General features: G+C 71.6%; 52 protein-coding genes (1 of these 52 only partly in view). 34 read left to right on the top strand and 18 right to left on the bottom strand.

The annotated features are described in order from the left end of the window. Nucleotides 1-111: 111 nt before the first annotated feature. From ADL34_RS00005 to ADL34_RS00040, 9 genes are all read left to right on the top strand, one after another. The gene (locus ADL34_RS00005) at nt 112-756 is read left to right on the top strand and encodes an HAD family hydrolase (RefSeq protein WP_062664375.1); all 645 of its coding nucleotides are present in this window, start codon (nt 112-114) and stop codon (nt 754-756) included. Nucleotides 757-826: 70 nt separating this feature from the next. Beyond that, a complete protein-coding gene (locus tag ADL34_RS00010; RefSeq protein WP_234374910.1) occupies nt 827-1,612 on the top strand; it encodes a VC0807 family protein in 786 nt (261 codons plus the stop codon). A 66-nt stretch (nt 1,613-1,678) separates the two neighbouring features. Further along, nucleotides 1,679-2,902 (top strand): MFS transporter, encoded by a 1,224-nt coding sequence (locus ADL34_RS00015; RefSeq protein WP_062664374.1) that lies wholly within the window; start codon nt 1,679-1,681, stop codon nt 2,900-2,902. After that, a complete protein-coding gene (locus tag ADL34_RS00020; RefSeq protein WP_062664451.1) occupies nt 2,853-4,019 on the top strand; it encodes an acetoin utilization protein AcuC in 1,167 nt (388 codons plus the stop codon). Before ADL34_RS00015 ends, ADL34_RS00020 begins: the two co-directional genes overlap by 50 nt. 197 nt (nt 4,020-4,216) lie before the next feature. Further along, a complete protein-coding gene (locus tag ADL34_RS00025) occupies nt 4,217-5,032 on the top strand; it encodes a phosphatase (protein ID WP_062664373.1) in 816 nt (271 codons plus the stop codon). Nucleotides 5,033-5,161: 129 nt separating this feature from the next. Next, complete coding sequence (locus ADL34_RS00030) at nt 5,162-5,374, top strand: helix-turn-helix domain-containing protein (RefSeq protein ID WP_004984898.1); 213 nt, start codon at nt 5,162-5,164, stop codon at nt 5,372-5,374. 154 nt (nt 5,375-5,528) lie between these two features. After that, a complete protein-coding gene (locus tag ADL34_RS34440) occupies nt 5,529-5,627 on the top strand; it encodes a 30S ribosomal protein bS22 (RefSeq protein WP_003948845.1) in 99 nt (32 codons plus the stop codon). 188 nt (nt 5,628-5,815) lie between these two features. Beyond that, nucleotides 5,816-6,877, top strand: coding sequence for an NAD-dependent epimerase/dehydratase family protein (locus ADL34_RS00035; protein ID WP_062664371.1), 1,062 nt, complete (start codon nt 5,816-5,818; stop codon nt 6,875-6,877). A gap of 14 nt (nt 6,878-6,891) precedes the next feature. Further along, entirely contained in the window at nt 6,892-7,944 is a 1,053-nt protein-coding gene (locus ADL34_RS00040) for a lysophospholipid acyltransferase family protein (protein ID WP_062664369.1), read from the top strand. 116 nt (nt 7,945-8,060) lie between these two features. On the opposite strand, the gene ADL34_RS00045 is transcribed toward ADL34_RS00040, so the two are convergent. The 3 genes from ADL34_RS00045 to ADL34_RS00055 form a co-directional block, all read right to left on the bottom strand. Further along, a complete protein-coding gene (locus tag ADL34_RS00045) occupies nt 8,061-9,305 on the bottom strand; it encodes a DUF5667 domain-containing protein (RefSeq protein ID WP_062664367.1) in 1,245 nt (414 codons plus the stop codon). A gap of 249 nt (nt 9,306-9,554) precedes the next feature. After that, nucleotides 9,555-10,328, bottom strand: a complete 774-nt coding sequence (locus ADL34_RS00050) for an ECF subfamily RNA polymerase sigma factor, BldN family (protein ID WP_062664365.1) — start codon at nt 10,326-10,328, stop codon at nt 9,555-9,557. Nucleotides 10,329-10,667: 339 nt separating this feature from the next. Then, nucleotides 10,668-11,588: an HAD family hydrolase gene (locus ADL34_RS00055; protein ID WP_062664449.1), complete on the bottom strand. Its 921-nt coding sequence runs from the start codon at nt 11,586-11,588 to the stop codon at nt 10,668-10,670. Nucleotides 11,589-11,708: 120 nt separating this feature from the next. Between ADL34_RS00055 and ADL34_RS00060 the strand changes: the two genes are divergently transcribed. The 5 genes from ADL34_RS00060 (at nt 11,709) to ADL34_RS00080 (ending at nt 17,455) form a co-directional block, all read left to right on the top strand. Further along, a complete protein-coding gene (locus tag ADL34_RS00060; RefSeq protein WP_062664362.1) occupies nt 11,709-11,996 on the top strand; it encodes a glutaredoxin family protein in 288 nt (95 codons plus the stop codon). 284 nt (nt 11,997-12,280) lie between these two features. After that, nucleotides 12,281-13,042, top strand: coding sequence for a redox-sensing transcriptional repressor Rex (locus ADL34_RS00065; protein WP_062664360.1), 762 nt, complete (start codon nt 12,281-12,283; stop codon nt 13,040-13,042). Beyond that, a complete protein-coding gene (locus ADL34_RS00070; RefSeq protein ID WP_062664359.1) occupies nt 13,039-14,760 on the top strand; it encodes a glutamyl-tRNA reductase in 1,722 nt (573 codons plus the stop codon). The genes ADL34_RS00065 and ADL34_RS00070 overlap by 4 nt, the downstream gene beginning before the upstream one ends. After that, nucleotides 14,757-15,752 carry a hydroxymethylbilane synthase gene (gene hemC / locus ADL34_RS00075; protein ID WP_062664357.1) on the top strand — a complete coding sequence of 332 codons (996 nt, stop codon included), beginning with the start codon at nt 14,757-14,759 and terminating at the stop codon, nt 15,750-15,752. Before ADL34_RS00070 ends, hemC begins: the two co-directional genes overlap by 4 nt. Beyond that, a complete protein-coding gene (locus ADL34_RS00080; RefSeq protein ID WP_062664355.1) occupies nt 15,749-17,455 on the top strand; it encodes a uroporphyrinogen-III synthase in 1,707 nt (568 codons plus the stop codon). The genes hemC and ADL34_RS00080 overlap by 4 nt, the downstream gene beginning before the upstream one ends. A gap of 58 nt (nt 17,456-17,513) precedes the next feature. Here ADL34_RS00080 and ADL34_RS00085 read toward each other — a convergent pair whose 3' ends face one another. After that, a complete protein-coding gene (locus tag ADL34_RS00085; protein ID WP_062664353.1) occupies nt 17,514-17,714 on the bottom strand; it encodes a DUF397 domain-containing protein in 201 nt (66 codons plus the stop codon). Further along, entirely contained in the window at nt 17,711-18,544 is an 834-nt protein-coding gene (locus tag ADL34_RS00090) for a helix-turn-helix domain-containing protein (protein WP_062664447.1), read from the bottom strand. Before ADL34_RS00090 ends, ADL34_RS00085 begins: the two co-directional genes overlap by 4 nt. A gap of 429 nt (nt 18,545-18,973) precedes the next feature. On the opposite strand from ADL34_RS00090, the gene ADL34_RS00095 reads away from it, so the two are divergent. After that, complete coding sequence (locus ADL34_RS00095) at nt 18,974-19,891, top strand: helix-turn-helix domain-containing protein (RefSeq protein ID WP_324610550.1); 918 nt, start codon at nt 18,974-18,976, stop codon at nt 19,889-19,891. A 29-nt stretch (nt 19,892-19,920) separates the two neighbouring features. Here ADL34_RS00095 and ADL34_RS00100 read toward each other — a convergent pair whose 3' ends face one another. After that, the gene (locus tag ADL34_RS00100) at nt 19,921-20,451 is read right to left on the bottom strand and encodes a hypothetical protein (protein WP_062664350.1); all 531 of its coding nucleotides are present in this window, start codon (nt 20,449-20,451) and stop codon (nt 19,921-19,923) included. Nucleotides 20,452-20,543: 92 nt separating this feature from the next. Between ADL34_RS00100 and hemB the strand changes: the two genes are divergently transcribed. Beyond that, nucleotides 20,544-21,542 (top strand): porphobilinogen synthase, encoded by a 999-nt coding sequence (hemB, locus tag ADL34_RS00105; protein ID WP_062664348.1) that lies wholly within the window; start codon nt 20,544-20,546, stop codon nt 21,540-21,542. Between the two features lie 467 nt (nt 21,543-22,009). Continuing rightward, complete coding sequence (locus ADL34_RS00110; RefSeq protein WP_062664346.1) at nt 22,010-23,233, top strand: PLP-dependent aminotransferase family protein; 1,224 nt, start codon at nt 22,010-22,012, stop codon at nt 23,231-23,233. A 16-nt stretch (nt 23,234-23,249) separates the two neighbouring features. On the opposite strand, the gene ADL34_RS00115 is transcribed toward ADL34_RS00110, so the two are convergent. Continuing rightward, nucleotides 23,250-24,062, bottom strand: coding sequence for a DUF4253 domain-containing protein (locus tag ADL34_RS00115; protein ID WP_062664344.1), 813 nt, complete (start codon nt 24,060-24,062; stop codon nt 23,250-23,252). A gap of 91 nt (nt 24,063-24,153) precedes the next feature. Continuing rightward, nucleotides 24,154-25,911: an arginine--tRNA ligase gene (gene argS, locus ADL34_RS00120; protein ID WP_062664342.1), complete on the bottom strand. Its 1,758-nt coding sequence runs from the start codon at nt 25,909-25,911 to the stop codon at nt 24,154-24,156. Between the two features lie 144 nt (nt 25,912-26,055). Between argS and lysS the strand changes: the two genes are divergently transcribed. After that, nucleotides 26,056-27,798, top strand: a complete 1,743-nt coding sequence (lysS, locus tag ADL34_RS00125; protein WP_062664445.1) for a lysine--tRNA ligase — start codon at nt 26,056-26,058, stop codon at nt 27,796-27,798. 69 nt (nt 27,799-27,867) lie between these two features. Here lysS and ADL34_RS00130 read toward each other — a convergent pair whose 3' ends face one another. The 3 genes from ADL34_RS00130 to ADL34_RS00140 form a co-directional block, all read right to left on the bottom strand. Further along, complete coding sequence (locus ADL34_RS00130; RefSeq protein WP_199835500.1) at nt 27,868-29,154, bottom strand: DUF2637 domain-containing protein; 1,287 nt, start codon at nt 29,152-29,154, stop codon at nt 27,868-27,870. A 194-nt stretch (nt 29,155-29,348) separates the two neighbouring features. After that, nucleotides 29,349-30,239, bottom strand: coding sequence for a DUF3558 family protein (locus ADL34_RS00135; RefSeq protein ID WP_062664332.1), 891 nt, complete (start codon nt 30,237-30,239; stop codon nt 29,349-29,351). Nucleotides 30,240-30,376: 137 nt separating this feature from the next. After that, nucleotides 30,377-31,207, bottom strand: a complete 831-nt coding sequence (locus tag ADL34_RS00140) for a hypothetical protein (RefSeq protein ID WP_062664330.1) — start codon at nt 31,205-31,207, stop codon at nt 30,377-30,379. A 216-nt stretch (nt 31,208-31,423) separates the two neighbouring features. On the opposite strand from ADL34_RS00140, the gene ADL34_RS00145 reads away from it, so the two are divergent. Further along, entirely contained in the window at nt 31,424-32,617 is a 1,194-nt protein-coding gene (locus tag ADL34_RS00145) for an RtcB family protein (RefSeq protein ID WP_062664328.1), read from the top strand. Between the two features lie 9 nt (nt 32,618-32,626). On the opposite strand, the gene ADL34_RS00150 is transcribed toward ADL34_RS00145, so the two are convergent. Next, a complete protein-coding gene (locus ADL34_RS00150) occupies nt 32,627-37,537 on the bottom strand; it encodes a CHAT domain-containing protein (protein ID WP_062664326.1) in 4,911 nt (1,636 codons plus the stop codon). A 93-nt stretch (nt 37,538-37,630) separates the two neighbouring features. On the opposite strand from ADL34_RS00150, the gene ADL34_RS00155 reads away from it, so the two are divergent. Next, a complete protein-coding gene (locus tag ADL34_RS00155; RefSeq protein WP_062664323.1) occupies nt 37,631-37,999 on the top strand; it encodes a hypothetical protein in 369 nt (122 codons plus the stop codon). Between the two features lie 10 nt (nt 38,000-38,009). Next, nucleotides 38,010-38,945 (top strand): hypothetical protein, encoded by a 936-nt coding sequence (locus tag ADL34_RS00160; protein WP_062664321.1) that lies wholly within the window; start codon nt 38,010-38,012, stop codon nt 38,943-38,945. A 129-nt stretch (nt 38,946-39,074) separates the two neighbouring features. Here the strand turns inward: ADL34_RS00160 and ADL34_RS00165 are convergent, their stop codons facing one another. Both ADL34_RS00165 and ADL34_RS00170 read right to left on the bottom strand, forming a co-directional pair. Further along, complete coding sequence (locus tag ADL34_RS00165) at nt 39,075-39,854, bottom strand: SDR family NAD(P)-dependent oxidoreductase (protein ID WP_062664319.1); 780 nt, start codon at nt 39,852-39,854, stop codon at nt 39,075-39,077. Between the two features lie 109 nt (nt 39,855-39,963). Further along, the gene (locus tag ADL34_RS00170) at nt 39,964-40,299 is read right to left on the bottom strand and encodes a YnfA family protein (protein ID WP_062664317.1); all 336 of its coding nucleotides are present in this window, start codon (nt 40,297-40,299) and stop codon (nt 39,964-39,966) included. A 111-nt stretch (nt 40,300-40,410) separates the two neighbouring features. Between ADL34_RS00170 and ADL34_RS00175 the strand changes: the two genes are divergently transcribed. Continuing rightward, complete coding sequence (locus tag ADL34_RS00175; RefSeq protein ID WP_062664315.1) at nt 40,411-40,872, top strand: hypothetical protein; 462 nt, start codon at nt 40,411-40,413, stop codon at nt 40,870-40,872. On the opposite strand, the gene ADL34_RS00180 is transcribed toward ADL34_RS00175, so the two are convergent. Then, the gene (locus tag ADL34_RS00180; protein ID WP_079033973.1) at nt 40,869-41,738 is read right to left on the bottom strand and encodes a helix-turn-helix domain-containing protein; all 870 of its coding nucleotides are present in this window, start codon (nt 41,736-41,738) and stop codon (nt 40,869-40,871) included. The genes ADL34_RS00175 and ADL34_RS00180 overlap by 4 nt on opposite strands. A 62-nt stretch (nt 41,739-41,800) precedes the next feature. On the opposite strand from ADL34_RS00180, the gene ADL34_RS00185 reads away from it, so the two are divergent. From ADL34_RS00185 to ADL34_RS00205, 5 genes are all read left to right on the top strand, one after another. Then, a complete protein-coding gene (locus tag ADL34_RS00185) occupies nt 41,801-42,391 on the top strand; it encodes a TIGR03086 family metal-binding protein (RefSeq protein WP_062664313.1) in 591 nt (196 codons plus the stop codon). Nucleotides 42,392-42,455: 64 nt separating this feature from the next. Next, complete coding sequence (locus tag ADL34_RS00190; RefSeq protein WP_062664311.1) at nt 42,456-43,550, top strand: LLM class flavin-dependent oxidoreductase; 1,095 nt, start codon at nt 42,456-42,458, stop codon at nt 43,548-43,550. Continuing rightward, the gene (locus ADL34_RS00195; protein WP_062664309.1) at nt 43,547-44,146 is read left to right on the top strand and encodes an FMN reductase; all 600 of its coding nucleotides are present in this window, start codon (nt 43,547-43,549) and stop codon (nt 44,144-44,146) included. Before ADL34_RS00190 ends, ADL34_RS00195 begins: the two co-directional genes overlap by 4 nt. 95 nt (nt 44,147-44,241) lie before the next feature. Further along, entirely contained in the window at nt 44,242-44,970 is a 729-nt protein-coding gene (locus ADL34_RS00200) for a response regulator transcription factor (RefSeq protein ID WP_062739756.1), read from the top strand. Continuing rightward, nucleotides 44,971-46,431: a HAMP domain-containing sensor histidine kinase gene (locus ADL34_RS00205; RefSeq protein ID WP_062664305.1), complete on the top strand. Its 1,461-nt coding sequence runs from the start codon at nt 44,971-44,973 to the stop codon at nt 46,429-46,431. Nucleotides 46,432-46,548: 117 nt separating this feature from the next. Here ADL34_RS00205 and ADL34_RS00210 read toward each other — a convergent pair whose 3' ends face one another. Further along, the gene (locus ADL34_RS00210; protein WP_062664303.1) at nt 46,549-46,989 is read right to left on the bottom strand and encodes an arsenate reductase ArsC; all 441 of its coding nucleotides are present in this window, start codon (nt 46,987-46,989) and stop codon (nt 46,549-46,551) included. 89 nt (nt 46,990-47,078) lie between these two features. Beyond that, a complete protein-coding gene (locus ADL34_RS00215) occupies nt 47,079-47,444 on the bottom strand; it encodes an ArsR/SmtB family transcription factor (protein ID WP_062664300.1) in 366 nt (121 codons plus the stop codon). A 207-nt stretch (nt 47,445-47,651) separates the two neighbouring features. Between ADL34_RS00215 and ADL34_RS00220 the strand changes: the two genes are divergently transcribed. Further along, a complete protein-coding gene (locus tag ADL34_RS00220; RefSeq protein ID WP_062664298.1) occupies nt 47,652-49,049 on the top strand; it encodes an NAD(P)-binding domain-containing protein in 1,398 nt (465 codons plus the stop codon). Between the two features lie 233 nt (nt 49,050-49,282). Here ADL34_RS00220 and ADL34_RS00225 read toward each other — a convergent pair whose 3' ends face one another. Beyond that, nucleotides 49,283-49,720 (bottom strand): hypothetical protein, encoded by a 438-nt coding sequence (locus tag ADL34_RS00225; RefSeq protein WP_003974483.1) that lies wholly within the window; start codon nt 49,718-49,720, stop codon nt 49,283-49,285. 605 nt (nt 49,721-50,325) lie between these two features. Here ADL34_RS00225 and hemL point away from each other — a divergent pair. From hemL to resB, 6 genes are all read left to right on the top strand, one after another. Further along, nucleotides 50,326-51,660 (top strand): glutamate-1-semialdehyde 2,1-aminomutase, encoded by a 1,335-nt coding sequence (hemL, locus tag ADL34_RS00235; protein ID WP_062664296.1) that lies wholly within the window; start codon nt 50,326-50,328, stop codon nt 51,658-51,660. A 50-nt stretch (nt 51,661-51,710) separates the two neighbouring features. After that, nucleotides 51,711-52,394 carry a histidine phosphatase family protein gene (locus tag ADL34_RS00240; protein WP_062664443.1) on the top strand — a complete coding sequence of 228 codons (684 nt, stop codon included), beginning with the start codon at nt 51,711-51,713 and terminating at the stop codon, nt 52,392-52,394. Between the two features lie 131 nt (nt 52,395-52,525). Further along, nucleotides 52,526-53,848: a hypothetical protein gene (locus ADL34_RS00245; RefSeq protein WP_062664294.1), complete on the top strand. Its 1,323-nt coding sequence runs from the start codon at nt 52,526-52,528 to the stop codon at nt 53,846-53,848. A gap of 66 nt (nt 53,849-53,914) precedes the next feature. Next, a complete protein-coding gene (locus ADL34_RS00250) occupies nt 53,915-54,520 on the top strand; it encodes a TlpA family protein disulfide reductase (protein WP_062664292.1) in 606 nt (201 codons plus the stop codon). Nucleotide 54,521: 1 nt separating this feature from the next. Then, the gene (locus tag ADL34_RS00255; RefSeq protein WP_062664290.1) at nt 54,522-55,295 is read left to right on the top strand and encodes a cytochrome c biogenesis CcdA family protein; all 774 of its coding nucleotides are present in this window, start codon (nt 54,522-54,524) and stop codon (nt 55,293-55,295) included. A 3-nt stretch (nt 55,296-55,298) separates the two neighbouring features. Beyond that, nucleotides 55,299-56,772: the 5' portion of a cytochrome c biogenesis protein ResB gene (gene resB / locus ADL34_RS00260; protein WP_062664288.1), read on the top strand. Its footprint extends 263 nt past the window's final position; only the first 1,474 of its 1,737 coding nucleotides appear in the window; it begins with the start codon at nt 55,299-55,301; its stop codon lies off the right edge, out of view.

The raw sequence follows: 56,772 nt of genomic DNA on the forward strand, positions 1-56,772 counted from the left end.
CGATGGTACTGCAGGGGGGACCCTGTGGGAGAGTAGGACACCGCCGAACAATTTTTGAGAAAGGGCTCACACCTTACGGTGTGGGCCCTTTCTGCATTTAAGCTCGGGTTTATGCGCTACGACCTCGTCATTTTCGACAACGACGGAGTACTCGTCGACAGTGAGCCCATTTCCAACCGGCTCCTCGCGGCCTACCTGACCGAGCTCGGGCACCCGACGTCGTACGAGGACTCCATCCGGGACTACATGGGGTCGGCGATGCACCGGGTGCACGACCTGGTGCTCGAGCGCACGGGGGAGCGGCTTCCGGCGGACTTCGACGATGTCTTCCACGCCCGGGTGTTCGCCGCCTTCGAGCGGGAGCTGAAGCCCGTGGCCGGCGCTGTGGAGGTCCTGGAGGCACTCTCGGCGCGCGGAGTGCCGTACTGCGTGGCGTCCTCGGGGAGCCATGAGCGGATCAGGGTGGGGCACCGGACGACGGGCCTGGACCGGTGGTTCGACGACGCCCGGATCTTCAGTTCGCAGGATGTGGGGCGGGGGAAACCCGCGCCGGACCTCTTCCTTCATGCCGCCCGGCGGATGGGGGTCGGGCCCGAGCGGTGTGTCGTCGTCGAGGACAGTCCGCTGGGAGTGCGGGCGGCCGTGGCAGCGGGGATGGACGTCCTCGGTTTCACCGCCATGACGCCGGCCGAGCGATTGTCCGGGGCGAACGAACTCTTCTCCGACATGGGCGAGTTGGTCGGCCTGCTGGGCTGACATTTGTCATGCCGAGGGCCGGACGATGGTTTCTACCGGCGACCCCCGCCCGGCCGCGAAGCTTATGGGCATGACGACGAACACGGGGACGGCCGAGGGAAGCACGACCGAGGTAAGCACGACCGAGAAGAGCGCGACCGGCGGGCGGAACAGGCGGCTGCGGAACTTCCTGCCGCTGATAGTCGACGTTGCGGTGCCGCTCGGGGCGTACTACCTGTTGAAGAACGGCTTCGGGATGAGCACTCTGATGGCGCTCGCGCTCAGCAGTGTCGTGCCGGCCGTCCGTACCGGGTGGAGCGTGTGGCGGGCGCGGGAGGTCAACGGGATGGCCGCGCTCATCCTGGTCGTGAACGTCGTCTCGCTGCTGCTGAGCTTCGTGGCGGGCGACCCGCGGCTGATGATGGCCAAGGACAGCGCCATCAGCAGCACGATCGGGATCGGCATCATCGTCTCGGTCGTCCTGGGCAGGCCGATGATGACGGCCGGGATGAAGCCCTGGGTGGTCAAGGGCGACGCGGGCCGGGAGGCCGCCTGGGCGCGGCTACAGGGGGGTTCGGCGCGGTTCCGGCGGGCCGAGCGGATGTTCTCGCTGGTGTGGGGTGTGGTCCTGCTCGCCGAGTGTGTCGTACGGGTCGTGGGGGCGTACAGCTTGCCGGTGGACACCATGGTGTGGCTCGGCAACGTGATCATGATCGTCGCGATGGTGCTCGGCTTCCTCGTCGGTGGGGCGCTGGGCGCGGGTCCGATGGCCGCGATGGTCGTCGCCGAGACGAAGGCGTGGGCCGAGCGGGAGGCACGCCAGGGCGAGCCCGTGGTGAGCGGTCCGGCCACCGCGCCTCTGATCGCCGCCGCTTGAAGCTGAGGGAAATTCAGCTTTGGCTGGATCTACCCACGGGTACCCCGGGGCCCTACGCTCGCCGCCATGACTGATGTGCTGCGGCGCGGCAGGGCCTCGCTGGCGTTCGGTTTCCTCGCGCAGGGCGTCGCCTTCGCTCTGCTCGTGACGCGGATCCCGGCCATCCAGGACCGGTACGGGGTGTCCGACGCGCTGCTGCCGGCGTTCCTGGCGGCCGTGCCGATCCTCGCCGGTGTCGGCAGCGTCACGACCGAGCGGCTGGTGCGGCGTATCCGTCCCAGTCGGCTGCTGCGCTGGTCGCAGCCCGTGGTGCTGCTGGCGCTGCTCGGTGTGGGGGCCGGGGACACGATGGTCGAACTGGCCGTCTCGCTGGCGGCGTTCGGGCTGGCCGTGGGGGCGCTGGACGCGACGATGAACATGCTCGGGGTGAGTCTGCAGCGGGCGTACGGGCGGAGCATCATGCTCAGCTTCCACGCGGCGTACAGCCTGGGCGGGATCGTGGGGGCCTCGCTGGCGTGGGCGGGGGCGCACTGGGATCTGCCGTTGGCGGTGTCGTATCTGCCGGTCGTCGTGGTGCTGTTGCCGGCCGCGCTGGTGGGGAGCCGGTGGTACGTCGACGCCGCGAAGACGGAGGCGCCCGCGGCGCGGGACGCGGGGGAGGGCGGGCAGCAGGCCGTCGCGTTCAAGCTGCTGCTGCCGCTGTGTCTGGTGATGACCTTCGCGTACATCGGTGACTCGACGGTCTCCAACTGGAGTGCGAAGTACCTCCAGGACGTGCTGGGCAGCTCCGAGCAGCTGGCGACCGTGCCGTACAACGTGTACATGGTGACCACGCTGCTGGGGCGGGCCATCGGGGACTTCGGGGTGCGGCGGCTCGGGGCGGTGACCGTGGTGCGGCTGGGGGCGCTGGTGGCGGCCGCCGGGTTCGCGGTGGTGGCGTCGGCGCCGGGCGCGTGGGTCGGGATGCTGGGGTTCACCCTGCTCGGGCTGGGGCTGTGCGTGCTGGTGCCGCAGACGTTCGCGGCGGCCGGGAGGCTGTTCCCGGGGGCGTCGGACGCGGCCGTCGCACGGCTGAACGTCTTCAACTACGTCGGCTTCCTGATCGGTTCGCCTCTGGTGGGGGCGCTGGGCGACGCGTGGAGCTATCGCGGGGCGATGCTGGTGCCGATGGTGTTGGTGCTGGTGACGCTCGTGTACGCCCCTTCGTTCGCCGCGCGGCCGGACCGATACGGTGGCGGGCATGAGCGGCCGCGCACAGCTGATGTGGGACCAGGCAGTAACGGGCTATGACTTCGGCCGGGACCATCCCATGGACCCGGTGCGCCTCGGTCTGACCAGGAAACTCGTCGAAGCCTTCGAGCTGGACCGGCACGTGGACGTCGTCGCGGCCCAGCCGGCCGGTGAGTCGACCCTGCGGCTGGTGCACCGGGAGGACTACATCGCGGCCGTGAAGGCGGCGTCGGCCGACCCGCGGTCCGCCGACCAGTCGTACGGGCTCGGCACGCTGGACGATCCGGCGTTCGCCGGGATGCACGACGTGTCGGCGCTGATCGCCGGGCAGTCGGTGGGGGCGGCGGAGGCGGTGTGGCGGGGGAGCGCGCTGCACGCGGTGAACTTCGCGGGCGGGCTGCACCACGCGATGCCGGCCGCCGCGTCCGGGTTCTGCATCTACAACGACGCGGCGCTGGCGATCGCCCGGCTGCTGGAGCTGGGTGCGGAGCGGGTGGCTTACGTGGACGTCGACGTGCACCACGGGGACGGGGTGCAGGCGGCGTTCTGGGAGGACCCGCGGGTGCTGACGATCTCGCTGCACGAGCACCCCGCGACGCTGTTCCCGCAGACCGGGTGGCCGCAGGAGACCGGGGCCGCCGAGGGGTCGGCGGTGAACGTGGCGCTGCCGGCGGGCACCGGGGACGAGGGCTGGCTGCGGGCGTTCCACGCCGTGGTGCCGGAGCTGCTCGCGGACTTCCGCCCGCAGGTGCTGGTGACACAGCACGGGGCCGACACGCACTTCGAGGACCCGCTGGCGCATCTGGCGGTGTCGCTGGACGCGCAGCGGGCCGTGCAGGTGGCGTGCCACGACCTGGCGCACGAGTACGCCGACGGGAAGTGGCTCGCGCTGGGCGGGGGCGGGTACGCCGTGGTCGAGGTGGTGCCTCGGTCGTGGACGCATCTGGTGGCGATCGCGGCGGGGCGGCCGATCGAGCCGACGGCGCTGATCCCGGAGAGCTGGCGGCGGGAAGTGTACGCACGGACGCGGCAGTTGGGGCCGGCCCGGATGACCGACGGGCGGTGGCCGGTGGCCTGGGCGGACTGGGATGCGGGGTACGACCCCGCGGACCGGCTGGACCAGGCGGTGCTGGCGACGCGCAAGGCGGTGTTTCCGCTGCGGGGGCTGCTCGCCTGAGCCGTGGTCTCGTGGCGGGCTGTTCGCACAGTGATGTGGGGGCTGCTCGCCCAGGAGGTGGTCCGATGGTGGGCCGCTCACCCGGGAGGTGGTCCGGTGGCAGGCCGCTCACCCGGGAGGTGTTCCATTAGCCCGACCGTGGGGTCTTTGCCCGGTTCGGGCTTTCGTGGGGTGTCCGGTCCGCCAGCATCGCTGGGGTGCTGAGTACCGCGGCGCTTCGCGCTCATCTCGTGGCCGTGGGGCTGGCCGGGACCGTGGCGACCTCGCGTGAGGCGAGTCTGAGGAGCTACCGGCTGTTCGCCGCCCGGGACCCCCGGGTGCTCATCGGGCTGGATCCCGAGGGGGTCTGGGGGCAGCGCGAGCTGCTGGCCCTGATGGCGGAGAAGTGTGGGGTTTCGGCCGATCCTGGCTGTGTCTCGGGGCCCGATGCGATCGATCCGGAACGGACTCTGACCGCTCTGGACGCCTTTTCCGACCGGATCGCGAGGGTCGCCCAGCATGGCGGGCCGGTGCTCCTGGGCACCGGCCACCCTCACCGGCTGCTCGGGTTCTACGGTGCCCTGGCAGACGCGCTCTCGGCGGCGGGGTGTGCCGTCCTCACCCCCGCGCATGGTCGCCGTGTCGACATAACGACCCGGTTCGGTCTACGTACGTACAACCTCGCTTACGTACGGGGAGTCGCGCTGGTGCGGGCGCCCGACGCGTCCCGCTCCGGTTGTGAGCCCGGCGCACACTCGCACTCCCCCCTCCCGGTTCGCCTCGCGCTGGCCGCCGCCGCCGAGGCCGGCGGGCCGCTGCCGCACCTCGTGATCGGTGACCACGGCTGGGTCTGCGGGGCAGGTCAGCTGGGGTTCGAGGCCATTGGGCTCGCCGATACCAATGACCCCGCGCTCTTCGTGGGGGAGGCCGAGGGGTCCGTGTCCGTCGCCGTTCCACTTGATGACGCCGTGCGGTCCGATTACTACCGGCCGCTTACCCGCTACGTACTCAATCGAGCGTGTCTGTCACAGTAGGTCGCCGATGGCTGCACCTCTTCCCCACTCGCATCATGCGCACCTACATTGGGGAGTGAGCACGCAACGACGAAGAGTCACCGGAAGGGGAAGCCGGTGCCCGTCGAGTGCGGAAGGTTCAGGTGTGTCATGGCTGCAGCTGGCGAGAGGCCTCTGAACGAGGTTCAGTTCCTTACCGTGGCGGAGGTCGCCTCGGTGATGCGAGTGTCGAAGATGACCGTGTACCGGCTGGTGCACAGCGGTCATCTGCCCGCGATCCGGGTGGGACGGTCGTTCCGTGTCCCGGAGCAAGCGGTTCACGAGTACCTCCGCGAGAGTTACGTGGGGGTGGAAACCGCCTGACGGCAGTGGGCCGGGGGGTGCCCGGGACCGCCGGTGACCCCCCTCGCCCCCTCGATTACGACCTCAGCGCTCGGGCGGGTAGGCTAGCCCCTCGTAGGTCGTGTGGGCCCATGGCGCCCAAACACCGAGTGATGAGAAGTGAGCGAGGGTAGTCGTGGGCTCTGTTATCAAGAAGCGGCGCAAGCGGATGGCCAAGAAGAAGCACCGCAAGCTGCTCAAGCGCACGCGCGTTCAGCGTCGCAACAAGAAGTAGGCGGCGCCGCGCCAAGCGGCGTGTCTGTGGCCCCCCACCGCATCCGGTGGGGGGCCACAGGTGTATGACGGGGGAATTCCCGTCACGTCACGCATCGGGTGGTCATCACAGCGCAACATCCACCCGCTAAGTTGGCGGCACACGGGGAACTCGGCTGGGGTACGAGGGCTGGAAGGAAGGCGCTGATCTTGGGCAAGGTCGTGCTCGTCACCGGGGTGGCCCGTCAACTCGGAGGCCGCTTCGTACGCCGCATCCAGCGGGACCCCCAGGTGGACCGGGTGATCGCCGTGGACGCTGTCCCGCCGGAGCACCACCTGGGCGGCGCGGACTTCATCCAGGCCGACATCCGGCAGCCCACCATCGCGCGGGTGCTCGCGGAGAGCGGCGCCGACACCGTCGTGCACATGGACGTGACGGGGACCGCCCTGGCCAGCGGGAGCCGGACCACGGTCAAGGAGACCAACGTCATCGGGACGATGCAGCTCCTCGGCGCCTGCCAGAAGTCCCCCCTGGTCAAACGGCTGGTGGTGAAGTCCAGTACGAACGTCTACGGGTCGGCGCCCCGCGACCCGGCCGTCTTCACCGAGACCACCCCGCCCAAGTCGCTGCCCAGCGGCGGCTTCGCCAAGGACACCGTCGAGGTCGAGGGCTATGTGCGCGGGTTCGCCCGGCGCCGGCCCGACGTCGCCGTGTGCGTGCTGCGGTTCGCCAACATCCTCGGCCCCACCGCGGACACCCCGCTCGCCTCGTACTTCTCGCTGCCTGTCCTGCCGACCGTCCTCGGGTACGACCCGCGGCTGCAGTTCGTGCACGAGGACGACGTCATCGAGGTGCTGCGCATCGCCTCGCACGAGCCGCGCCGGGGCACGCTCAACAGCGGCACCTTCAACATCGCCGGGGACGGCGTCCTGCTGCTCTCCCAGTGCGCGCGGCGGCTGGGCCGGCCCACGGTCCCCCTGCTGCTGCCCGCCGTGACGTGGGCGGGCAGCCTGGTGCGTACGCTGGGCATGTCGGACTTCTCGCCGGAGCAGATCCGGTTGCTCACCCACGGCCGGGTGGTGTCCACGGACCAGATGCGCGAGACCCTCGGTTTCCAGCCGAAGTACACGACGGTCCAGACGTTCGCGGACTTCGCGGGCAGCCGCGGCCCGGGACTGCTGCCGCCCGAGGCCCTCGCGGGGGCCGTCGACCGGATCGCCGCGCTGCCCGTCCTGGACGGCGGTCAGCCCCCGACGCAGAGCGCCAACTGAGGAGCGCATCAACGATGGCGGACGCCAAGGTCATTCCGTTCGACGACGACCGGTCCCGCGGAGGCGCCGTACAGCGGCCGCCGCGGCGCCGGAGCGCGGCGAGCCGGCGCACGAACGGTGGAGGCGGGCCGGTGGGTGAGGTCCAGCCCCTGCCGGGACGGTCCCTCGCGCAGGATGATGTTCCTGTGACCCCTGAGGAAGAGCCGGCCCCGCAGTCCCCGCACGACGGCGGTCTGGAGCGGCGCATCGCGAGCGGCCTGGCCTTCCTGCGCCGGCGCCTCACCGGGGACTACGACGTCGACGACTTCGGCTACGACGAGGAGCTCACCGACCAGGTCCTGATGTCCCTGCTGCGGCCGGTGTACGAGAAGTACTTCCGGGTCGACGTGAAGGGCGTGGAGAACATCCCGGCCGAGGGCGGCGCGCTGATCGTCGCCAACCACTCCGGGACGCTGCCGCTGGACGGCCTGATGATGCAGGTCGCCGTGCACGACCACCATCCCGCGGGACGCCATCTGCGGCTGCTCGCCGCCGATCTGGTCTTCATGCTGCCGGTCGTCAACGAACTCGCCCGCAAGCTGGGGCACACGCTGGCCTGCGCGGAGGACGCCGACCGGCTGCTCGGGCAGGGCGAGTTGGTCGGTGTGATGCCGGAGGGCTTCAAGGGCATCGGCAAGCCCTTCGGGGAGCGGTACAAGCTGCAGCGCTTCGGACGGGGCGGGTTCGTGTCCACGGCACTGCGCCGGCGCACCCCGATCATCCCGTGCTCGATCGTCGGGGCGGAGGAGATCTACCCGATGATCGGCAACGCGAAGACGCTGGCCCGGGTGCTGGGCATCCCGTACTTCCCGCTGACGCCGACCTTCCCGTGGCTGGGTCCGCTGGGCGCGATCCCCCTGCCGACGAAGTGGACGATCCAGTTCGGTGAGCCGATCCACACCGACGGCTATCCGCCGGAGGCGGCCGAGGACCCGATGCTGATGTTCAACCTCACCGACCAGGTGAGGGAGCAGATCCAGCACACGCTCTACAAGCTGCTGGTGCAGCGCCGGTCGGTCTTCTTCTGACGCTCTGACGCCCTGACGTTCTGACTGGCGCGCACGCGTGACGGCCGTGTGCACGACGATGGGGCACCCCTGGTGGAAGGGGTGCCCCATCGTCGTAGAGGCGGCTTGTGGGGCCGCTAGTCGGCGTCCTCGCCCTCGATGCCCAGGCCGGGCAGGAGGCCTGGGAGCAGCGGAGGAAGCGTGACCGCCGGGCCGCCCGCCGGGGCGGACGCGGACGGGGAGGCGCCGGAGCCGCCGGTGGCCTTGGGCGGGTCGAGCAGGCCGCCCGTGTTCCCGCCGAGCAGGCCCTCGTCCTCGTGGGCCGAGCCCTCGGCCGACTTGCTGGGGCTGCTGGTGCGGTGCCCGTCCTCGGTGGAGCCGCTGCCGCCGGCGCTGGGGCGGGCCGACTTGTCGGCGCCGGACGTGCCGCTGGAGGACGAGCCGGAGCCGCCACGGCCCTTGCCGTCGCCGGCGTCCTGGGTGGGCGGCGGGAGCAGGGACTGGAGCGGGGCGACCTCTTCGTCTATGGCGTCGAAGACCGACGAGACCCGGTCGCTGACGTCGCCGAGCTGGAGGGGGAGCCGCTCGCGCATGCTGCCCCAGGTGGCGCGGTGGGAGCGGGAGAACGCGGAGAGGGCCTGGATGGGGCCCAGGGAGTCCGGGTCGCGCTCGTACGCCTCGCGCAGCAGCCGGTGGCCCTCGGAGGCGTCGTGCTGCATGCCGGACAGGGCGCGGCGGATCTCGGCGAGCGACTCGTGGTCGTAATGGCCGCCGCGGCCCCGCTCCATCAGGCGGCGGGCCTCGCTCAGCCGGGTGGAGGCCTGGTCGAGGTAGACGCGCCCGCGTTCGTCCTCGCCGTCGGCCAGGACGTTGAGCTTGAAGTCCTCGATGCCGCGCTTGAGGCCGTAGAGGGAGTCGCCGGGCAGGGCGTCGCCGCTGGCGGCGGCCACCCCACCGAAGGCTCCGGCGGCCACGCCGACGCTGAGGCCGCCCGCGGTGAGTCCCTTGGCGAGGCGTGAGCGCGGGCGGAGCCTGCTCATCGGGGTCGCCCGGTGGGCCCCGCGCGCCCGCTCGGACCGCTGTCCGGGCAGGGTGGGGCCGGCCTCGCCCGCCGCGGTGCCCTCTTGCAGCATGGCCTCCATCGCGGCCACGAGCTGGGCTCGCTGCACGACCTTGACCTCGGGGTCGAGCACGGGCTTGGGCAGCTCGCCGAGACCCGTGGCCAGGGCCAACAGGCGCCCGTGCTCGGTCTGTTCCGCAGCAGCCGGTGCCGGTCCCCCGGGCTGCTCGGCCTGCTCGGCCGCCGTGCCCCGGTCGGTCGACTCCTCCAGGGCCTGGGCGAAGGCGCTCGCCCGCCGGTGCGCCGATACGTTCGCGATCACTGGCGGCACCTCCTCTCGTCATGACGGTCGACTCCCCAGGGGGTCCTGAGGGTTGCACCCCCTGATCGATTCCACACGATCGGGTGATCGAAGTGGATCAGGGAGTGACCACAGGGAGCCTGCATCCCGCACAACGAGTGGCGCGGCACTTGGGTTACGGACGGAGAATGAACGGGCCGCGAAGTCAACGGACTTTCACCGTGGGTGAGTTGGGGATTGCGGAGAGTGTCGGTGCGGTAGGGGGTGTGGTCAGCGCGCGTCGTCCGGGAGGAGCCGGGCGAGGGTGCGGACGGCCCGGTACTGGAGGGTCTTGATGGCACCCTCGTTCTTGCCCATGACACGGGCGGTCTCCGCGACGGAGAGGCCCTGGAGGAAGCGGAGGGTGACGCACTCCTGCTGCTGCGGGTTGAGCCGGCGGACGGCCTCCAGCAGTGCGGCGTTGGAGAGCGATTCGAGGACGGAGTCCTCGGGGGAGCGCTCGACCTCGTTGGCGTCGAGCATCTCGCCGGTGGTCACCTCCAGCCGGAAGCGGCTGGACTTGAAGTGGTCGGCGACCAGGTTGCGGGCGATGGTGACGAGCCAGGCGCCGAAGTCCCGGCCCTGCCAGGTGAAGGTGCCGATGCGGCGCAGGGCCCGCAGAAAGGTCTCGCTGGTGAGGTCCTCGGCGGTGGCCTTCCCTCCGACGCGGTAGTAGATGTAGCGGTACACGGTGTCGCTGTACTGGTCGTAGAGCCGGCCGAACGCGTCGGCCTCGCCGGCCTGTGCGCGTTCGACCAGGTCCATCATGCGCGCGCTGTCGCTGTCGGCGGCGGGCCGGCGGGCGGTCGTCGCGCCGGTCGCGCGCCCCCGTCTGCCGACTGCGGCGCTCCCCTCGGCGAGCGCGTAGCACGGGCCTACGGGTGCGGCGGTTACGGCGAGGGCGGGGACGGCGTACGCGGTGGGGACGAAACCGCGCAACAGGTCGAGGACCGTCGCGCGGAGCGTAGCCAGGCCCGAGGCGTCAACCCCGACGTGTGGGTACACGGGACTCCCAGAGGCAGAGCTTCCATCACGTGCAGTACGGAACCTTTCACCCGTCGTAGCGACGGAGGGGTACCGGAATGCGTCTGAGGAGAATAACGCTTCGTGCAGGCACTGCTACGCCCAGTTGCTCAAATCACCGATTGCGTCTCTTCTGTAACCGATTGACGCCCGATCAAGTGCCACAGAGTGACCGTTTGTTGATCGAGTCCGTCCGTGTTCCGGCTGACAACGGGGCGTGTTGTGGCCGTGTGCAGCCAACGCGACTGGACAGACGGGTGCCTGGGTAGAGAGACGGATCGGCTCGCGGGCCGGGCGTGCCCGGCGGGTGCGCGGCAACCGCTACCGGCGGCGCCGGTGCAGGGCGATCGCGGCCGCCGTGCCGCCGGCCACCGCGCCGACGCCCGCCGCCGCCGGGATGCCGACCTTGGCCGCCTTGCGGCCCGTGCGGTAGTCGCGCAGCCGCCAGTCGAGCTTGCGGGCGTGCTTGCGCAGCTTGGCGTCCGGGTTGATCGCGTAGGGGTGCCCGACCAGGGAGAGCATCGGGATGTCGTTGTGCGAGTCGCTGTACGCGGCGCAGCGCGACAGGTCCAGGCCCTCCGCCAGGGCGAGGGCGCGGACGGCCTCCGCCTTCGCCGGGCCGTGCAGCGGCTCGCCGACGAGCTTGCCGGTGTAGACGCCGTCCACCGACTCCGCGACCGTGCCGAGGGCGCCGGTCAGGCCGAGGCGGCGGGCGATCACCGTGGCGATCTCCACCGGTGCCGCCGTGACGAGCCACACCTTCTGGCCCGCGTCGAGGTGGGCCTGGGCGAGGGCGCGGGTGCCGGGCCAGATGCGCTCGGCCATGTACTCGTCGTAGATCTCCTCGCCGATCGACTGGAGTTCGGCGACGCGGTGGCCCTTGACGATCGACAGCGCCGAGTCGCGGGCCTCCTGCATGTGCTCGGGGTCCTCGACGCCGGCCAGCCGGAACCACGCCTGCTGCCAGGCGAACCGGGCGAGCTCGCGCGTCTCGAAGAACTTGCGCTTGTACAGGCCCCGACCGAAGTGGAAGAGGGCGGCGCCCTGCATCACCGTGTTGTCCAGGTCGAAGAACGCGGCGGCCCGGTCGTCGCCGAGCACCGGGAACTCCGGTTCGGCGGCGGAGACCTCCGTGACCTCCTGCGAGGACTTGCGCGCTGCCTCCGCCGAGGCCTCGCCAGCCAACACGCTCCGCGCCGTGGCGGGGCGCCTACGGGGAGTGAGCCATCCAAGAGCGGCCATGTCCGTGAGCATAGCCATTCTGTTCGGAGCCTCTGGAGTGGCGACGTTCAAAAGCTGTGAACTCTCCGCGACCGCGCAGTTAAAGGGCGTGGTCGGGCATCCGCGCCGGGGCGCGGGACAATGGCCGGCATGAGCCCGCTCTTCCGCCGCACTCCGGCCAAGCCTCCGCAGGACCGGCTCGTCACCCTCGTCGGCAAACCCGACTGCCATCTGTGTGATGACGCACAGATCGTGGTGGAGCGGGTGTGCGCCGAGGCGGGCGTGCCGTGGGAGTGGAAGGACATCACCCAGGACCCGCGGCTGCACGACCAGTACTGGGAGCAGATCCCCGTCGTCCTCGTCGACGGGGAGCAGCACACGTTCTGGCGTGTGGACGAGGGTCGCCTCCGCAAAGCACTGACCGAGTAGTCCAAAGTTCTCCGGAAACGGCTTAGGATCGACGGCGAAGTGGTCTCGGGGGCGGGGATCGTCGAGGAGAGTGTGCGGTTTTGCCCCCAAGAGCAGAGGAACGGTGGTGCGTATGCGCCGGTTCCACAGCAGTGCGCCGGGCGTGCGTGAGCCCGGTCACGTTGGGCGGGCAAATCGGACACCATCTTTGTGCACGCGTTCACAAAGACATAGCCTTCATTCGACGGGGCGGTCATGTAGGGACGTGTGACCGCCTACAGCCCCGCTCTACCCGCAGGAGCACCGTGGCAACTGGCCGAACTCACCGACCGGCGACCCGCAGCCGAGGGATTCCCGAGGCCACCGTCGCCCGGCTTCCGCTGTACCTCCGAGCCCTGACCGCACTGTCGGAGCGCTCGGTCCCCACGGTCTCCTCCGAGGAGCTCGCGGCCGCGGCGGGAGTCAACTCCGCGAAGCTGCGCAAGGACTTCTCCTACCTCGGCTCATACGGGACCCGTGGCGTGGGGTACGACGTCGAGTATCTCGTGTACCAGATCTCCCGTGAGCTCGGGCTCACCCAGGACTGGCCGGTAGTGATCGTCGGCATCGGAAACCTGGGTGCCGCGCTCGCCAACTACGGCGGGTTCGCCTCCCGGGGTTTCCGGGTCGCCGCACTCATCGACGCCGACCCGGCCATGGCGGGCAAGCCCGTCGCCGGCATCCCCGTGCAGCACGCCGACGACCTGGAGCGGATCATCCAGGACAACGGCGTGTCCATCGGCGTCATCGCCACCCCGGCCGGTGCCGCCCAGGCCGTCTGCGACCGCCTCGTGGCCGCCGGCGTCACCTCCATCCTGAACTTCGCGCCGACCGTGCTGTCCGTGCCGGACGGCGTCGACGTGCGCAAGGTCGACCTCTCCATCGAGCTGCAGATCCTCGCCTTCCACGAGCAGCGCAAGGCCGGCGAGGAGGCCGCATCCGACGGCGGTGTCCAGGCCTCCGCCGCCCGCGGTACCTCCGCCGACCAGGGACCCGACGGGGACGTACCCGCCGTGATGCCGGCATGAGTCTGCTTGTCGTCGGGCTGAGCCACCGCAGCGCCCCCGTCAGCGTCCTGGAGCGCGCCGCGCTGAGCGCGGACGCCCAGGTCAAGCTGGTCCAGGACACGGTCGCCGCCGAGCCGGCCACCGAGGCCGCCGTGCTCGCCACCTGCAACCGCATCGAGCTGTACGCCGACGTGGACAAGTTCCACGCCGGTGTCGCCGAGCTGTCCACGCTGCTCGCCCAGCACAGCGGGGTCGGCCTCGAGGAACTCACGCCGTACCTGTACGTCCACTACGAGGACCGGGCCGTCCACCACCTGTTCTCGGTGGCCTGCGGGCTGGACTCCATGGTGGTCGGCGAGGGCCAGATCCTCGGCCAGATCAAGGACTCCCTGGCCAAGGCGCAGGACCTGCACAGCGCCGGACGGCTGCTGAACGACCTGTTCCAGCAGGCCCTGCGGGTCGGCAAGCGCGCCCACTCCGAGACCGGCATCGACCGCGCCGGGCAGTCCCTGGTCACCTTCGGCCTGGAGCAGCTCGCCGAGGGCGCGGACGTCGCCGCCTGGGCGCACGGCAAGAAGGCCCTGGTCATCGGGGCCGGCTCGATGTCCTCCCTGGCCGCAGCCACCCTCGCGCGGGCCGGCGTCGGCGAGATCGTCGTCGCCAACCGCACCCGGGAGCGCGCCGAGCGCCTCGCCGAGATCCTCACCGACGGCACCCACGTGCCGGCCCGCGCGGTACCGATGGACGCGGTGCCGGTCGAGCTGACACGTGCCGACGTCGTCGTGTCCTGCACCGGCGCCACCGGCCTCGTCCTCACCGCCGAGGACGTCGTCGGCGCGGTCGAGGGCCGGACCGGTCGCCCGGCCGCCTTCGACGAAACCGGGCGTACGGCGCCCGCGCCCCGGTCGGAGGCCGACGGCACCGACGTGCCGCGCACCCCGCTGCCGCCCTCCGGAGTCGGCACCGACGAGGAGTGCCCGCTCGACCTCGCCGCGGTGCAGGGAGGTTTCTCCGTGCACGGCGAGGCCGCCGTCGCCGGCATGGACGCGGCCACCCTGGAGCAGCACGCGGCCTGGGCGGCCGGCGGTGCCGTGGACCGCCGCGAGGCGTCCCGCCGCAGCCCCGAGTCCGACGCCGAGCTGATCACCGCGCTCGCCGCGACCGCGGCCACCGTCGGCCGCATCCCCGAGCGCCGCCGGCCCGAACCGGTCGCCGAGACGCCCCGCCGGGCCCCCGTCCTCGCGCTCCTCGACCTCGCCATGCCGCGGGACATCGACGCCGCCGTGCACCGGCTCACCGGCGTGCGGCTGGTGGACATCGAGTCGCTGGCGGAGGCCTCGGCCGACGCGCCCATGGCGGCCGACGTCGACCAGGTCCGCCGTATCGTCGCCGACGAGGTCGCCGCCTTCGGGGCGGCGCAGCGGGCCGCGCACATCACGCCGACCGTCGTCGCCCTGCGCACGATGGCCGCCGACGTCGTGGCCGGCGAGATCGCCCGCCTGGAGGGCCGGCTGCCCGGTCTGGACGAGAAGCACCGCAGCGAGATCACGCAGACCGTTCGTCGCGTGGTGGACAAGCTGCTGCACGCCCCGACCGTACGGGTCAAGCAGCTCGCCGCGGAGCCCGGTGGCGCCGGCTACGCCGACGCCCTGCGGACCCTGTTCGACCTCGACCAGGAGACGGTGGCCTCCGTCTCCCGGGCCGAGGACAGCACCGAGAAGAACCGAGGCCCACGATGACTCAGCAGCCACTACGGCTCGGCACCCGGCGAAGCAGGCTCGCCATGGCCCAGTCCGGGCAGGTCGCGGACACCGTGAGCCAGGTGACCGGACGCCCCGTCGAACTCGTCGAGATCACCACGTACGGTGACGTCTCGCGCGAGGCCCTGTCGCAGATCGGCGGCACGGGAGTGTTCGTCACCGCGCTGCGCGACGCCCTGCTGCGCGGGGAGGTGGACTTCGCGGTGCACTCCCTGAAGGACCTGCCGACCGCCCAGCCCGAGGAGCTCGCCCTGGCGGCGGTCCCCGTGCGCGAGGACCCGCGGGACGTGCTCGTCGCGCGGCACGACCTCAAGCTCACCGACCTGCCGCGCGGCGCCCGCATCGGCACGGGCTCGGCCCGCCGGGCCGCCCAGCTGAACGCGTACGCCCGCGCCCACGGCCTGGACATCGAGACGGTCCCGATCCGCGGCAACGTCGACACCCGCATCCGGTACGTGCACGACGGCGAGCTGGACGCGGTCGTCCTGGCCGCGGCCGGCATGAGCCGCATCGGCCGCCTCGACGAGGTCACCGACTTCCTGTCGGTCGACACGGTTTTGCCCGCCCCCGGCCAGGGGGCCCTGGCGATCGAGTGCACCGCGGACAACGCGGACCTCATCGCCGCGCTCGGCGAGCTCGACGACCCCTTCACCCGGGTCGCCGTCACCGCCGAGCGGTCCCTGCTCGCCGCCCTGGAGGCCGGCTGCTCCGCCCCTGTGGGCGCGCTGGCCGACCTTCCCCCGCTCACGGCTCCGCTGGAGCGCGGGGACCGCCAGGCCGAACGGCAGATTGTCAAGGAAATGCGCCTGCGCGGCGTCGTCGGTACTACCGACGGCACGCGGACGGTGCAGCTGTCCACCACCGGTCCCGTGCCCGAGACGCACGACCAAGCGCTGGCGCTCGGTCGCGAACTCGCCACCGAGATGCTTGCCCAGGGCGCGGCCGGTCTGATGGGGGAGCGAGCACAGTGAGCCCCACCACCCTTCCCGCCGGCCTCGATCACGGGCACGTCACCTTCCTGGGTGCCGGACCCGGGGATCCGGGGCTGCTGACTCTGCGCGCCGTCGAGGCGCTGGCACACGCGGACGTCCTCGTCGCCGAGCACGAGGTGCTCGACGTCGTACGTCAGCACGCCAGGCAGGGCGTCGCCGAAGTGCACACGGACACGGGCCCCGGCGGGGACACCGTCCCGGGCACAGGCACGCCCCAGCTGGCGGTTGTTGACGGCGCGTCAACGACCGCTGCGCTACCCGCGGTGCGGGATGCCGCACATCTTGTCATGGAGGCCGCGCGGGGCGGCAGGCGGGTCGTGCGTGCGGTGTCCGGGGACCCCGGGCTCGACACGTACGCCGCCGACGAGATGCTGGCCTGCGCCGCGGCCGGTGTGCCGTTCGAGGTCGTGCCCGGCGTCGCCACGGCCGTCGGCGTGCCCGCGTACGCCGGTGTGCCGTTGCGGGACGCGCAGGGCACGGACGTGCGGTTCGTCGACGCGCGCACCGCGACCGACCGGTGCTGGACCGAGGTGGGCGCGTCGGACGGGACCGTCGTCGTCTCGACGACCCTCGACAGCGTGGCCGCCGCGGCCGGTGAGCTGGTGGCGGCCGGGCGCAAGCCCGACACACCGCTCACCGTGACCGTCGCCGGCACCACCACCCGGCAGCGGACGTGGACCGCGACGCTCGGGACGATCGCCCAGACGCTGAAGCAGGCCAAGGTGCTGCCCTCGCCCGAGGGCGGCCGCCCGGTGATAGCCGTGGTCGGCGAGCGTTCCGCGGCCGCCCAGCGCGACCAGTTGTCCTGGTTCGAGTCCAAGCCGCTGTTCGGATGGCGGGTGCTCGTGCCGCGGACGAAGGAGCAGGCGGCCTCGCTCTCCGACCAACTGCGCTCCTACGGGGCCGTGCCGCACGAGGTGCCGACGATCGCCGTCGAACCGCCGCGCACGCCCCAGCAGATGGAACGGGCCGTCAAGGGCCTGGTCACCGGCCGCTACGAATGGATCGCGTTCACCTCGGTCAACGCGGTCAAGGCGGTCCGCGAGAAGTTCGAGGAGTACGGGCTCGACGCCCGCGCCTTCGCCGGGATCAAGGTCGCGGCGGTGGGCGAGCAGACCGCGAATGCGCTGATCGCCTTCGGCGTGAAGCCGGACCTCGTGCCGAGCGGCGAGCAGTCGGCCGCGGGCCTGCTGGAGGACTGGCCGCCCTACGACCCGGTCTTCGACCCGATCGACCGCGTCTTCCTGCCCCGCGCCGACATCGCCACGGAGACCCTGGTCGCCGGGCTGATCGAGCTGGGCTGGGAGGTCGACGACGTCACGGCCTACCGGACCGTACGGGCCTCGCCGCCGCCGGCGGAGACCCGCGAGGCGATCAAGGGCGGCGGCTTCGACGCCGTGCTCTTCACGTCGTCGTCCACGGTCCGCAACCTGGTCGGCATCGCGGGCAAGCCGCACAACGTGACGGTGATCGCGTGTATCGGCCCGGCCACGGCCAAGACCGCCGAGGAGCACGGCCTGCGGGTGGACGTGATGGCTCCCGAGCCGTCCGTGCACAAGCTGGCGGAGGCCCTGGCGGACTTCGGCGCCCGCCGCCGCGCGGCCGCGCTCGACGCGGGCGACCCGGTGACCCGGCCGAGCGAGCGGCGCCCCGGGGCGCGCAGACGCCGGTCGACGACCTGAGCGTGAGAGACGGCCCGCACCCGGGTTTCCCGGGTGCGGGCCGTTCGCGTTCCCTCCGTCAGCGCCGGGAGGCGGTGGCGTACGGCAGGAAGGCCGTCCAGGTGGTGGGGGCGAGGGCGAGGCGGGGGCCGTGAGGGTTCTTGGAGTCGCGGACGAGTATGTGGTCGGGGGTGGGGGCGACTTCGACGCAGTCGGGGCCCTCGTCCGTGCTGTAGCTGCTCTTCGTCCATGTGACGTCGGTGTAGGGCTTGAGGGTCATGTCTCTCCAAGCACGGTCTCGATGAGGGCCATCGACTCTCGTGGGCTGAGAGCCTGCGCCCGGATGGTCCCATAACGGATGTCGAGGAGCTGCACTTCCTTCGGCTCGGTGATCAGGCGGCTGATGTGCTGCACCTCCACGTGCCCGACGGTGGTGCCGTCCTTGAGTCTGAGAAGCCTGAACGAACCGGCGAGACCTGAGTTCTCCTCAAGGCTCAGCGGTAGTACCTGGAGGTCGACGTTGGGCAACTGGGCCACCTCCAGCAGCCGTTCAAGCTGTTCACGCATGACCATCCTGCCCCCGAGGGGCCTGCGGAGCGTCGCCTCGCACTGGACGAAGCTGAAGAGGGACCGAGCCGCCGTGTCACCGAGGATCTCCTGACGCGCCACACGGGCCGACAGCCGTTGGTCGAGTTCGTCGGCGGTGAAGGGCGGTCGGCGCGCGCCGAACACGGCTCGGGCGTACGCCGTGGTCTGCAACAGCCCGTGCACGACGGAGTTGTTGTAGGCGCCCAGCTCCACCGCCTCCCCCTCCAGCCGCTTCAGGTCCCGTACCTTCTTCGGGTACCGGACCTCCACCACGTCCTTCTTCATGGCGGCGATCCTCCCGCCCGCGCCCAGGGCCCGGTCCGCCGCATCCAGGTACTCCGGCCGGGGAATGCGCCGGGCCCGCTCCACCGCGCCGACCAGGTCCTCGCCGTACCCGATGGCCGTCGCGAACTCCGCCTGGGTGAGCCCGGCCGCCTCCCGCCACAGCTTCAACTGCCGGGCGACCGTGCGCATCACGGCCCCGGCCTCCTCGTCGTCCAGCCCCGTCTCCCAGCCGCTCATGCCGTCGTCCCTCCCGCCGCACACCCCTTCCCCGGACCAACTCGGGGCGGGTACGCGGGGTCACCCAGGACGGCCCGTACAGAAGCCGGACAGATTCCTCGGACCGGAGCCTGGAAACACGTCGTGCGGCGATGCGCGGAACGGGGCCGCGGGCGGTAAAAGACCAAAGAACCCAGGGAAAAAACCAACCAACCAAACCAAACCCGGCATCCGTCACTCGGGCGGGTGAATGTGGTCGGTCCGGCTGGTGCAGCGGCCCTTGGAGCGTGCAGGCTCAGCCCGAGGCGGTCGCGGCATATGCGCCGGACGAACGCCCTCATGACTCCCCATATGCATCGGCCCCCGCCGGGACGGCAATCCCAGTGCGAGGGCCTGACCAACGAGGAAGAAGTGAGCTTCCCCATGGCTGAGATGAAGCCTAACGCTGCCGTGCGTCCGAATCAGGAGCTTCGGCGGAGCACCACCCACTCCGGTGTCACCCACGTACGTGCGTACCAGTCCGGGCAGTACGTCGTCGTCGGCAATCACCTCGCCCAGCACCGTCAGCTCTCGCTGACCGCCATCGGACTCGCGACCCACATCTTCTCGGTGCCCGAGGGCACGCCGGTCGACATCCGCAGTCTCACCGACCGCTTCCCCGAGGGGCGGGACCGCATCGCCTCCGCCCTGCGCGAGTTGGAGGAGCACGGCTATCTGCGCAGGCTCCGCGAGCACACCGAGTCCGGTCGCCTGGTCACCCGCACGTACGCGCACCACGCCCCGGCGACGGCTGCGGCCGTCACGCCGCTGCGCCTGGCGGATCGCCCGCAGGTCCGTCGCCGTGCCGTCGACCGTCAGCCGGTGGCACGAGGTGACGTACAGGCCGCTCCCGAGGAGGGCGACCAAGCCCCTCTCCGGCAGACGCCCCCGGCTGAAGCGCCACCCCTGGAGCCGAAGGCGCCCCGTGACCCCCGGCACGACAGGGCCGCCGCCCTTCTCGCCGGTCTGCGCCGCGCGGACGACCGCCTGATCCTCTCCCGCCGGGATGTCGACCGGCTGACACCGGCCGTCACCGCGTGGCTTGACAACGGGGTCTCCGCCGTCATGATCCAGCACGCCCTGACCGACAACCTCCCGATCGACCTCAGGAATCCGGCGAGGCTGATCGGCTACCGGCTCGACGCCCTGCTGCCGGTGGCGCTGCCGCCCCGTCCCGCGTCCCCGCCGGTGCCCGCGGACGGAAGAAGGGACCGTCCCCTGCCCTTGCAGAACTGCGACGGCTGCGAACGGGCCTTCCGCGCCCCCCATCCCGGGCGCTGCCGGGACTGCCGGTCCGTCGCCCTGTCCGCACCACCGCAGGTGGCGTGAGCGGGGTCAGCGGCGTGGCGTGAGCAGGGTCAGCGGCAGAGTGCCTCGATGTCCTCGGCGAAGGTCGGGAACTCGGCGCGGGCCTCGTCCACGACGACCTGGGCCGGGCGGCGGGGCGTGGTGGCGTGGCGTTCGGCGAGGGCGGTGAGGGCCGCGTCGGGGCGGGGCTCCCCGACCCCGAACTGCACGGCCTCCATGGGGCCGCAGCCGTCGGCCAGCATCCACAGGAAGTCCGAGAGGTTCCCGGCGACCACGCCGACCTCGCCCTCCGAGCCCATGAACACCACGGGCTGCTCGGCGAGGGGGCGGCCCGGGCGCACGAGCCACAGGGCCGCGAGACCGCCCGTCCCGTCCTGCCCGAACACGCGGTAGGCGGCGCCGTCGAGTTCGCCGTTCCCCGTCCACTGGCGCAGCCAGCCGGTGGTCTCCTCGGCCGGTTCGAAGGCGTCGTAGGGCTCGAAGTCGATGCCCTCGCCGTCGGCGTAGTCGATCTCCGTGCGCGCCAGTTCCGCGAGGGGCGCGGGGAGCGTGCGGTCGTCTTCTGTCGTCGTCTGGTCCACGCGTGCACGGTATGGGGCGGGACTGACAACGGGCCCGCCGGGCCGACTGTGCGTCGGCAAAGGCACGTGTGGGGCGGGCGTAGCGTAGAGGTATGACGACGTACGGATCCTTCCCCGGTACTCGGCCGCGGCGTCTGCGGACCACCCCCGCCATGCGGCGCATGGTCGCCGAGACCAGGCTGCACCCCGCCGACCTCATCCTCCCGGCCTTCGTGCGGGAGGGCGTCAGCGAGCCGGTGCCGATCGAAGCCATGCCGGGGGTCGTCCAGCACACGCGGGACAGCCTGAAGAAGGCCGCCGCCGAGGCCGTGGCGGCCGGTGTCTCCGGGATCATGCTGTTCGGTGTGCCGGAGGAGTCCAAGAAGGACGCCGTCGGCACCGCGGGCACCGACCCGGACGGCATCCTCCAGGTCGCCCTGCGGGACGTGCGGGCCGAGGTGGGCGACGACCTGCTCGTCATGTCCGACCTGTGCCTGGACGAGACCACCGACCACGGGCACTGCGGTGTGCTGGACTCCGAGGGCCGCGTCGACAACGACGCGACGCTGGAGCGGTACGCCGAGATGGCGCAGGTCCAGGCCGACGCCGGCGCCCATGTCGTGGGCCCCAGCGGGATGATGGACGGGCAGATCGGCGTCATCCGCGACGCGCTCGACCAGATCGGCCGCGAGGACGTCGCGATCCTCGCCTACACCGTCAAGTACGCCTCCGCGTTCTACGGTCCGTTCCGGGAGGCCGTCGGCTCGTCCCTCAAGGGCGACCGCAAGACCTACCAGCAGGACCCGGCGAACCTCCGGGAGTCCCTGCGCGAGTTGGCGCTCGACCTGGAGGAGGGCGCCGACATGGTGATGGTCAAGCCGGCCGGGCCCTACCTCGACATCCTGGCGCGGGTCTCCGACGCGGTGGACGTGCCGGTGGCCGCCTACCAGATCTCCGGCGAGTACTCGATGATCGAGGCCGCCGCCGAGAAGGGCTGGATCGACCGCGACCGGGCGATCATGGAGTCGCTGACCGGCATCCGCCGCGCGGGCGCGCGGAACATCCTCACCTACTGGGCGACGGAGGTCGCGCAGAAGCTCGGCCGTCAGTAGCGGCGCCGCGCGGCGGACCGCTGTCGGCCGCCGCCTTCGACGGACCCTCGTCCCGCAGGCCCTTGCCGTCCTCGCACGCGGTGAGCGTGAGGGCGGCGACCGCCATCAGCGTGGCGGCGGTCAGCCGGGCGCGGAAACGTGGGGGGTGTGCGGACATGAGCGGCCCTCTCCGTGAGTACGAACCGAGTACGGGCTGAGTTCGGGCTGAGTTCGAGCTGAGTACGGCGTTGGGATCGTGCCCAGCCTGCTCGATCGCCGGGGCCCGTCGCCACCCTCTGTGGGAAACCTGGGACGCCTGAGGTGACCGCACGCCTCTGACCTGCGGGGATGTGGTGGCCCGGGGGACGAGTGTGGGACGCCCGGGCGGCACCGTCCGTATCGCGGAAAGGTCGTTGTACACGGCATACGGATCTCTAGGCTGCCGGGGAGGGAAGCGCACACGCCGCCGCAGCCGAAGGAGCCGTCCGATGACCGTCGCCGAGCCCGCGCCCGCAGCCCCCCGCACTCCCGCGGCTCCGGCGGCCGTACCGCCCCTCGCGGCGCGGACCACCGCCGTCGGCGGATCGCCCGTCCGGGACATCCTCGCCGTCACCGCCAGGCCCGAGGTCATCAACTTCGCGGGCGGGCTGCCCGCGCCCGAGCTGTTCGACCGTCAGGCCGTCGCCGCCGCCTTCCAGGCCGTGCTGACCGAGACGCCCGAGCGGGCGCTCCAGTACTCCACGACCGAGGGCGAGCCCGCTCTGCGCGCCGGGCTCGCCGCCCGCACGACCGGCCATGGCCTGGCGACGGACGCCGACGACGTCCTCGTGACGACCGGTTCCCAGCAGGGCCTGTCCCTCCTCGCGACCGCTCTGCTGGAACCCGGCGACACCGTGCTCGTCGAAGAGCCCTGCTATCTCGCGGCACTTCAGGCGTTCGGGCTCGCCGGGGCGCGGATCGTGGCCGTGCCCGGCGACGCGGACGGCGTGGACCCCGACGCGCTGGACGAGCTCGTCGCCCGGGAGCGGCCCAAGCTCTTCTACACCGTGCCCACCTTCCAGAACCCGACCGGCCGGACCCTGCCCGCCGACCGCCGGGCCGCCGTCGCCCACGTCGCCGCCCGGCGCGGACTGTGGATCGTCGAGGACGACCCGTACGGCGAACTGCGTTACGAGGGCGAGCGTGTGCCCTGGATCGCCTCCCATCCGGGCGCGGAGGACCGCACCGCCCTGCTCGGCTCCTTCTCCAAGGTGATGGCGCCGGGCCTGCGGCTGGGCTGGCTGCGTGCCCCGGCCGCGCTGCGCAGGGCGTGCGCGGTCGCCAAGCAGGCCGCCGACCTGCACACCCCGACCGTCAACCAGCTTGTCGCCGCCCGCTGCCTGCCCGGCCTCGACGCCCATGTGGCCGGGATCCGCGAGGTGTACCGCGTCCGCCGCGACGCCCTGCTGGCCGGGTTGCCGGACGCTCTCCCGGAAGGCGCGGTCTGGCAGCGGCCCGAGGGCGGCATGTTCGTCTGGGTCAGGCTGCCCGCGTCGTACGACACCACCGCGCTGCTGCCCCGAGTGGTCCGGCACGACGTCGCCTACGTCCCGGGGGCGCCCTTCTACGCCGGTGAGCCGGACCGGTCCACGCTGCGGCTGTGCTTCGTGACGCAGACGCCCGAGGAGATCGCTGAGGGGCTGCGGCGGCTGGGGGAGGGGCTGCACTCCTGAGCCCGGGGGGCGGGGCTCAGTCCCACCAGAAGTGCCAGGCGGGCTGACCGAGCACGCGGGTCTCCGCGTAGGCGCGCACGCTCGGGTCCCCGCTCTGCAGGATGTTGTCCGGGCAGAAGGCGAAGTGCTCGGCGGCGACGGCCTCCGCCTCGGCCGGGGTGACCGGCGGCGCCGCGACGGAGACCAGCAGGTGGTCGAAGCCCAGCGCCACCACCCGTATCCCGAAGCGGTCCTCCCAGGAGCGGAGCACCGCGCACAGACGGGCGGTGTCTCCCTCGTGGTTCACCGGGCCCGACCAGCCGATCGCCGCCGGGATGTCCGCGCTGCGGCGGGCCGGGACGAGGGCCAGCCGGGGCTCCTCCAGCAGGCCGCCGCTCTCCACCAGTTCGTCCACGAGGGTCATCGCCACCGCGTCCGGATCCTGCGGCGAGTCCGGATCGGAGTCGGCGGCGGTGGCCTCGGTCAGGCCGGGCCAGTCCTGGCCGGTCTCCCCGGCGGCGTACTCCTCCCACAGGTCGGCCAGCACCTCGTCGGCGTCATGGTCCCCCGGGTACGACATCGCGTCGGGCGCCAGCTCCCACTCCTGCGGGCCGCCCTGTCCGCCGCCCGCGTCGACGACGACCGGCAGCAGTCCGGCGGACCGGCGGGCCGGGGCCAGCTCCGCCCAGTCGCCGGGCACGGCCGGCGCGTCCGCGAGCCACAGCAGCGGTTCATGCCAGACGCCCCGATGGGTGGCGTCGACGAGCCGCCCGGGCGGGAGTCGGAGACCGAGAGCGGCCCCGGTGGGGTCGCCCGTGAGCTTCGGCAGCGGGTTGGGAAGAGTCGCCATGCCGGTGACTGTAGGGGGCGGCACTGACAACGGCCCGTCCTCTCCCACGACGGGGAGGACGGGCCGTGTGCCGCGCGTGCGGGTGCCGGGCTCAGAGACGCTCGGGCGTCCGGATGCCCAGCAGGGCCATGCCCCGGTGCAGGGTGCGGGCCGTCAGGTCGCACAGGAACAGGCGGTTCTCCACCTGCGCGGACGTCTCGGCCTTCAGCACCGGGCACTTGTCGTAGAACGTCGTGTACAGCGACGCCAGCTGGTACAGGTACGCGGCCACCTTGTGCGGGGCGTACTCCGCCGCCGCCTCGAAGACCGTGTCGCCGAACGCGTCCAGGTGCAGGCCCAGCGCCCGCTCCGCCGCGTGCAGCTCCAGCTCGGGGTGCGCGGCGGGCCGGACGTCACCGGCCTTGCGCAGGATCGACTGGATCCGGGCGTACGCGTACTGGAGGTAGACGGACGTGTCGCCGTTCAGCGACACCATCTGGTCCAGGTCGAACTTGTAGTCCCGGTTGGGGGACGTGGACAGGTCGGCGTACTTCACCGCGCCGATGCCCACCTGCCCGGCCCGCTCCTGGATCTCGTCCTCGGTCAGGTCCTGCGCCTTCTCCCGGACGACCTCGGCGGCCCGCTGCACCGCCTCGTCCAGCAGGTCCTCCAGCCGTACGGTCTCGCCCTCACGCGTCTTGAACGGCTTGCCGTCCGCGCCGAGCACGGTGCCGTAGCCCATGTTGTGAGCGGTGACGTCGTCGCCCAGCCAGCCCGCCCGGCGGGCCGTCTCGAAGACCATCTTGAAGTGCAGCGACTGACGGACGTCCACCACGTACAGCAGCGTCGTCGCGTGCAGGTCCTGCACCCTGTTGCGGATCGCCGTCAGGTCGGAGGCCGCGTAGCCGAAGCCGCCGTCCGCCTTCTGCACGATGAGCGGGACCGGCTGGTCGTCCTTGCCCCGGATGTCGTCGAAGAACACGACGAGCGCGCCCTCGGAGCGGACCGCGACGCCCATCTCCTCCAGGAGGCGGGCCGTCTCGGGCATGCCGTCGTTGTACGCGGACTCGCCGACGATCTCGTCGTCGCGGATCTCCATGTCGAGCTTCTCGAAGACCGAGTAGAAGTAGACCTTCGACTCGTCCACGAACTGCTGCCAGAGCTCCAGGGTCTCCTTGTCGCCGGACTGCAGGGCGACGACCCGCTTGCGGGCCCGCTCCTTGAAGTCGTCGTCGGCGTCGAAGAGCGCCCGCGAGGCCTTGTAGACGCGGTTCAGGTTCGACATGGCCTCCTGGCCGTCGACCTCCGACGGCGGGGCCAGCTCGCCCGGGTGCTCCATCAGGTACTGGATGAGCATGCCGAACTGCGTGCCCCAGTCGCCGATGTGGTGCCGGCCGATCGTCTTCTCGCCGGTGAAGTCGAGCATGCCCCGCAGGGCGTCGCCGATCACCGCGGAGCGCAGGTGGCCGACGTGCATCTCCTTGGCCACGTTCGGCTGGGCGTAGTCGATGACCGTGACACCCGGCTCGGCCTTGGGCGCCACGCCGAGCCGGTCGCCGTCGGCGTACCGCGCGGCCAGGTTCTCGGTGATGGCGCGGTCCGCGAGCGTGATGTTGAGGAAGCCGGGGCCGGAGACCTCGACGTCCTGGATCACGTCACCGGTGGTGATGCCCGCGACGACCTGGGTGGCCAGCTCTCTCGGGTTCGACTTGGCCTTCTTGGCGAGGGCGAGGATGCCGTTCACCTGGTAGTCCGCCCGGTCGCTGCGTCGGAGCAGCGGGTCGACGTCGGTCGCCTCCGGCAGGGTGGCCGAGAGGGCGGACGTGAGCTGCTGCTCGACAGAAGCGCTGAGGGGCGTGACCGAGGCCATGGGATGGGGTGCCGTTCTCCTCGTCGGACGGATAGACCCAGCCAGTATCCCATGCGTGGTAAAGCCGTTTTCTCGAGCACGATGCCGTCTGGGAGAATGACGTGTCGGCCGTGGACCGTGCGGCTGTTCTGGAGAAAGAAGGACGTGCCGATCGTGGCTCAGAGCACCGAGACCACCGACTGGGTCTCCCGTTTCGCGGATGAGGTCATCGAGGAGTCGGAGCGTCGGGCCCCGGGCAAACCGGTCGTCGTCGCGTCCGGTCTCTCCCCCTCCGGTCCCATCCACCTGGGCAACCTGCGCGAGGTCATGACCCCGCACCTGGTCGCCGACGAGATCCGGCGCCGCGGCCGCGAGGTCCGGCACCTGATCTCCTGGGACGACTACGACCGCTACCGCAAGGTGCCCAAGGGCATCGCCGGCGTCGACGAGAAGGCCTGGGCCGAGCACATCGGCAAGCCGCTGACCTCGGTCCCCGCCCCGAAGGGCTCGTCGTACCCGAACTGGGCGGAGCACTTCAAGGCCGCGATGATCGAGTCGCTGGCCGACCTCGGCGTCGAGTTCGACGGGATCAGCCAGACGGAGCAGTACACCTCGGGCGTCTACCGCGAGCAGATCCTGCACGCCATGAAGCACCGCGGTGACATCGACGCGATCCTCGCCCAGTACCGCACGAAGAAGGCACCGGCGAAGAAGCAGCAGAAGCCCCTCGACGAGGCCGAGCTGGAGGCCGCCGAGGGCTCCGGCGCCGCGGCCGAGGACGACGGCAGCTCCGGCTCCGCCGGGTACTTCCCGTACAAGCCGTACTGCGGCAACTGCGAGAAGGACTTCACCACCGTCACCTCGTACGACGACGACACCACCGAGCTGTCGTACACCTGCGACGCGTGCGGCTTCTCCGAGACCGTCCGGCTCAACGAGTTCAACCGCGGCAAGCTGGTCTGGAAGGTCGACTGGCCGATGCGCTGGGCCTACGAGGGCGTGATCTTCGAGCCGAGCGGCGTCGACCACTCCTCGCCGGGTTCGTCCTTCCAGGTCGGCGGGCAGATCGTCGGCATCTTCGGCGGCGAGCGGCCCATCGGCCCGATGTACGCCTTCGTCGGCATCAGCGGCATGGCGAAGATGTCGTCGTCCAAGGGCGGGGTGCCCACCCCGGCCGACGCGCTGAAGATCATGGAGCCGCAGCTGCTGCGCTGGCTCTACGCCCGCCGCCGCCCCAACCAGTCGTTCAAGATCGCCTTCGACCAGGAGATCCAGCGGCTCTACGACGAGTGGGACAAGCTCGACGCCAAGGTCGCCGACAGCACCGCGCTGCCCGCCGACGTCGCGGCGCACGCCCGTGCCGTGGGCACGGCCGCCGGTGAGCTGCCGCGTACGCCGCGCCCGCTGCCGTACCGGACGCTGGCGTCCGTCGCGGACATCACCGCCGGGCACCAGGACCAGGCGCTGCGGATCCTCTCCGAGCTCGACCCGGAGAACCCGCTGTCCGACCTCGACGAGGCACGCCCGCGCTACGACAAGGCCGAGGCCTGGATCAACACGCACGTGCCCGCCGACCAGCGGACCATCGTGCGCGACGAGCCCGACGCCGAGCTGCTGAAGTCCCTCGACGAGGCGTCGCGGCAGTCGCTGCGGCTGCTGCTCGACGGGCTCGCCGAGCACTGGTCGCTCGACGGCCTCACCCACCTCGTGTACGGCGTACCCAAGGTGCAGGCCGGCTTCTCCGCGGACGCCACGCCCAAGGAGCTGCCCCCGGAGATCAAGACGGCCCAGCGGACGTTCTTCGCGCTGCTCTACCACCTGCTGGTGGGCCGGGACACCGGTCCGCGACTGCCCACGCTGCTGCTGGCGGTGGGTCAGGAGCGGGTGAGGGCCCTGCTCGGGGAGTGACGCCGGTTCTACGGTGATGGGGGGCGCCCGGCAGATGCCGGGCACCCCCCATCACCGTATGCAGACCGCCTAGGCGATGTGGTCCTCCTCCAGCTCCGCCGAGTGGCGCTGCTGGAAGCGTTCGGCCATGGTCTTCAGATCGCTCGGGCTCAGCGACGTTCCGTACGTCGCCTCGATGTTGTCGCCGAGCACCCGCGGCGTCGGATAGCTGCCGTCTATGGACTGACGGAAGACCTGGTAGTAGTCCTCCTCCGACGGCTCCGGGGCCGCCGTGCCGCCGCCCTCGCCGAGCTGCCGGGTACGGGCCGACGTCACCGGGATCGGGAACGTGCCGGTGTCCTCCGGGGAGGGCTCCTGAAGCGGGGGCTCCTCCTCGAACTGGTCGCGGTACTGCTCGGCCTGCTGCTGCTCCGCGTACCAGTCCTCAAGGTGCCCCTGCGGGTCGTACTGGGCGTCGTAGCCGCCGTGGTACTCGACCTGCCGGGGCGTGTTGAACCAGTCCTGCACGTACTCCGGCTCCGGCTCCGGCGGTCCCGCCGGGTGCGGGAACCGCTGGTCCACGGGGCCCGCCTGCCGGGGGATGGAGGCGGCCACCGCCGCACGGGGGCCCTCCGGGCCGCCCAGGGCCGCCGGACCGGCCGCCGCGGGCACCGCGTCCCGTGCCTGCTGGGGCGCGGGGGGCAGCAGCGCCGGCTCGATACCCGCCGCCGCCAGGCCCGCCGGGGCGGTCTCCGCCAGCGGGACGCCGTACCGCGCCAGACGCAGCGGCATCAGGGACTCCACCGGGGCCTTGCGGCGCCAGGCCCGGCCGAAGCGCGAGCGCAGCCGCGCCTGGTAGACGAGCCGCTCCTGCTCCAGCTTGATCACCTGCTCGTAGGAGCGCAGCTCCCACAGCTTCATACGGCGCCACAGCAGGAACGTCGGCACCGGCGAGAGCAGCCACCGGGTGAGGCGGACGCCCTCCATGTGCTTGTCGGCCGTGATGTCGGCTATCCGGCCGATCGCGTGCCGCGCCGCCTCGACCGACACCACGAACAGGATCGGGATGACGCCGTGCATGCCCACGCCCAGCGGGTCCGGCCAGGCCGCGGCGCCGTTGAAGGCGATCGTGGCGGCCGTCAGCAGCCAGGCCGTCTGGCGCAGCAGCGGGAAGGGGATGCGGATCCACGTCAGCAGCAGATCCAGGGCCAGCAGAACGCAGATGCCCGCGTCGATGCCGATCGGGAACACATAGCTGAAGTTCCCGAAGCCCTTCTGGATGGCCAGCTCGCGGACGGCCGCGTACGAACCGGCGAAGCCGATACCGGCGATGATCACGGCGCCGAAGACGACCACGCCGATGAGAACGCGGTGCATCCGAGTCAGCTGCGGTGGCCCGGCCACTCGTACTCCCCTCCCCATGCGTGTTGTTGCGCGCAACAGAGTGGCACATCCGGACGGGGCCCGTGCCCCCGGACCGGCACGGGCCCGGTCCCCGAGGGGAACCGGGCCCGGTCAACCTCCCCCGCTGAGCTGCGTGTTGTGACGCAGGGGTGGGCGGGGTGTGACAGTCAGCTCTTCTTCGACGCTGACGGGGAAGGGGAACCCGACGCGTTCTTCGACGGGCTCGCCGAGGGAGACTTCGACGCCGGCTTCGAAGGGGCGTCGCTCGGCGTGCCCGCGTCACCGCCGGCGCCGTTGGCCTTCGCGACCGCGGCCACGGCCTCCTTGAGCGCCTTCTGCGCCAGCTTGTTCAGGGTGTCGCCGTCCGGCTTCTTCTCCCCGGCGAGACCGGCGCCGTTGTAGTCGACGGTGACCACGACGTTCTCGGTGCGGGCGACGACCGTCTCCTGCTTGAAGGACCCTTCCTTCTTCTTCAGGTCGTAGCGCACCGCTGTCGCCTCGTCGCCGACGCCCTGGACGGGCTGCGACTTGGTGTTCTTCGCGCCGGTCACCGACCGGGCGTCCTGCGCCTGGGCCCGGTAGTACTCCTGCGCCAGCTTGTCGCCCGCGCCCCGCGAGGCGTCCGACTCGAAGCGCAGCAGGGAGACGTTGAGCCAGCGGAACTGCGAGCCCTTCACGCCGTTGTTGTCGAGACTGCTCCAGGAGCAGGAGCCGCGCGTCGACGTGTCGTCGGAGGAGCCCTTCTTGCCGGACTTGGCCTTCGGCACCAGGTCGTCCAGCGTCTTCTCCGACAGCACCTTGCACGCCTCGGGGAGTGCCTTGTACGCAGCGGCCTGCACGGTCGGCGACGCGCTCGCCGGCGACGACGCCGAGGACTTCGCCCCGCCGTCCTTGCGCTCGGCCGCCTTGTCGCCGGAACCGGAGTCCGAGGAGCAGCCCGCGGCCACCAGCATCACCGGGACGGCCGCGGCGCAGACAAGGGCCCGGCGCAGACCCTTCACCCGCTGCTCACGCTGGTCACGCCGGTCAAGCTGATCTCGCATCGCTGCTCGCTGCATGGTTCCTTCACTCATGACTGCCACTCGTGGTTCCTGCGGTCGGATCGGGTCCGAGGGGCCACGGTACGCGGTGAAGAAGGTGTGTGGTCTCGTTTCGGTTACGTCGCGGGAGGGGGCGAAGGGGTGCGCGGGCGGCGCTAGTCGCCCAGTGCGTCGGCCAGTTGCGCGGCCAGTTTCTGGGCCCTGTCCTGCATTTCCTCGCTGTCGGGCACGGCGCCGACGGTCATCGGCTGCTCCTCGTACTCGATCGTGACGATCACGTTGGACGTGCGGAACGCCACAGTCACCTTGCGCTGCTGGGCCGTCGAACCGGACGTGTTGAGCGCGTCGTCGAGGAACGCCTCGTCGCCGAGGTCCTCCAGCACGCGCGGCTGGAGTTCGGGCGGAGTGCCGCCGGACGCGGAGGCGGAGGAGGAGGGAGAGGAGGACGCCGAGGAAGAGGAGTCCGAGGGCGAGCCGGACGGCGACGGCGTGGAGGAGCCGGTCACCTCGGCGCCGGGCGTGACGGTGCTCACCGGCTCGGGCAGGTCGGCGGCGTCCCGCTGCCTCGCGAACAGCCGCTCCGCCTCGCTGTCGTCGCTGGTCGCGGAGTCGTAGGCCACCACGCGCTCGAAGTTGACGAAGAGGTGGTCGGTGGCCTGCGCCGACTCCACCTTCCAGCGGCAGCCGACCTTGCGGTCCGTGTCGAAGGTGAGGGCCGGGGTGCCCTCGTACGCCTTCTCGCGGCGCTTCTCGTCGGTCATCTCCCGTATGCCGGGCAGCAGCTCGTCGAGAGTCTCCTCGCCGACCGTGCCGCAGGGTTCGGGCAGGTTGCGGTACCGGCCGGGCTCGGCCACCGGGCTCGCGGTGCCGGAGTCGCCGGGGTTGGAGTCGTCGGTGGCGCCGCCGTCGCCGGAGCCGCCGGTGCAGCCGGCCAGCAGCACCGCGAGGAGCGCGGCGACGCCGGATACGTACGCCTTCCGCTGCACGGTGAGGCTCCTCTCGACGGTGCGGTGTGGCCGGTGTGTTCGCCGGTCCCTCAGTGTCCCCGCTGGTTAATCGCTTGCCGCGCGGGGGCGCCCCCAGAAGACAATGTGTATCGCACGCACTGCTGTGAACGCCGGTCCGCTGTCCTTTTTCGCCGACCTCGGCGCCAGTTTTGCTATTTCAGACTTGTATGTGTTTTCCAGGGGGTTGAGGACGATATGTCGTACGTGGAGATGCCGGGTGCGAAGGTACCCATCCGTATGTGGACCGACCCGGCGACCGTCGAGGAGTCCGCTCTCCAGCAGCTGCGGAACGTCGCGACGCTGCCGTGGATCAAGGGCCTCGCCGTGATGCCGGACGTGCACTACGGCAAGGGTGCGACGGTCGGGTCCGTCATCGCGATGCGCGGGGCCGTGTGCCCGGCGGCGGTCGGTGTGGACATCGGCTGCGGGATGTCGGCGGTGAAGACGTCCCTGACGGTGAACGACCTGCCGGGGGACCTGTCGCGGCTGCGGTCGAAGATCGAGCAGGCGATCCCGGTGGGCCGGGGCATGCATGACGAGGCCGTCGACCCGGGCCGGATGCACGGCTTCGCCACGGCCGGCTGGGACGGCTTCTGGGGGCGCTTCGACGGGATCGCGGACGCGGTGAAGTTCCGGCAGGAGCGGGCGACCAAGCAGATGGGCACGCTCGGGTCGGGCAACCACTTTGTCGAGATCTGCACGGATACGACCGGTTCTGTTTGGCTGATGCTGCACTCCGGTTCGCGGAACATCGGCAAGGAACTCGCCGAGTTCCACATCGGCGTGGCCCAGAAGCTCCCGCACAACCAGGGTCTGGTCGACCGCGACCTCGCCGTCTTCGTCGCGGACACCCCGCAGATGGCGGCGTACCGCAACGACCTGTTCTGGGCGCAGGAGTACGCCAAGTACAACCGCACGATCATGATGGCCCTGCTGAAGGACGTCGTCCGCAAGGAGTTCAAGAAGGCCAAGCCGGCCTTCGAGCCCGAGATCAGCGCCCACCACAACTACGTGGCCGAGGAGCGCTACGACGGCGTGGACCTGCTCGTGACCCGCAAGGGCGCGATCCGGGCCGGCTCCGGCGACTACGGCATCATCCCCGGCTCCATGGGGACGGGTTCGTACATCGTGAAGGGACTCGGGAACCCGCTGTCCTTCAACTCGGCCTCGCACGGGGCCGGTCGGCGGATGAGCCGTACCGCCGCGAAGAAGCGGTTCTCGACGAAGGACCTGGAGGAGCAGACCCGGGGCGTGGAGTGCCGCAAGGACTCCGGTGTCGTCGACGAGATCCCGGGTGCCTACAAGCCCATCGAGCAGGTCATCGACCAGCAGCGCGACCTGGTGGAGGTCGTCGCGAAGCTGAAGCAGGTCGTCTGCGTCAAGGGCTGACCGGACGGTTCACGAACCCACGAACACGAATCCCGCCCAGTGCACCGGATGGGCGAACCCGCGGTGTTCCGGTTCGAGCCTGATGAGCCTGCGCCAGAGCGGCCGGGTGGTCTCGGGGACGAGACCGCTCGGCCCGCCCGGGCGGAAGTGGTCGGCCTTCTCGGCGTTGGTGGTGTCCCGCAGCCAGCGCTGAGCGGCGCACAGGGCCGCAGCCGGGTCGAAACCGCCGGCCTTCCACTCGCTGTAGAACCGCATCATCAGCAGGGCCGTCGACAGATCGGGGACGCGCCACTGAGAGACGACGGCGCCCGCGGCCCCGGCTTCCAGCAGACCGCTCGACAGGCCGATGACCTCGCTGGGAGCGGCCGGTCCGACGACGCCTGTCTCACACGCCGAGAGCACCACGAGCCGGACGGGCGCGGCCTCGCCGTCCCGGATGTCGAGGAGGTCCCTGAGCGTCAGGAGGCGGTCGTCGGCCAGAGTCAGCGAACTGTTCAGCGGGTCGGACGGGTCGGCACTGCCGTGGCAGGCGAAGTGGACGACGTCGTAGCTCTGCAGCAGGGCCAGGACCTTGTCGGCAGACGCCTGCCGCCCGGACAGCACGACCCGGTCGGAGAACCAGGCCGCGGCACCGGCCGCCTCGGCGGCGGCCCCGGTCAGTGGCGCCGCGGACACCGGCTGGGGATCCACGACAGCCAGGAGACTGGTCTCTCCCGCGCGCTCGGCGCGGGCCCGGGTCGCGTTCAGCACACGGGCGTTGGGGACAGTGCGCAGGGTCATGCCGTCGATGGCGTAGCGGCGCCGGCCGTCAGGGGTCCGCGTCCACGCGGCGTTCAGCGGCAGCAGCTCCAGCCGACCGCTGGGCACCAGGGTGACGGGCCCTTCACCGAGCAGGTCGGTGAGCGGGCCGAATGCCGCGTCCCACAGTTCGCCCGTGACCCGTTCGAGTCGTGACCACCAGTTCAGTGTGCCGTCCTGCCTGGACAGCACCAGCCAGTCCTGTACCTGCCGGCTGGTCAGGGCGGGCAGGTCGAGGGAGCGGGTCCGGCTCCCTTCCACGATCAGGGCCACGCCTCCGTAATCGGACGCGACGAGATACACGATCGGGTCGGTGCTCGCCGAGGCCACGTCCGCGAACGTCGGCGGGCGCAGGAAGCCGGTCTGCCCGGATGCCTCCCTGATCTCCTCGATGAGGGCGTCGACCTCCGCGCGTGCCGCCCGGACGGCGGTGTCGTGATCGGAGAAGTTCACCGTCCCGGCTCCTCCGGCGAGGCCACGGTCGAGCCCGTCCCCGGAAGCCGACAGCCAGCGGGCCACCGCAGTGGTGAAGCGCTCCGCGAGCTGTTCCAACCCATGTTCGGCCAGCCACCTCACATCGGCGGAGCCCAGTTCCAGGGTCTCGCTCACGGAGACCGCGCGTGCGGTTTCGACGGCCATGACGGCGGCTTCCAGATCTCCGACCCGCGTCAGGCTGTACGCGGCGGCGGGCGCGAGGTCCGCGGACCGCCCGATGATCCGGGTGCGCAGGCCCCGGCTCACCTGGAGGCGGACCAGGTCGCCGGAGGTCTTCGTCCACGTGCGGAAGGCCTCGGAGGCTTCCTGCCATGCCCCCCGGTCCGCCGCCCACCGGGCCCACAGGCGGCTCGAGCCGAGCCGCATGGCGTGGTCCGCCGCGTTGCCGTCCGCGCTCAGCTCACGGAGGATGCCCACGGCTTCCCGTTTCGTGCTCTCCCGTGCGGTCCGCCGGTGTTCGTACACCAGGGACTCGGCGAGACGAAAGCGGACGTGCCGTTCCGCCGGTGTGCCGGCCGGGGCGAGGCTCGTGGCCTTCCGGCCCAGCTCGACGGCGGTCCGCAGATGTGCGGGATCACCGGTGAGATCGAACCTCATCAGCGCGATGTCGCTCAGGGACGCGGTCATCTCGGCGCGCAACGGCGAGTTCGCCGACAGGATGTCCAGCACCTGCAGCCGCAGTTCCTCGGCGCGGTCCAGATCGGTGACCGCCCCGTTCGCCTGGAAGCGACTCAGATAGGCGTTGCCCAGGTTCGCGAGGCGGGGGCGGAGGTCGGGATGGTCGGCCGGGAAAACCGCCACCGCCTGCTCGTGCAGATCGATGGACCGGTCGAGCCGCTCGGGTTCGCCGGTCGAGTCGTACGAGGCTCGCAGGGCGTTGGCCAGGTTGCTCACCCCGATCGCCCACGTGACCGAGCGGTCCTCACCCCAGCCGTCGAGGCTCCGCTCATATGCGGTGATCGCCTGGTCGAGATGGCCGAGGTCCCCCGTGAAGTTGTAGCGGGCCCGCAGCACCGTGCCGAGGGTGTTGTACGCGCTCGAGTGCAGGGAGGCGTCGTCCTCGGCCCTCTCCACAGCCTGGGTCAGGCACTCCAGGGCGCGGGTGAAGGCGCCCGGTTCCCCCAGGAAGGTGTAGAGCTCGCGCCAGCGCCCGCCCGCGCGGATGAGCATCATTCCGTAACCCGGTTCGCCCGGTGAGAGTGCTCTGAGGCCCTGGTCCATCGCGTCGACCGCGGAGTGCAGGTCGCGCACGTCGCCGTACGTCTGGAAGCGCAGATCGAGGAGGTCGCTCAGGAGTGCGGCAGGCTCCGCGCCCGCCATCTTCCGGGCACGCAGGTACTCCGTCGCGACGTCGACGATGTCCCGCCCGTCGCTGAGCCGATGCCGCCTGCCCGCCACCTCGACGATCCGTTCGGCCAACTCGGACGCGTCGAACCCGCTGTCCGCCGGAGCCCCGGCCAGGGGACCCAGGTCGGCGAGGGCCCTCTCCAGGTCGGCGGCGTCGAGGGTGATCATGAAGCGTTCGGTGTGACCGAATGCCTGAACCCGCAGGCCGTCACCGGCGGCGGCCGCCAGCTCGATGCCGCGGTCGACGTCGGGGAGCGAGGAGGTCGCGGCTCCCCGCCGCACGAGGAGCCGCCCGAGGGTACGCGTGCGCTCCGCCGGGTCCTGCGGCTCCGTCATGCCCGGCAGGGTCTCCTCCGCGGGTACGTACGTCTCCAGCAGGCTGATGGCTCGGCTCAGGTCGGCCGGGTCACCGGTCCACTCGGCATGCGGGGGCTCGAACCCGACGGCCAGCTGCGTCAGCTGCCGGTGGATGTCCGACCCGTCCCGCACCGAGGAGAGGGACGAGCGGAGTGTCGACACCAGCGCGGCCAGGTTCTCGCCGGTCTGGTGGGACCCCCACCACATGCCTTGCAGCACCACGTGCCGCAGCGCGGCGCGGTCCCCGAGCGCGGATCCGGGCGGCAGCGACTCGCGTGCCTCCTCCAGCAGGCCGATGGCACGGTCGTAGTCGGCCATGTCCCCGCTGACCTCCATGCGCCGGCCCAGCGCTTCGGCCAGTTCCACCCGGCAGTACACACCGACCGAGCCCAACGGCCGCAGGGCCACCGCGCGTTCGCTCAGATCCAGGGCGCGGTCGAGGTCAGCGGCCGACTCCTCGCGGTCGTAGCGTTGCAGGAGACAGGAGGCGTAGTCGGCCAGGACACGGGGGAGGTCCGCGTCCGACGCCGCGGCGGTGGTCACGACGCGCTCGAACGTGGCCAGGGCCTCCTGCAGATCCGCCGCATCACCGCTCCGGCGGAAACGGTCGCTGAGCGACACGGCGAGGTTGCCGAGGTGCAGCGTGGTCGGGGACAGCGTCATCGCCTGCCGGAACAGGTCCACCGCCCGGTCCAGGGCCTCGTTCTCGTCCGCCAGGTGGTACAGGTCCCGGTAGCCGGCCCCGACGTTGTTCAGCAGGGAAGCCCGCCTCTCACCCCCTGCCCGGTCGAGACCCAGGACCTGCTCGTACAACGCGGTGGCCGAGCGCAGGTCCTCGGCGTCTCCCGTGTGTTCGGCGCGCGCCGACAGGGCGTGCCCCAGCGCCGCGAGGAACTCCGCGCGGGCGCCGTCGTCGGCCGGGGGCGGGTCGAGTGCGGCGCGGCCCAGGCGTACCCGCAGATCGAGGAGTCCGAGGTCGACGCCTTGCATGGCCGCGGTCTGGAGACGGTCGCTCGCCGCCGCGCAGAGAGCCATGTGCGCCTCTTCGGTGAGGAACAGCCGCGCCGGATGGTCGAGGAACTCCCGGCACACCCGGAAGGACTCGACCGGGTCGGACGGGTGCCGCTCGGTGTGCAGGACCATGGCGAGGGCCTGCAGCCCTTCGTAGTCGGCGCCCGCCTCGGCGAGCCGGGTGAGCGCGGTGTCCCGCCCGGCCACCTCGCACACATGGAGGAAGCGGAGCGCGAACCGTGCTCCGGCACCCATGAACGGGTACGGAGCGTCGAGCGCGCCGTCGCCGAGCAGTCGGCGAAGGGCCTCGCGGAACGCGGAGGACATGCTCTTCGGGTGCGTCCGGAACCAGGCGCTCATCTCCACGTCGCTTCGGATCGCCTCAGCGAGTTCCCAGCACAGGTCGAGGGCCTGCTCGATGCTGATGACGTGGTCCGACGTGCGGAGTTCGTCCAGCCCCCGGCGGTAGGACTCCAGTACGTCGGCGTCCGTGTCCCGGCCGAGGAAGCGTGCCCTGGCCGCGAGGGCGGTCAGCAACTCGGAGGCTCGCTCCGCGAGCAGAACCGGGTGCTCTTCGACGGTGGCGACGGCGGACTCCGCGTCGGTGCTGCGCAGCAGGATCGTCAGCGCCCGCGTCACCTCGGGGTCGTCCGCGGGCAGGGTCAGCTGGTAGCCCGTGGGGTCGAAGGCCATCTCGACGCCGTGTTCCCGGCAGGCGCGCAACACCTCGCGCATCTCGGCCAGGGCCTGGGCGGCGTCGGCGTCAGCCACGGGTACGGCGAGCGCTTCGTCGGCCTCGTCGCTCAGCAGGAACGGGTACCGCTCGACCGCTTCGCGCCGAGCGCGCAACGTGGGCGCGGACAGATAGGCCTCGACGGCCTCCGGCCAGGCAGGCCGATCGTGCTCGTCCATCCCTTGCCTCCCCCGTCGGGCACGCCAGAATGAACCGTGCCTCATGACGATTCTGCCGAAGCCGACCGCTCTCAAGTCCCCTTTCTCGTCAACGTGGTCGAGCGGCTCGCCCAGGAACTCCCGGTGCTGATGACGGACTTCGAACCGTTGCACGCCGACCTCGCCGCCCTGCTGGCAGGCCTGCGCGCGGGTGACGGGGACCCGGAGGAGACACTCGACGAGATACTCGCCCTGCTCGCCTCCCGGCAGGAGACGCGTACGCGGCTGGACGACCTGCTGGGACCCGAGCACGCCGAGGACCGGACTCCCCGTTTCGCGGGCGACCCCGTGGTGGGATACGAGCAGGCCGTCTGCCCGCGGTGCGGGCGGGCCTGGGTGATCCTCGACGCCGACGAGGACGAACTGCCGCCCGAGCGCTGCCCGAACGACGGCGCGGTCCTGACCGTGATCCAAGGGACGTGAGCCGGTCGTGATGGGGGACTTCTGGAAGGGGATCGGGGGCCGGCTGGCCGAACGCTGGGCAACCGCGCTGTTCTCGCCCGCCTTCGTGTTCTGGGTGGGCGGCCTGCTCGCCTGGCTGCTGCGTCCCGAGGCGCCTGGGGGGAACTGGAAGTCCCGGCTCCTGGCCTTCGGGCGGGAGCTGCAAGGTCAGCCCCTGCTCGTGCAAGGGGTCTACGTGATCGCTCCGCTGATCCTCGTCACGTTGTCGGGCCTCGCCCTGCGGCAGGCCGCCTTTCCGGTCCTGCGCATGCTGGAGGGCTACTGGCCCGCCGCACTGGACCCGGTGGCCGACCGGATGCGGACCCGTCTTTCCGACCGTGCGGACCGCCGGGCGACCCGGCTGCGCGCGCTGGCCGCCGTCGCGTCCACGGCCCTCACCCCGCAGCAGCTCACCGAACGGGCCCGTCTGGAGCGCCGTCACCGCCGTGTCCCGGCGCAGCGGGCGCAGCGCCGGCCGACCCGGCTGGGCAACACGCTGCGGGCCGCGGAGTCGCGGCCGCGGGCCCGCTACGGGCTGGACCCCGTGGTGTGCTGGCCGCGGCTCTGGCTGCTGCTGCCCGACACGGCACGCCAGGAGGCCACGGCCGCCTACACCTCACTGCTCGTGACCGTCCAGGTCTTCGTCTGCGGTCTGCTGTCCACCGTGTGGACCGTGTGGTCGTGGTGGGCCCTGCCCGCGGGCCTGCTGGTGGCCGTGGCCGCCCATCTGCGCATGTACTACGCCGCGATGACTCTCGGTGATGTCTTCGAGGCGTGCTTCGACGTTCACCGCAGACTCCTCTATCAAGCCGTCTGCTGGCCGCTGCCCAAGAACCCGATGGACGAACGGACCGAGGGGCCGCGCCTGACCACGTACCTCAGCACGGGATCCCGCCGGGACGAACCCACCTTCGTCGACCCCGTGTGACGGCTCGCTACTTCGGTGCGTGGGTCACCGCGTAGATCATGACGAACGCCACGATGTGGATGCCGAAGAGGAAGTAGGCGAGCCACCACCACATCTGGCGTTCGTTGTGCGGGTCCTTGCCGGCGGGGCTCAGCGGGTTTCCCGGTGCACCTTGGTGTTGCTGGCCTGGGCGCGGGGGCGGACCACCAGCAGGTCGATGTTCACGTGGCTGGGGCGGGTGACCGCCCAGGTGATCGTGTCGGCGACGTCGTCGGCGGTCAGCGGCTCGGCCACGCCCTCGTAGACCTTCGCGGCCTTGTCGGCGTCGCCGCCGAAGCGGGTCAGCGCGAACTCCTCGGTCCTGACCATGCCGGGGGCCACCTCGACGACCCGCACCGGCCGGCCCACGATCTCCAGGCGCAGGGTCTCCGCCAGGACGTGCGCGCCGTGCTTGGCCGCGACGTATCCGGCGCCACCCTCGTACGTGGCGTGGCCGGCGGTGGAGGAGACGACGACCACGGTGCCGTCGCCGCTCGCCTCCAGCTTGGGGAGCAGGGCCTGGGTGAGGTTCAGGGTGCCGATGACGTTCGTCTCGTACATCGTGCGCCAGTCGTCCGGGTCGCCGGTGGCCACCGGGTCGGCACCGAGGGCGCCGCCCGCGTTGTTCACGAGGACGCCGACGGTTTGGAAGGCGGTCGCGAACTCGTCCACGGCCGCGCGGTCCGTCACGTCGAGCTGGTAGGCGGTGGCGGCGTGGCCGGCCGCGGTGATCTCCTCGGCCAGCGCCTCGATCCGGTCCTTGCGCCGGGCCGTGAGCACCACGCGGTAGCCGGCGGCGGCCAGCCGCCGTGCCGTGGCGGCTCCGATCCCGCTGCTCGCACCGGTGACGACGGCGATGCGGGAGGCGGCGGACGGTGCGGCGGTGGCCATGGACTGCTCCTCGGGCGTACGCGGACGGACTGCCGGCCTGGACGGACTGCCCGGCCTGGAAAGACTGTCCGGTCAGGATAGGCGGGGCCGGCCGGGCGGTGTCGCGGGCCTACTGGCTGCGCGGGGCCCACATGATCACGGCCATGCCGGCCAGGCAGATCAGGGCGCCCGTGACGTCCCAGCGGTCCGGGCGGTAGCCGTCCGCGACCATGCCCCAGGCCAGCGAGCCGGCGACGAAGATCCCGCCGTACGCGGCGAGGATGCGGCCGAAGTGGGCGTCCGGCTGGAGGGTGGCGACGAAGCCGTACGCGCCGAGGGCCAGGACGCCCGCGCCGATCCAGAGCCAGCCCCGGTGGCCCCGGACGCCCTGCCACACCAGCCAGGCGCCGCCGATCTCGAACAGCGCGGCGAGCACGAACAGGGCGACGGATCGAAGGATGAGCATGGCCGCCAGCCTCGCACGCCGCCACACGGCCCCTCACGTCACCTGTTGGACGGCGCCTGCCCGTCGCCCCGCGGGGGATACATCGCTTCGACCTCGGTGGAAGGAGCGGACATGACGTGGTGGACGCGTGGTGTCGCGGTGGGCGCGACGGCGGTTCTGGCAGCGGCCGGCGGGACGGCTCAGGCGTCGGGCGCCCCGCGCGGTGCCGCCGCCGAGCTCGCCTATCACGGCTCGGCCGTGCTCTCCGGCGGCCAGGTCGGTGTGCGGTTCGTCCCGCACAACCACGGTCCGGCGGCCGTGCCGGAGTCGGTGGTGCGCATCCGCTGGTCGGAGCCGCTGGCGGACGGGCAGACGCTGCCGTCCTCGTGCGCGAGGGCGGAGGAGCGGGCCGTGGTGTGCCGGGTCGGGGCGCTGGAGGCGGACGGCGTGGGGGAGCCGGTCGTGCTGCGGGTACGGCTGCGGCAGCCGACGCCCGAGGTGCGGCTGGAGTTCGCCACGGTGGCCGACGGCGACCGGGCGGGGGCCGGGCAGGCGGTGCTGGTGCTGGAGACGGGCGACGCTTACGCCTTCTAGGCGTCCGGGGCGTCCGGGGCGTCCGGGGCGTCCGGGGCGTCCTGGTCGTCCTCGCGTTCGGCCTGGGCGTACGCCGTCGGTGGGACGCCCACCGTGGCGGTGAAGTCCCGCACCAGATGGGCCTGGTCGGCGTAGCCGAGCTCGTGGGCGAGGGTGGCCCAGTCGACGTCGGTGCGGGTGCCGGCGTGTTCGAGGGCGTCGTGGATGCGGTAGCGCAGGATGCACCACTTGGGGCTGACGCCCACGTACGCCGAGAACAGCCGTTGCAGGGTGCGGACCGACAGCCCGTGGTCGCGCGCGAGGTCGTCGACGCGGCGGATGGAGCGGTCGGCGCGGACCCGTGCGACCAGGTCGACGGCGAGGTCGGCCCGGGGGTCCGGGACGCGGGGGAGGGCGAGGAGGAAGGCGTCGAGGGCGGCCACCCGGTCCTCGTCGCGTGCGGGGCCGACGACGGCACGGGCGGTGTCGCCGGTGAGGGAGGGGAAGACTTCCCCGGCCGCGAGGACCCGGCCCGTCCAGCGGGACACCGGCGCCCCGGGGGCGTGGGGGCGGAAGCCGCCGGGCCGGAACTTCACGCCGCAGACCCGGCCCCGGCCGGTCAGCTTGCGGGTGTAGAGGCCGAGCGCGACGCCGGTGAGCTCGGCGTAGGGCGTGCCCTCGTCCTCGTCCCACTGGAAGGTGAGGTTCACAGCCGGGTGCGGGACGACGTGGGAGGCGTACGGGCCGGGCAGGTCCCAGTCGATCAGCCAGTACCACTCGACGTACCGGCGCAGCGGTTCGGCGGGCGCGTGACGCCGGAACCGCACACGGCTGAGCAGCCCGGACGGGTCGACGATCCCCCGGGTGTCGTGGCGGGGTTCCTCCATGGGCGGATCGTACGTCGCGTTTGTTCAAGAGGGGCGGCCCCCGGTGTGCCTACGGTCGGGGCATGGACACGAACAAGGTGAAGACGTACGGCATCGGTGAGCTGCTGGACCGGGCGTGCGAGCGGGCGGTGCCCGTGGTGCGGGCCGTGCCCGACGGGGCGCTCGCCGCGCGCACACCGTGTGCCGAGTACGACGTGAAGGCGCTGGTCAACCATCTCTTCCAGGTGGTCGTGCAGTTCCATCGGCTGGCCTTGCGGGAGTCGGCCGACTTCGGGGAGACCCCCGATGTGGTCGGCTCCGAGCCGGAGTGGCGGGAGCGGCTGGCGGAGGAGGCGCGCCGGACGGCGGCGGTCTGGTCGGCGCCGGGCGCCGAGGACGGGACGACGGGCGCGATGGGGATGCCGGCGCGTCTGGTCGGCGCGATGGCGCTGCTGGACCTCACCGTGCACGCCTGGGACCTGGCGCGGGCGACGGGGCAGGACTTCCCGGGCTGCGACGAGGCCGTCCTGGCGGAGCTAGACGGAGCGGTGACGACGCTGGAGCCGACCGCGCGGGCGATGGGGGTGTTCGGGGAGGCGGTGCCTGCGCCCGAGGGGGCCAGCGCGTTCGAGCGGCTGCTCGCTCGCACGGGCCGCGATCCGCGCTGGGAATAGCTCACGGGGGGCCGCCGTTCTCCGGGTATAGTTGAACCATAAACAACCTGGAGGGTGAGCGACCATGCAGTTCGGGATCTTCAGCGTCGGCGACGTCACGCCCGACCCCACGACCGGCCGCACGCCGACGGAGCGTGACCGCATCAAGGCCATGGTCGCCATCGCCCTGAAGGCGGAGGAGGTCGGCCTGGACGTCTTCGCGACCGGCGAGCACCACAACCCGCCGTTCGTGCCGTCGTCGCCGACCACGATGCTCGGCTACATCGCGGCGCGCACCGAGCGGCTGGTCCTGTCGACCTCCACCACACTGATCACCACGAACGACCCGGTGAAGATCGCCGAGGACTTCGCGATGCTCCAGCACCTGGCCGACGGCCGCGTGGACCTCATGATGGGCCGCGGCAACACCGGCCCGGTGTACCCCTGGTTCGGCCAGGACATCCGCCAGGGCATCAACCTCGCCGTCGAGAACTACGCCCTGCTGCACCGGCTGTGGCGCGAGGACGTCGTGAACTGGGAGGGCAAGTTCCGCACCCCCCTCCAGGGCTTCACGTCCACGCCCCGGCCGCTGGACGGCGTGCCGCCGTTCGTCTGGCACGGCTCCATCCGCTCGCCGGAGATCGCCGAGCAGGCCGCCTACTACGGCGACGGCTTCTTCCACAACAACATCTTCTGGCCCGCCGACCACACCAAGCGGATGGTCGAGCTGTACCGCAGCCGGTACGCCCACTACGGGCACGGCACCCCCGAGCAGGCCATCGTCGGCCTCGGCGGCCAGGTGTTCATGCGGAAGAACTCCCAGGACGCGGTGAACGAGTTCCGTCCGTACTTCGACAACGCGCCGGTGTACGGCCACGGCCCCTCGCTGGAGGACTTCACCGAGCAGACGCCGCTGACCGTCGGCTCCCCGCAGCAGGTGATCGAGAAGACGCTCGCCTTCCGCGACTACGCCGGCGACTACCAGCGCCAGCTGTTCCTGATGGACCACGCCGGGCTGCCGCTGAAGACCGTCCTGGAACAGCTCGACCTGCTCGGCGAGGAGGTCGTACCCGTGCTGCGCAAGGAGTTCGCCGCCCGGCGCCCGGCCGGGGTGCCGGACGCCCCCACCCACGCCTCCCTGCTGGCCCGCCGGACGTCGGAAGAGGTGACCGTCGCATGAGGCTCGTCGTCGTGTCCGCGGGACTGAGCGTCCCCTCCTCCACCCGCCTCCTGGCCGACCGGCTGGCCGCCTCGGCCGGCCGGCAGGCCGACGCGGACGTCGAGGTCGTCGAGCTGCGCGAACTCGCCGTGGAGATCGCGCAGAACTTCACCAACGGCTTCCCGGGCCGCCGGCTCGCCGCCGCCATCGACGCGGTGACCTCGGCGGACGGCCTGATCGTCGTCACCCCGGTGTTCTCCGCGTCGTACAGCGGGCTGTTCAAGTCGTTCTTCGACGTCATCGACAAGGACGCGCTCGCCGGCGTGCCGGTGCTGATCGCCGCGACCGGCGGCACCGCCCGGCACTCGCTCGTCCTCGACCACGCGTTGCGGCCGCTCTTCGCCCACCTGAAGGCCGTCGTCGTCCAGACCGGCGTGTACGCCGCCTCCGAGGACTGGGGCGCCGAGGGCCTGGACGGGCGGATCGAGCGGGCGGCGGGCGAGCTGGCCGCGCTGATGCGGGGGATGGCCGGGACGCGGCGGGCGGCCCCGGACACCCTCACGGTGGTGCCGTTCGCCGAGCAGCTGGCGGCCGTCTCCGGCCGGTCCGGTGGCTGAGGACGGGGCGCCCGGACCGTGAGATCCCAGTAAGAAGGGTGACCGCAGGCGCCCCCTCACCGCCCGCTGGCCCTCGGGCTTGGCACTATGAAGGCGTGGCCCACACTGTGCTCCTCGCCGAAGACGACCGCGCCATCCGCAACGCGCTGGAGCGCGCCCTGACCCTGGAGGGGTACCGGGTCACCGCGGTCGCCGACGGCGTCGAGGCGCTGGCGCAGGCCCACCGTACCCCTCCGGACGTGCTCGTCCTCGACGTGATGATGCCCGGCATCGACGGCCTCCAGGTCTGCCGGGTGCTGCGCGCCGAGGGCGACAACACACCGATCCTCATGCTCACGGCGCTCGTGGAGACCCAGGACCGCATCGCCGGCCTGGACGCGGGCGCCGACGACTACGTCGTCAAGCCCTTCGACGTCGAGGAGGTCTTCGCCCGGCTGCGCGCCCTGCTGCGCCGCAGCGGCGAGACCAACGGCACCGCGGCCCCCGCCGACGCGCCCCGGCAGCCCCCCGCCGGCGCCGTCGGGCGGCTCATCGAGGCCGCCGGGCTGCGGATGGACCCGCAGGCGCGGCGCGCCTGGCGGGGTGAGCGCGAGCTGGAGCTGACCCGCACCGAGTTCGAGCTGCTGGAACTGCTCGTACGCAACGCCGGCATCGTCCTGGACCACGCCACCATCTACGACAAGATCTGGGGCTACGACTTCGGCCCCGGCTCCAAGAACCTCGCCGTCTACGTCGGCTACCTGCGCCGCAAGCTCGACGAGCCCGGCGCCCCGCAGCTCATCCACACGGTGCGCGGCGTCGGCTACGTGCTACGGGAGGACTGAGTGCGCGGACGGGCCCGCCGCCGGCTCGCACGGCTGCTGACCGGACGCCGGCGCACCGGACTGCTCTCGCTGCGCGGCACCTTCGCGGTGTCCTTCGCCGCCGTCACCGCCGTCGTCACCCTGCTGGTCGGCCTGCTCTCCTACACGGCGGCGGCCCGCCTGGTGCGGGTGGACCAGGAGAGCGTCTTCGACGAGGTCGTACAGGACCTGCGGGGCGAGGTCCGGCAACGGGCGATGAGGCCGGACGACTTCTCCTCCTCCGCGCCCGGCCACGACCTGGTCCGGCCCGCCCGCACCGACGTGCAGGTGCTGGGGCCCGACGGGGCCGTCGTCGACCCCGGCAACCCCGGTCTGCCGGTCGAGGCCGCCGACCGGCGTATCGCGGCCGACCGGACCGCCGGACGGATGATCCAGCACCGGGACGTCGACGTCGGCAGCGACGTCTACCGCGTCGCCACCGTCGCGCTGGGCGGCGGCCGGGGCGCCGTGCAGATCGCCCAGGAGTTCAGCGACACCGAGGACCTGCTGCGGGCCCTCCAGCAGCGGACCCTGCTGCTGATGGCGGCCATCGTCGTCCTCGCCGGGCTGTTCGGCTGGTGGCTGGCCCGGCGCATCACCCGCCGGCTCGTCGTCCTCACCGGCGCCGCCGAGGACGTCGCCCGCACCCGCCGCCTCGGCATCCAGGTCCCCGTCACCGGCTACGACGAGGTCGGGCGGCTGGGCCGGGCCTTCGACCGCATGCTGGGCCGGCTCGCACAGTCCGAGGAGGACCAGCGGCGCCTCGTGCAGGACGCGGGGCACGAGCTGCGCACCCCGCTCACCTCCCTGCGCACCAACATCTCCCTGCTGCGCCGCATCGACGAACTGCCGCCCGACGCCCGCGAGGAGCTGGTCGCCGACCTTGGCCAGGAGGCCCGGGAACTCACCGACCTGGTCAACGAGCTGGTCGATCTGGCCGCCGGGCAGTCGGACACCGAGCCGGCCCAGCGCGTGGACCTCGCGGAGATCGCCGAGGACGTCGCCGTGCTCGCCCGGCGGCGCACCGGACGGCGGATCGAGGTCCGCTCCTGCGGTGACACCACCCTCACCGGGCGGCCGGGCATGCTCCAGCGCGCCCTGACCAACCTCGTCGAGAACGCCGCGAAGTTCGACCGCGACGGCAGCGCGCCCATCGAGATCGGCGTCGCCGGGCCCGCCCGCCCCGGCATGGTCCGCGTCGAGGTCCTCGACCGGGGCCCGGGCATCGCCGACGACGACCTGATCCGCGTCTTCGACCGCTTCTACCGCGCCCCCGACGCGCGGTCCCTGCCGGGCTCGGGCCTGGGTCTGTCGATCGTCCGCGAGGTGGCCCTCGCCCACGGCGGCGCCCCGTTCGCCTTCCGCCGCGACGGCGGCGGCACGGCGATCGGCTTCACGGCGGGCCGGGCGGCCGACGCGAGGGTGTCCCGGCAGCTGTCGTGACGCACCGCCGAACCCCCGTGCCACCCCGCTGACCTTCTCGGAATACGTAAGGGCATCCATACGGCACGGGGTGTACCTGTGGATGTCAGATACCCCCCGGGGTACACCGTCCAGCGCTCACGCCGTCGCCTGCGGCTTCTCCGGAGCGATCTCGGCGTTCTCGGTGATCTCGGTGATCAGACCCTCGACCAGGGCTCTGATCTCGTCACGGATGGGGCGGACGGCCTCGACGCCCTGGCCGGCCGGGTCGTCGAGCTTCCAGTCGAGGTAGCGCTTGCCGGGGAAGACCGGGCAGGTGTCGCCGCAGCCCATGGTGATGCAGACGTCCGACTCGCGGACGGCGTCGACGGTGAGGATCTTCGGCGTCTCCTTGGAGATGTCGATGCCGACCTCGGCCATGGCCTCGACGGCGGCCGGGTTGACCCGGGCGCCGGGGTCGGAGCCGGCGGAGCGGACCTCGACGCGGTCGCCGGCCAGGTGGGTCAGCCACGCGGCGGCCATCTGGGAGCGGCCCGCGTTGTGGACGCAGACGAACAGGACGGACGGCTTGTCGGCCATGATGATCGTTCTCTCTCGTCGCGCGGCGGAACCCAGCCGCCGATGGCTTCAGTTGCGGCGCCTGATCGCGGCCAGGCTCGGGCGGTGGATCAGCCGCGTAGATCGAGCATCGCGGCCATGGCCGCCACCACGGACGGGGCGACCTGGTAGTAGACCCAGGTGCCGCGCCGCTCGGAGGTCAGCAGGCCGGCCTCGCGCAGCTTCTTGAGGTGGTGGGAGACGGTCGGCTGGGACACGCCGACGTCCGCGATGTCGCACACGCACGCCTCCCCGCCCGGATGCGAGGCGATCTTGGAGAACAGGCGCAGGCGCACCGGGTCCGACAGCGCCTTGAACATGGCCGCCATCTTCTCCGCGTCCACCTGGGACAGCTCTCCGGCGGTGATCGGCGGGCAGCACGGCACGACGTCACCGTTCTGCAGGAGGGGAAGTTCCGCGACCTCTGACTTCGACATGCGTCTATGTTGACACTCGTCGATACGGGTGGCAAGCTCCGAGGCGTAGCCAGATATCGACAGGTATCGAAGCAAGGAGCCGTCGTGGCCACCACCCTCCGCACCGCGCTCACCGCGGCCCTAGGGGGTGTCTTGCCGATCAGGCCGGGCTGACCGCCCTCACGCACGCGCGCCGACCCCCTTCGTCCTCCGAGGAGACCGAGCATCATGAGCACCCAGCAGCTCCCTGTCGTCGTCATCGGTGCCGGCCCCGTCGGGCTCGCCGCCGCCACGCACCTCGTCGAGCGAGGCATCGAGCCCCTCGTCCTGGAAGCGGGCAGCCGTGCCGGCTCGGCCGTGCGCGAGTGGAGCCACGTGCGCCTGTTCTCGACCTGGGGCGAGGTCGTCGACCCGGCCGCCGAGAAGCTCCTCGCCCCCACCGGCTGGACGCGCCCCGACCCGGCGGCGTATCCCTCCGGCGGAGAGTGGGCCGAGCAGTACCTGCAGCCGCTCGCGGACGCCCTCGGCGACAAGGTCCGCACCGGGGCCACCGTCACCGGTGTCTCGCGCGCCGGCCGCGACCGGATCGTCGACGCCGACCGGGAGCAGCAGCCGTTCGTGGTGCACGTCGAGTACGCCGACGGCCGTGAGGAGCGTGTCCTCGCCCGCGCCGTGATCGACGCCTCCGGCACGTGGACCACGCCCTCTCCGGCCGGCGGCAGCGGCCTGCCCGCGCTCGGCGAGAAGACGGCGGCCGACCGGATCACCTACCGCGTACCGGATGTGAAGGACCCGGCCGTGCGCGCCCGTTACGCGGGCAGGCGCACGGCCGTCATCGGTTCGGGTGCCTCCGCCTTCACCGCGCTCGCGTACCTCGCCGAACTGGCCGAGTCCGAGGACGGCACGGGCACGCGCGCGGTGTGGATCCTGCGCCGCGGCATCTCCGGCTCCACCTTCGGCGGCGGCACCGCCGACCAGCTGCCCGCCCGCGGTGCCCTCGGCCTCGCCGCCAAGGCCGCCGTCGACAACGGGCACGCGGACGCGGTCACCGGCTTCCGCACCGAGGCGTTCGAACGCGACGGTCACGGCCGCCTGGTCCTGGTGGGCGAGGACGGCCGCCGCCTCGACCCGGTGGACGAGGTGATCGTGCTGACCGGCCTGCGCCCCGACCTGTCCTTCCTGGACGAGCTGCGCCTGGGCCTGGACGAGCGCCTCCAGGCCCCGGTCGCCCTGGCCCCGCTGATCGACCCGAACCAGCACTCCTGCGGCACCGTCTACCCGCACGGGCACCGCGAGCTCTCCCACCCCGAACAGGGCCTCTACCTGGTCGGCATGAAGTCCTACGGCCGCGCCCCCACCTTCCTGGCCATGACCGGCTACGAGCAGGTCCGCTCCGTCACCGCCGCGATCGCCGGCGACCTCGACTCCGCCGACCGTGTCGAACTCACGCTCCCCGAGACCGGAGTCTGCGGTGGCGCGGGCCTGTTCGACACCGCCGACACCCAGCCGACCGACGGCGGCGGATGCTGTGCGGCCCCGGAACCGCAGCTCGTGCAGCTCCTCACGCCCGCAGCGGAAGGCACGGCTGCCGAGGAAGCTCCGGCGGGCGGCTGCTGCGGCTCGTGACCGGCCTCAACACCCGCGACAGCGGGGCCGCGACCGGGACAGGGGACCGGTCGCGGCCCCGCGCCGCCCGCCCGCCCTCTGCCTGACGCAGATCGTGAGCTGGGCATCGTCCGCTACGCCTTCCCTGCCCGGCTCCCGAGTCGTCATGAGCGCCCCGGCCGCCTGACGGCCCACCCCCGGCACGCAAAAGGGCGAGGCCCGTAGACCTCGCCCGGCTTCTACGAAACCCCCGCTCAGGGCCACACAAGGCAATAAGGCTGGTGCCCCGCCTCATGCAACCGGTGGCTGAAGTCCTGCCACTCGTGGAGCAGCTGGTAGACGTTGAACGCGTCGCGGGGGCCGCCGCGGTCCGGGACCGTCGACCAGATGAAGGCCGCCGCGCCCACCGCCTCCTCGCCTATGCCGCGCAGTGGGTCGACGACCGTCATCGGCAGCTTGACCACGGCGTAGTCGGGATGGAGGACGACCAGCTCCAGGGGCGGCACCTTGTGCAGAGGCACGCCTTCGATGCCCGTCAGCACCATGGCCGCCATCGTCTCCGGCTTGATCTTGGTGAACATGCCGTTCATGCCGAGCTCGTCGCCGCCGAGTTCCTCGGGGCGCATCGAGATCGGGACGCGGGCCGCGGTCGCGCCGTCCGGAGCGCCGAAGTACTTGTACGTCACCCCCACCCGACCACCATTCCTGCTCCCCGCCCTCAGACGGTCGACCCGGCTGTCGATCCGCCGGTCGAACGGCTCGTGCTCACTCGGTACACCCGTCGCATCTGGCATACCTGGTACAACGTGTCCCTGGCGTACTTCGTTCGAATCCTCCGCGTCGCGTCGGTGCCTTCCCCGCCGGGCACGTCGAGGACCCAGGTCGTCGGTCCCCTCGCCCAGTCCGCCACCGCGATGCATATCTCCACCCGACTGCTGTTCTAGGACGCGTGGCGCCCGCCGCGCAACCCGATCATCGTGTCAGTGACCTCCCCCACGGCCGCCCGCCGAAACGTGCGGCGAAACACCTCTCCGCGAGATGTCCCCGGTCCCCGATCACCACGGCCCACATGAGCTGTGTGTATCACGCCCAGTCTCGCAGATCGTCCGTCGGTGACGCGGGGGTACGGAGGGACGCGGGGGTCGGGGAGGGCCACGCGGGGGCCGGGCAGGGCCGTCCGCGCGCCGGTGGCGGCTCGCGGCCGCCGGTGGGCCCTGGCCTACCCTGAGGAGGTCACAGGCAACCGGAGTCCCGGACCCTCTCAGACAGTCGGAAAAGGTCGGAGTAGTCGCAGGTCATGAGCGAAGCGCCCTCTTCAGGAACGCCCTATCCATACGATGCGCCCGCCTCGCAGGCGCTGTTCGACCGTGCGGCCGCCGTGACGCCCGGCGGTGTGAACTCCCCGGTGCGCGCCTTCCGCGCGGTGGGCGGTACGCCCCGGTTCATGGTGTCCGGCAGCGGCCCGTACATGACCGACGCCGACGGACGCGAGTACGTCGACCTCGTCTGCTCCTGGGGGCCGATGATCCTCGGGCACTCCCACCCCGAGGTGATCGCCGCCGTGCAGGAGGCCGTCGCCCGCGGCACCTCCTTCGGCACGCCCGGTGAGGGCGAGGTCGCGCTCGCCGAGGAGATGGTCGCCCGGATCGAGCCCCTGGAGGAGGTGCGGCTGGTCTCCAGCGGCACCGAGGCCACCATGTCGGCGATCCGTCTCGCCCGCGGGTTCACCCGGCGCTCCAAGGTCATCAAGTTCGCCGGCTGCTACCACGGGCACGTCGACTCGCTGCTCGCCGCCGCCGGATCGGGCGTCGCCACGTTCGCGCTGCCCGACACCCCGGGTGTCACCGGCGCGCAGGCCGGCGACACGATCGTCCTGCCGTACAACGACCTGGAGTCGGTGCACGAGGCGTTCCACCGCTACCCCGGCGAGATCGCCTGCGTCATCACCGAGGCGTCCCCCGGCAACATGGGCGTCGTCCCGCCGCAGCCCGGCTTCAACCAGGGCCTGAAGGACGCCTGCGGCAAGAACGGCGCCCTGTACATCTCCGACGAGGTCATGACCGGCTTCCGCACCAGCCGCGCCGGCTGGTACGGCGTGGACGGGGTCAAGCCCGACCTGATGACCTTCGGCAAGGTCATGGGCGGTGGGTTCCCGGCCGCCGCGTTCGGCGGCCGCGCCGACGTGATGGCGCACCTCGCCCCCGCCGGGCCCGTCTACCAGGCCGGCACGCTGTCCGGGAACCCGGTCGCCACGGCCGCCGGTCTCGCCCAGCTCCGCCTCCTCGACGAGGCCGCGTACGACACGATCGACGGAGTGTCGAAGACCATCCAGGGGCTGGTCACCGAGGCCCTGGCCAAGGAGGGTGTGGCGCACCGGCTGCAGAACGCCTCCAACATGTTCTCCGTGTTCTTCACGGACCGCGAGGTCCGCACCTACGAGGACGCCAAGCGCCAGGAGTCGTTCCGCTTCACCGCGTTCTTCCACTCGATGCTGGCGCAGGGCGTCTATCTGCCGCCCTCGTCGTTCGAGTCCTGGTTCGTGTCCACGGCCCACGACGAGCGGGCGGTCCAGCGGATCGCCGACGCCCTCCCGGCGGCGGCCCGAGCGGCGGCGGAGGCCACGGCGGAATGAGCGACACCCCTCGCGACGACACGCCCACCCCCGAGCACTCCGGGACACCGATGACCGACAGCAGCGACATCACCGTCGTCCACCTCATGCGGCACGGCGAGGTGGACAACCCGGACGGCGTCCTCTACGGGCGCCTGGCCGGCTACCACCTGTCCGAGCTCGGCCGGCAGATGGCGGACCGGGTCGCCGAGCACCTGGCCGACCGGGACGTCACCCACGTCTGCGCCTCCCCGCTGGAGCGCGCCCAGGAGACCGCCACCCCGATCGCCAAGGCGCACGGGCTCGACCTCGCGACCGACGCCCGGCTCATCGAGGCCGAGAACGTCTTCCAGGGCAAGACGTTCGGCGTCGGCGACGGGGCGCTGAAGCGGCCGGCGAACTGGAAGTACCTGGTCAACCCGTTCAAGCCGTCCTGGGGCGAGCCGTACGCCGAGCAGGTCGAGCGGATGATGGGCGCGCTCGACGCCGCCAAGGACGCCGCGCGCGGGCACGAGGCCGTGCTGGTGAGCCACCAGCTGCCGATCTGGATCGTGCGCAGCCACGTCGAGGGGCGGCGTCTGTGGCACGACCCGCGCAAGCGCCAGTGCACGCTCGCGTCGCTGACGTCCTTCACCTACCAGGGCGACCGGATCGTCTCCGTCGGCTACTCCGAGCCGGCGATCGACCTCGTCCCCGAGCATCTGCGGGCCGGTGCCAAGCCGGTACAGGGGCAGAGCAAGGGTTTCGGCGCCTGACCCGCGACCCATGTCACACCCGCGACACGCGGGTGACATTGGTCGCGAATCCTCCACAGAGCAGCGGGAACCGTCCCGTTCGTCGTGCCCTCTGATTGGGTGACCAGCTCAGCACGACGGACGGGGCAGCCATGCGCGACATCAGCCGACGGGGAGTCATCGGACTCGGCGCGGGAGCGGCCGCGGCCCTCTCCCTCGCGGGATGCGGCGCGTCCACGTCGTCCGGCGGGTCGAAGGACACCCCGGGCTCCGGCGGTTCCGGCACCCCCCGGGACAAGGGGGACGACTCGAAGGCCGACCGCGACCGCCCGATAGGCGACGGCTCCACCTCCTACACCGGCAAGCAGCCCCACCAGCCGGACGCGCCGCGGCCGCTGGGGCCGGGTGAGGAGCCGCCCCAGTTCGTCGTCTTCTCCTGGGACGGGGCCGGCGAGGTCGGCAACGGCCTCTTCCCGCGCTTCCTGGACCTGGCCAAGGAGCACGAGGCGCACATGACGTTCTTCCTCTCGGGGCTGTACCTGCTCCCCGAGTCGAAGAAGCGGCTCTACGAACCGCCGAACAACCCGCGCGGCGCCTCCGACATCGGCTACCTCACCGACGACCACATCAAGCAGACGCTGAAGAACGTCCGGCGCGCCTGGCTCGACGGGCACGAGATAGGCACCCACTTCAACGGGCACTTCTGCGGCGGCAGCGGCACCGTCGGCAACTGGACCCCGCAGCAGTGGCGCAGCGAGATCGACCAGGCCAAGTCCTTCGTCAAGGAGTGGCGCACCAACTCCGGCTGGACCGATCTGCCCTCGCTGCCGTTCGACTACGACAAGGAGCTGGTCGGCGGCCGTACGCCCTGTCTGCTCGGCCAGGACAACCTGCTGCCCACCGCCCGCGAGCTGGGCTGGCGGTACGACGCCTCCTCGCCCGGAGGCCGTCAGGTGTGGCCGGTGAAGAGGAAGGGGCTCTGGGATCTGCCGCTTCAGCAGATACCTTTCCCCGGCCGCTCGTTCGAGGTCCTGTCGATGGACTACAACATGCTCGCCAACCAGTCGGTCAACTCGACGAACGCCCCGAGCTACAACCACCCGGCGTGGCGCAAGCAGGCGACGCAGGCGTACATCCAGGGATTCAAGCGGGCGTACGAGACAAACCGTGCACCCTTCTTCATAGGCAACCACTTCGAGCAGTGGAACGGCGGCATCTACATGGACGCCGTCGAGGAGGCGCTGAAGCACATGGCGCGGGAGAAGGAGAAGGGCGGCGACGTCCGGCTCGTCTCGTTCCGGCAGTTCGTGGACTGGCTGGACGTCCAAAAGCCGGACATTCTCGACAAGTTGCGCACGCTGGAGGTCGGCCAGAAGCCCGCCGGAGGCTGGAGCACCTTCACCAAGGGCGGTACCGCAGACGGGTCCGGCACCACGTCCGGCACCTCCTCCACGGGGTCCGCGAACGCTGCCTGATATGCGGTTTTGCGCCCGAGAGGGGGGTGCGCAAGATCCCCCGTACGGGCATGCGAAACTTTTCACATGAGTGCCGTCCGCCGCTCCCGCAGCCGTACCGCTTCGCTCGCCGTCACCAGCGCCGCCGCTGCCGCGCTGGCCCTGTCCGCGTGCAGTTCGGGCGGCACCTCGGGCGGTGGCGGGGACACCCACTTCGTCGCCGGCGGCAACGGCGTCGACACCGCCGAGCGGGGCGAGCGCGCCGCCGCCCCGGAGCTGTCCGGCGCCACCATCGACGGCAAGCAGCTCAGCACCGCCGACTACAAGGGCAAGGTCCTCGTGGTCAACGTCTGGGGGTCCTGGTGCCCGCCCTGCCGGGCCGAGGCGAAGAACTTCCAGACCGTCTACTCCGACCTCAAGGACCGGGGCGTCCAGTTCGTCGGCATCAACACCCGGGACACCAGCACCACCCCGGCGAAGGCCTTCGAGAAGGAGTTCGGGGTCACGTACCCGAGCCTGTACGACCCCACCGGGAAGCAGATGCTCCGCTTCGGCAAGGGCACGCTCAACCCCCAGGCCATCCCCTCCACGCTCGTCATCGACCGGGACGGCAAGATCGCCGCCCGGGCGCTGATGCCCCTCGGTGAGGACACCCTGCGGGACATGATCAAGCCCGTCCTCGCGGAGAAGTGACGTGAGCGCACTCACCACGCTCGCGGAGGGCGCGACGTACAACGGCACGGTCATGCACGGCGCCCTGCTGCTCGCGCTGCCGATCGCCGTCCTCGGCGGCCTCGTCTCCTTCTTCTCCCCGTGCGTCCTGCCGCTCGTCCCCGGCTACCTCTCGTACGTCACCGGAGTCAGCGGTACCGACCTGGCCGAGACCCGGCGGTGGCGGATGGTCGCCGGCGCCTCCCTGTTCGTGCTCGGCTTCACCGTGGTGTTCGTCTCCGGTGGCGCCCTGTTCGGCTATTGGGGCTCCACCCTTCAGGAGAACAAGGACCTCCTGACGAAGATCCTCGGCGTCCTGATGATCCTGATGGGCGTCTTCTTCATGGGCCTGATGCCCTGGCTGACCCAGCGGGAGTTCCGCTTCCACACCAGGCCCGCCACCGGCCTGGCCGGCGCCCCCCTGCTCGGTGCCATGTTCGGTATCGGCTGGACGCCTTGCATCGGCCCGACCCTGTCCTCCGTGCAGACCCTCGCCATCAACGAGGCCAGTGCCGGACGGGGCGCCCTGCTGACCGTCGCCTACTGCCTCGGCCTGGGCATTCCCTTCGTCGTCACTGCCGTAGCCTTCCGCAAGGCGCTCGGCGCGTTCGCCTGGGTCAAGCAGCACTACGTCTGGGTCATGCGGATCGGCGGCACGATGATGATCGTGACCGGTGTGCTGCTGCTGACCGGCGCCTGGGACCGCATCGTGCAGGAGATGCAGGTCTGGTCCAACGGCTTCACTGTGGGGATCTGATCGATGAGCGACACGACCGACAAGGCCGCCCCGGCCGCCCCCGAGGGCCAGGACCAGGATCAGGACCTGGGCGCCGCCGGTTCCCAGCTCTCCACCGCCCCCGCCGAGGACGCCCCGAACCTGCCGTCGCTCGGCGTGATCGGCTGGGTCCGCTGGTTCTGGCGGCAGCTCACCTCGATGCGGGTGGCGCTGCTGCTGCTCCTGCTGCTGTCGCTGGGCGCGATCCCCGGCTCGCTCATCCCGCAGACCGGCATCGACGAGACGAAGGTCGCGGCCTTCCGGCAGGCGCACAAGACGCTCGCGCCCGTCTACGACAAGCTCGGCCTTTTCCACGTCTACGGCTCGGTGTGGTTCTCGGCGATCTACATCCTGCTGTTCGTCTCCCTCATCGGCTGCATCGTGCCGCGCACCTGGCAGTTCGTCGGGCAGCTGCGCGGCCGGCCGCCGGGCGCGCCCAAGCGGCTCACGCGGCTGCCCGCCTACACCACCTGGCGCACCGAGGCCAAGCCCGAGCAGGTCCGCGAGGCCGCGCTCGCCCTGCTGAAGAAGCGCCGGTTCCGCGCCCACCTCGCCGGTGACGCCGTCGCCGCCGAGAAGGGCTATCTGCGCGAGGTCGGCAACCTCGCCTTCCACATCGCGCTCATCGTGATGCTGGTCGCGTTCGCCTGGGGCCAGCTGTTCAAGTCCGAGGGCAACAAGCTGATCGTCGAGGGCGACGGCTTCTCCAACACGCTCACCCAGTACGACGACTTCAAGTCCGGCAACCTCTTCGGCCAGGACGACCTGGACCCGTTCAGCTTCACCCTGAAGGAGTTCAAGGGCACCTACGAGGCGACCGGCCCCAACCGCGGCACCCCCCGCACCTACGAGGCCGACCTCGTCTACAGCGAGGGCGCCGACGGCAAGGAGAGGAAGACCACCGTCAAGGTCAACGAGCCGTTGGAGATCGGCGGCTCCAAGGTCCACCTCGTCAGTCACGGCTACGCCCCCGTCATCACCGTGCGCGACGGCAAGGGCAACGAGGTCTTCCACGACGCCGTGCCCCTCCTTCCGCTCGACGGCAACGTCACCTCCACGGGCGCGATCAAGGTCATGGACGGCTACCGCGACGCCAAGGGCGCGTGGGACCAGCTCGGCTTCCAGGCCTTCCTCCTGCCCACCTACGTCCCGGGCAACGAGCTCGCCTCCCAGTTCCCCGCACTGCTCAGCCCGATCATGAACGTCGAGGCCTACCACGGTGATCTCGGCGTCAATTCCGGCCTCCCGCAGAGCGTGTACCAGCTGAACAAGAAGAACCTGACGGGCTTCAAGGACGGCAAGGGCGCGCAGCTCAGGAAGAACCTGCGGCCCGGCGACACCCTGACCCTCCCGAACGGCGCCGGCTCGATCACCTTCGAGAAGGAGATCAAGGAGTGGGCCGGCTTCCAGGTCGCCCGCCAGCCCGGCAGCGGCTGGGCGCTCGCCGGCGCCCTCGCGG

It is taken from the genome of Streptomyces sp. NRRL WC-3605, assembly GCF_001509795.1.
Classification (GTDB): Bacteria; Actinomycetota; Actinomycetes; order Streptomycetales; family Streptomycetaceae; genus Streptomyces; species Streptomyces viridochromogenes.

Bases quoted from the DNA above. Each gene is read 5' to 3' on its own strand.
- ADL34_RS00005 (WP_062664375.1), top strand. From the start codon at position 112: ATGCGCTACGACCTCGTCATTTTCGACAACGACGGAGTACTCGTCGAC.
- ADL34_RS00010 (WP_234374910.1), top strand. From the start codon at position 827: ATGACGACGAACACGGGGACGGCCGAGGGAAGCACGACCGAGGTAAGC.
- ADL34_RS00015 (WP_062664374.1), top strand. From the start codon at position 1,679: ATGACTGATGTGCTGCGGCGCGGCAGGGCCTCGCTGGCGTTCGGTTTC.
- ADL34_RS00020 (WP_062664451.1), top strand. From the start codon at position 2,853: ATGAGCGGCCGCGCACAGCTGATGTGGGACCAGGCAGTAACGGGCTAT.
- ADL34_RS00030 (WP_004984898.1), top strand. From the start codon at position 5,162: ATGGCTGCAGCTGGCGAGAGGCCTCTGAACGAGGTTCAGTTCCTTACC.
- ADL34_RS00040 (WP_062664369.1), top strand. From the start codon at position 6,892: ATGGCGGACGCCAAGGTCATTCCGTTCGACGACGACCGGTCCCGCGGA.
- ADL34_RS00055 (WP_062664449.1), bottom strand. From the start codon at position 11,588: ATGGCCGCTCTTGGATGGCTCACTCCCCGTAGGCGCCCCGCCACGGCG.
- ADL34_RS00060 (WP_062664362.1), top strand. From the start codon at position 11,709: ATGGCCGGCATGAGCCCGCTCTTCCGCCGCACTCCGGCCAAGCCTCCG.
- ADL34_RS00070 (WP_062664359.1), top strand. From the start codon at position 13,039: ATGAGTCTGCTTGTCGTCGGGCTGAGCCACCGCAGCGCCCCCGTCAGC.
- hemC (WP_062664357.1), top strand. From the start codon at position 14,757: ATGACTCAGCAGCCACTACGGCTCGGCACCCGGCGAAGCAGGCTCGCC.
- ADL34_RS00085 (WP_062664353.1), bottom strand. From the start codon at position 17,714: ATGACCCTCAAGCCCTACACCGACGTCACATGGACGAAGAGCAGCTAC.
- ADL34_RS00090 (WP_062664447.1), bottom strand. From the start codon at position 18,544: ATGAGCGGCTGGGAGACGGGGCTGGACGACGAGGAGGCCGGGGCCGTG.
- hemB (WP_062664348.1), top strand. From the start codon at position 20,544: ATGACGACGTACGGATCCTTCCCCGGTACTCGGCCGCGGCGTCTGCGG.
- ADL34_RS00110 (WP_062664346.1), top strand. From the start codon at position 22,010: ATGACCGTCGCCGAGCCCGCGCCCGCAGCCCCCCGCACTCCCGCGGCT.
- ADL34_RS00115 (WP_062664344.1), bottom strand. From the start codon at position 24,062: ATGGCGACTCTTCCCAACCCGCTGCCGAAGCTCACGGGCGACCCCACC.
- argS (WP_062664342.1), bottom strand. From the start codon at position 25,911: ATGGCCTCGGTCACGCCCCTCAGCGCTTCTGTCGAGCAGCAGCTCACG.
- ADL34_RS00130 (WP_199835500.1), bottom strand. From the start codon at position 29,154: ATGCACCGCGTTCTCATCGGCGTGGTCGTCTTCGGCGCCGTGATCATC.
- ADL34_RS00135 (WP_062664332.1), bottom strand. From the start codon at position 30,239: ATGCAGCGAGCAGCGATGCGAGATCAGCTTGACCGGCGTGACCAGCGT.
- ADL34_RS00145 (WP_062664328.1), top strand. From the start codon at position 31,424: ATGTCGTACGTGGAGATGCCGGGTGCGAAGGTACCCATCCGTATGTGG.
- ADL34_RS00150 (WP_062664326.1), bottom strand. From the start codon at position 37,537: ATGGACGAGCACGATCGGCCTGCCTGGCCGGAGGCCGTCGAGGCCTAT.
- ADL34_RS00160 (WP_062664321.1), top strand. From the start codon at position 38,010: ATGGGGGACTTCTGGAAGGGGATCGGGGGCCGGCTGGCCGAACGCTGG.
- ADL34_RS00165 (WP_062664319.1), bottom strand. From the start codon at position 39,854: ATGGCCACCGCCGCACCGTCCGCCGCCTCCCGCATCGCCGTCGTCACC.
- ADL34_RS00170 (WP_062664317.1), bottom strand. From the start codon at position 40,299: ATGCTCATCCTTCGATCCGTCGCCCTGTTCGTGCTCGCCGCGCTGTTC.
- ADL34_RS00175 (WP_062664315.1), top strand. From the start codon at position 40,411: ATGACGTGGTGGACGCGTGGTGTCGCGGTGGGCGCGACGGCGGTTCTG.
- ADL34_RS00180 (WP_079033973.1), bottom strand. From the start codon at position 41,738: ATGGAGGAACCCCGCCACGACACCCGGGGGATCGTCGACCCGTCCGGG.
- ADL34_RS00185 (WP_062664313.1), top strand. From the start codon at position 41,801: ATGGACACGAACAAGGTGAAGACGTACGGCATCGGTGAGCTGCTGGAC.
- ADL34_RS00190 (WP_062664311.1), top strand. From the start codon at position 42,456: ATGCAGTTCGGGATCTTCAGCGTCGGCGACGTCACGCCCGACCCCACG.
- ADL34_RS00195 (WP_062664309.1), top strand. From the start codon at position 43,547: ATGAGGCTCGTCGTCGTGTCCGCGGGACTGAGCGTCCCCTCCTCCACC.
- ADL34_RS00210 (WP_062664303.1), bottom strand. From the start codon at position 46,989: ATGGCCGACAAGCCGTCCGTCCTGTTCGTCTGCGTCCACAACGCGGGC.
- ADL34_RS00215 (WP_062664300.1), bottom strand. From the start codon at position 47,444: ATGTCGAAGTCAGAGGTCGCGGAACTTCCCCTCCTGCAGAACGGTGAC.
- ADL34_RS00220 (WP_062664298.1), top strand. From the start codon at position 47,652: ATGAGCACCCAGCAGCTCCCTGTCGTCGTCATCGGTGCCGGCCCCGTC.
- hemL (WP_062664296.1), top strand. From the start codon at position 50,326: ATGAGCGAAGCGCCCTCTTCAGGAACGCCCTATCCATACGATGCGCCC.
- ADL34_RS00240 (WP_062664443.1), top strand. From the start codon at position 51,711: ATGACCGACAGCAGCGACATCACCGTCGTCCACCTCATGCGGCACGGC.
- ADL34_RS00245 (WP_062664294.1), top strand. From the start codon at position 52,526: ATGCGCGACATCAGCCGACGGGGAGTCATCGGACTCGGCGCGGGAGCG.
- ADL34_RS00250 (WP_062664292.1), top strand. From the start codon at position 53,915: ATGAGTGCCGTCCGCCGCTCCCGCAGCCGTACCGCTTCGCTCGCCGTC.